Raw genomic sequence first — 55,147 nt, 5'->3', positions numbered from 1 at the left:
GTCAGTGCCGGTTTCGTCGAGAATATTGGCGATGCCTGCAGCGACGATGCGTTGCTGGTTATCGAAATATTTCTCCATGTCGGGGTAATACCAATATTTCACCCAGGCGACGAGGATCCCCCACAATAATAAAATGGCCAGCACCTGAAAAATAATGGTACGCATAAAGAAGGATTTGAAACCGATCATTCCGCTACTCTTTCTTCAGCAAATAGCCAATGCCGCGTACGGTAATCACTCTTTCTTTACCGATTTTGCGCCGTAAATTATGCATGTGCACTTCCAGCGAGTTACTTTCCACGCTGTCGCCGTGGCCGAACAGCCGCTGTTCCAACACCGCTTTGCGCACCACGGTGCCGGCGCAGCGCATCAGTTCGTGCAGCAGGTGATACTCTTTTTTCGATAGCATCAGCAGTTCGTTGTCCAGCATGACCTGATGGTTGACCGGATCGAGATACAGCGCGCCGAGGCTCCAGGTTTGAGAAGCGAAGCCCGCCATGCGCCGGTTAACCGCTTTGACGCGCGAGATGAGTTCGGGCAGCGCAAAGGGTTTGGCCAGAAAGTCGTCCGCGCCGGAGTCGAGGCTGTTCACCAAGCTTTCGATGCGGTCGCGAGCGGTCAGGATGATGATCGGGATATTTTGCCCGGCGGCGCGCCAGGCGATCAGCTTCTGCAAACCGTCGCCGTCCGGCAGCGTGAGATCCAACAGCATCAAATCGAACCCGCCGGGTGAAAGTTTATTTTCCGCGTCGGTGAGCAGGCGCACCCAGCACAAATTAAAGCCGGCCAGCTCCAATGCGCGGCACAGCGCCTTGCCTAATTGCAGGTCGTCTTCCACCAACAGTATGTTCACGTTATTTCCGCTGAGAGCCTTGAGTCGCGCTTATCTAACTATAACGCTGACGGGAAGACAACGGGGAAAACCGCTCTGCCTGCGCGTTCTTAAGCAAACCTTAATCTGGCTTTAATCTCGCGTTAAGGGAGCGGGGGGGAATTTCAGTTATTTTGCTGCCATTCGAAATTATGGCTGGGGGAGCAAAACATGCAGACTGAAGGTTTCCCGAACGCGGGCGCCTCGCGGCGGCTGATGTATGTAGGCGTGGCGACGCTGCTCGTTCTGTTGCTGTTGTCTTTTCGCGGCGATGCGCAGAGCCATAGCCACGGCGGCCATCATGCTTCCGCTTTGCAGCGGGTGCATCAGGCGGCGGCGACGGATGCTTACGGCTGCGCCAAGTCGCGCATTAAAAAGCAGCTGCGCCGCCTGGCTCAGCTTTGAAGCGGTTTTTAGGGAGCCGCTCTATACTCTGACAGGCATACGGGGCGCCTGCGCGCAGGCCGCTGTGTTGATATCGCTAACCAGAGAAAAAACAGTATGACGAAAGTGGCATTGGTGACCGGCGCAAGCCGGGGGATTGGCCGCGCGACCGCCTTGCTGCTGGCCCGGCAGGGCTATGCGGTGGGTGTGAATTACCTGCGTGACGAAAATGCGGCGCGCCAGGTGGTGGCGGAGATCGAGGCGCAGGGCGGTAAGGCGCTGGCGCTGCAGGCCGATGTGGCCGATGAAGCGCAGGTGATGGCGATGTTCAGGGCGCTGGATGCCGGGCTGAGCACGCTCAGCGCGCTGGTCAACAACGCCGGCATTCTGTTCCAGCAGGCGAACATTGAACAGTTGACCGCCGAGCGCATCAATCAGGTGCTCGGCACCAACGTCACCGGTTACTTCCTGTGTTGCCGCGAGGCGGTGAAACGCATGGCGCAGCGCCATGGCGGGCAGGGCGGCGCTATCGTCAACGTTTCCTCCGCGGCGTCCCGGTTGGGGGCCGCGGGGGAATACGTCGATTACGCCGCCTCGAAAGGCGCCGTCGATACCCTGACCATCGGGTTATCGCGCGAGGTGGCGGCGCAGGGCATCCGCGTCAACGGCGTACGGCCCGGATTCATCTATACCGAGATGCACGCCAGCGGCGGCGAGCCCGGCCGGGTGGATCGCGTGAAGGACAGTTTACCGATGCAGCGCGGCGGGCAGCCGCAGGAAGTGGCGGAGGCGATCGCTTGGCTGCTGTCTGACGCTGCGTCTTACGTGACCGGTACTTTTATCGAGGCAGCAGGCGGGCGTTGAATGCATGAGGGGGTTTTTGACATCCCGTCGTGTGGAGTGTATTTTGATTAAATAACAATCAAAATGTAGTTACAAAAATGTATGTTTATTTTGAATGGAATCAGGATAAAAATCACAGCAACCAGCGTAAACACCGTGTCAGTTTTGAGATAGCGCAACGGGTTTTTCTGGATCCCAACCATTTGGCTGTGCTGGAAAGGATCGAGGATGGAGAAGAACGTTGGCAAACGATCGGTATGGTCGGATCCTGTTTGCTGTTGCTGGTGGCACATACGACGATCGAAACGGATGTCGAAGGCGATACCGTCGAGATCGTGCGTATCATTTCAGCACGCAAGGCCGATGCCAAAGAGAGGGGAAGATATGAAGCGCAAAAATTCCGCCAAAAATCTGGCCCATAGCGTACTCCCGCCGTTGACGGAGGAGCAGAAAGCGCAAATTGCTTCACTGAATGCGTTGCCGGACGAGGACATCGATTATGCCGATGCGCCGGCGCTGGGGGAAGAAACGTGGCAGACTGCGGTGCAGGGGCGTTTTTATAAGCCGATGAAAGTATCAAAAACCATCCGAATCGATGCGGATGTGTTGGCTTGGCTTCAGCGGCCAGGCAAAGGCTATCAGAAACGCCTGAACGCCGTGTTGCGTGAGGCGATGTTGAAAGAGCATGAGCACGAGGAATAAGTCGTGTCAGACGGGTAACGGTCCGGTGAGGTTCTCACCGGATTTTTTTGCTGTTTTTTAAGGCAACGCCTACCAACGTCGGCCACCTCTCGATGGAGCTCGATCAAAACTATAAAAACGGTCATTCCGCGGAGCGTGAAATGTGACCGTTTACCGTTTATCTCCTGCTCATCGGCAGAACAGGGTCATCATAACTATTCCCGGTAATATCCTGCGCCGCGGGGTTACCCGTCGTGCAGCAGCGCAGTGCGGAATGACAGGATATGCGCCTGCGCGGCCTCGGCGGCGGCGGCGCTGTCTTGTGCGGCCAGCGCGGCGATAATTGCCCGGTGTTCGTCGATCACTTCGCGCATATGCCCTTCCCGCGACAGGGTGCTGGCCCAAAAACGCTGCGCCCTGGCGTGCAGTACACTCAGGATATCCGCCAGCATGTTATTGCCGGCGATCTGCGCCAGTTCCTGGTGAAATTCATGATCGAGTGTCATCATGCGCACCCTATCTCGCTCCTGGCTCGCGGCTTCGATTTGCCGATTGAGTTCGGTCAGCGTTGCTATCTGCCTCTCGGTAATCTTCTGGCTTGCCAGCCGCATACACAGCATCTCGTTAGCCAGCCTTACTTCGATCAATTCCAACGCATCGTCCATCGACAACGGTGAAACCATCACGCCCTTGCGCGGGATGACCTGCAATAACCCCTCGTTGGCCAAGCGGTGGATTGCCTGATTGATCGGCGTTCTCCCCATATCCAGGTCGTTCATCACCTGCGCGGTATTGAGATATTCGCCCGGCTTGTAGCTGAGTGTGACCAGCGCCTGTTTGAAACGCCGGTAGGCCAGCTCGTTCAGTGACACGCCGGCTTCTTCCGTCATCGGGCGCTGCGGGCTTTCTGCGTCAACAGTCTTCACGTTTTGCTCCTGCAAGAAGAAAGTTTTTAGACATAGTACACAAAAACATGGCATGGAAATCGCTTATTTGGTAACTAAAGATATAGTGAAATTTCACAGTGTTTTAACAAAAGGGGCGAAACTGCCATGAGACTGACCTTCACTTTACCTGAATCCTGCGGCGCGGCGACGTTGAATGTTGAGATTGATCATCTGGTGATCGCCGGTTGGACCGGACGCGATCGCGAGGCGATCTTGCACCATATTCGTGAATTGGCCGAGCTGGGCGTGCCCCAGCCCAGTGCAATCCCCCTGTTTTACCGCGTTGCCGCCAATCAGTTGAGCCAGCAAGAGACCATTGAAGTCATTGGCAACGCGACGTCCGGCGAAGTGGAACCGCTGATTTTTGCCCACCGCGGCGAACTGTTCGTGTCATTGGCGTCCGATCACACCGATCGTCAACTCGAAGCGCACAGTGTGGCGCTGTCGAAACAGATTTGCGTTAAACCGGTGGCGCGAGCCGCCTGGCCGCTCCAGGAGGTGTTGGAACATTGGGACAGTTTGATCTTGCGTTCGTGGATCAGGGAAGAGGGCGAATGGCGATTGTATCAACAGGGCTGTCTTGCCGCGTTGCGTACGCCCGGTGATTTGCTGGAACGTTACTTCACCGGTATGCAGCCGCCGGAGTGCGGGCTGGCGCAGCCGCAAACGCCCGACGGGTTGGCGATGACTTGCGGCACGGTGGCGGCGATCGGCGGCATTCGACCGGCTGGCGAGTTTCGCATGGAACTGGTGGACGACGTGCTCGGGCGAACCATCAGTCATCGCTACCGCAGCATCGAACTGCCGGTGGTGGCGTAATGAAAAAGCTGACTTTGATGCAGGCCACCGCCGGGCTGGCTAGCGGTGAGTTCACCGCAGTGCAACTCACCACCGCCGCTTTGGCGCAGATCGTCGATGAGCGGGGAGAGGGGGGGCGCGCGTTTACGCGAACATACACCGAGTGGGCGCAACGGCAAGCGCAGGCCTCCGATCGGCGACGCGCCGCCGGCTCGCCTCTGTCGGCGCTGGATGGCGTGCCGATCTCGGTCAAGGATCTGTTTGACGTGGCCGGTGAGGTGACCACGGCCGGTTCGCGCGTATTAGCGGACGCGCCAGCCGCTGAAAAACACGCTGCGGTAGTGGAACGGCTGTTGCAAGCCGGCGCGGTGGTGGTTGGCAAAACGACGATGACGGAGTTCGCCTATTCCGGTCTGGGCATCAATCCGCATTACGGGACGCCGGCCAATCCTTGGGAGCGCCAGGCGGCGCGCATTCCCGGCGGCTCCTCTTCCGGTGCGGCGGTGGCGGTGGCCGACGGCATGTGCCTGGGCGCGATTGGCAGCGATACCGGCGGGTCGGTACGCATTCCCGCCGCGCTGTGCGGGTTGACCGGTTATAAACCCACTGCACGGCGCATCAATGACGCTGGCTTACTGCCGCTGTCGCCTTCGCTGGATTCGATCGGCGTGATCGCTCATGACGTCGCCAGCTGTATTGCGCTGGATGCACTGATTGCCGACTGTCCGCTGCGGGTGCCGCAAAAAACGTTGGCGCAGGCGCATTTTGCCGTGCCGCAAGCGGTGGTGCTGGATGAACTGCAGCCGGAAGTTGCCGGGGCGTTCCAGCGCAGCCTGCAATGCCTGAGTCAGGCAGGCGCACGTATTGAATTGATCCCCGCCACGGCGTTCGCCGAGCTGGCGGCGATCAATGCCGATGGCGGTTTCACCGCGCTGGAGTCCTGGCGCTGGCATCAAGCGTTGATCGCTGAACGGGCCGATGGCTATGACCCAAGGGTGCTGTCGCGCATTCGCCGCGGTGCATCCTTGGGCGATGCTGAGCTGCAGCTGTTGCAGCGACAACGTGCCGACTGGCAGCGGCGAGTTACGGCGGCGCTGCAGAGTTTTGACGCTTTGCTGATGCCGACCGTGCCGCTGATTGCGCCAACTATCGGCGAGCTGGCGGCGGATGATGCCTACTTCCGTTGCAACGGACTGATGCTGCGCAATCCCGCGATCATCAATTTCCTCGACGGTTGCGCGTTGTCCTTGCCTTGCCAACAGCCAGGAGAGGCGCCGGTCGGACTGATGCTGGCTGGGTTGCCGATGCGTGATGAGGTGTTGTTGGGGTGGGCGCTGGCGATCGAGCGCTGCCTCGCCGACGCGTGATTTTCCGGTGGGCGCAGGCCTGCCTTTTGAGATGACCAGGAGAATATTCATGAACGATTCCCAGAACGGAATGCTGTTTGTCGCGACGGATGTCGCCACGCAGGATGATGCGGATTTTAATCGCTGGTATGACCGCGAACATGTGGAGGAGCGAGTGCGGGTGCCCGGCTTTTTATCCGGCACACGCTATCGGGCATTGCAGGGGGGGCGTCAATATTTGGGGTTGTATAAAACCGAATCGTTGGCCAGTTTTACCTCCGAAGCCTATCGCGCCGCGTTTCAACACCAAACGCCATGGTCGGTGGCGAGCCTGGAGAAAATGCGAGATCCAATGCGCAGAGTGTGTGCGGTGGAGGCGGTCACTGGCCAAGGGTGCGGCAGTCATCTCTGTATCTTCGTGCTGCCGTCGGCGGCATCGGAAGCGCTGCATGCCCGCATCTTGCAACTGGGCGCGCAGCTGGCTGAACAGCCTGGATTCGTGCGCAGCAGCCTGTTGACGCCGGATGCCGAACTCAGTTCCCCGCTGCCGAAAGAATCGCGAGAAAACCGCCGAATGTTGCCGATGCTATTGATCGAAAGCAGCGACGCCGAAGCCGGCCTGCGTTTAAGCGAGCAGGCCGCTGAAGCGCTGAACATGCCCGCCGCCGATGCCTGGCATTATGCCCTTGGCTGGCAACTGACTGCACAGGAGCTGACATCATGAATGCATACACCACTGAAACGGCACAGGTTGCCGCACCGGCCGCAGAAAGTGCCGCCGCAACGCCCAATACCGGCAAACTTGCGGCGGCCAGCTCGATCGGTACGGCGCTGGAATGGTACGATTTCACCGTCTACAACATCATGGCCGCGTTGATTTTCAACCATGTATTCTTCCCATCGTTCGATCCACTGGTGGGCACGATTCTGGCTTTCTCCACTTACGCGGTGGGCTATGTTTCCCGGCCGATCGGTGGCATCTTATTCGGCCACCTTGGCGATGTGTTGGGACGGCGCTTTGTACTGGTCACCACGCTGGTGATCATGGGCGTGACCACGGCGTTGATGGGGTTGCTGCCCGGCTACGCCAGCTGGGGGATTTGGAGCCCACTGCTGCTGGTGACGCTGCGCTTTATTCAGGGCATTGCGCTGGGCGGAGAATGGGCGGGTGCGGTACTGTTGTCGATGGAACACGGTAAGCCGCATCAGCGCGGGCGCAACGCGTCCTTTGCTCAGGTAGGGCCGTCCTGCGGTTCGTTGATCGGCACAGGCCTCATTACGCTGGTGACGTTGGCGATGTCGGCGGACGATTTTCAGCAATGGGGCTGGCGGATTCCGTTCCTGCTGAGTCTGGTGCTGGTCATCTTCGGTTTGTGGCTGCGCCGGGGTGTGGGTGAGACGCCGGCATTTTTGCAACTGGAGGCGTCGAAAGATGTTACGCAGTCGCCGGTGCGCGAAGTCTTCACGCAGCACATGCGTCCGCTGCTGATCGCCGGCGGATCGCGTATCGGCTCTGACGTGCTCTATGCGTTGGTGGTCGTGTTCACGTTGACCTACGTCACCACCGTGCTGAATCTGCCGCGCCCGCTGGCGCTGGGTGCCACCATGCTGGGGGCGATAGGCAACGCCGTCGCAGTACCGCTGTTTGGCGCGTTGTCGGATCGCTTCGGCCGTCGTCCGGTGTATATCGGCGGTGCATTGGCGGCGATAGTGTGGGCGTTTGCGTTCTTCGTCCTGCTCGACAGCAGTCAACCGGTGTTGATCTGCATGGCTGTGGTGATTGGGCTGTTGATCCATGCGGCGATGTATGGGCCACAGGCGGCATTCATCACGGAACAGTTCCCGACACGGGTGCGTTATGCCGGCTCTTCGTTAGCCTATACCTTGGCGGGGATTATCGGTGGCGGCTTTGCCCCGCTGATCATCACTTCTCTGTTTAAATCTTACGACAGCACGCTGGCGATTTCCGCCTATGTTGCGTTGGCTCTGCTTATCACACTTTGGGCGGTATGGGTGGCGCGGGAAACGGCGCATAAGCCGCTGTAAATAGAACGCCGGGCTACTTTGGGGCCGGCGCTCGGCCAAAACCACAAAAACGGTCATTAACGGTCATGCTGCGGACCGTGGAATTGTGACCGTTTACCGTTTCTCTCCTGTCTGCCTCAGGCGGTCGCGCATCATAACTGTCTGTTACTCCACACTTTCGTAATTATTCATTTCATTTCCTTCCCGATTTTTTTGACAACTATCACAGCGCGATCGTTGACCGACCGCGGGGCGATGCGCTTTGCGTCTGCGCGCAAAACGCGGCGCGGCAAATCGATATCGTAATCATCGTCGTGGAGGAGAAAAGAAACATGCTGCCTGTAGAACGTCATCGCTTTATTACCGAAGTCTTGAGCCAGCGCGGCCGCGTGATGGTGCAGGAGGTGGCGCAGCTGTGCCACATCTCTATCGAGACGGCGCGGCGTGATCTGGCCCTGCTTGAACGGCGCGGCCTGCTGCTGCGCAGCCACGGCGGCGCGGTGTTCGTTGAGCCGCCGGCGGTGGAGAAAACCTATGTGCCCGCCGAGATAGATCAGGGGGAGTCCTTCCGCCAGCGCAGCAATGAGGCGCCGGAGCAGAAGACGCGCATCGCCAAACGCGCGCTGGAGTTTATCGCGCCGGGGGATTGCCTGCTGCTGGACAGCAGCTCCACCAGTTGGTTTTTGGCGCGCCAGCTGCCGGATATTTCGCTAGTGGTGCTGACCAACTCGCTGCACATCATCCAGACGCTGGCCTGCAAGGCCAACGTGCGCACCATCGGGCTGGGGGGCGAGTATTCCGCCAAATACGAGGATTTTATCGGCGTGCTGGCGGAGCAGATGCTGAAGGAGTTCGTGATCAACAAGCTGTTCTTCTCCTGCCACGGCATCTGCCAGGACGGCGGCATCCGCGAGAGCAACGAGCACCATGCGCGGCTGAAGCAACAGATGCTGCTGGCCTCGGAGCGCAAGTTCCTGCTGGTGGACAGCAACAAGTTCGGCCGCCGCTCGTTCGCTCGCATTTGCCATTACCGGGAAATAGATACGCTGATCACCGACAGGCTTGGCGACGACGAGTTTCGTCAGGAATTGGCCTGGAATAACGTCGACGTGATTGAAGTTTCACCCGCCGCGAAAAGGGCGGCGCGATAACAACAACGAAAACCTTTTATTACAGCCAACACTTGTGGAGAGAGAACAATGAAAAAATCCGTACTGGTCGGTCTGTTTGCCTCGCTGCTGCTGTCGGTCTCCGCGCAGGCGGCGGACAAGCTGAAAATGGGCGTGGTGGTGAAGATCGGCGGCATTCCCTGGTTCAACGCCATGGAGGCCGGCATCAAAAGCGAGAGCGCCAAACGCGGCATCGACGCCTGGATGGTCGGGCCGACGGCGGCGGATCCGGCGCTGCAGGTGCGCGCCATCGAGGATCTGATCGCGCAGAAGGTGGACATTATCGGCGTGGTGCCGAACGACGCCCGGGTGCTGGAGCCGGTGCTCAAGCGCGCGCAGGAAGCGGGCATCAAGGTGATCGTGCACGAATCCCCCGGCCAGAAGTACGCCGACTGGGATTTTGAGCTGGTGGACGCCTCGCAGCACGGGGTCAACCACATGAAAGCGCTGGCCGCCTGCATGAAAGAGCAGGGCAAGTATGCGGTGTATGTCGGTAGCCTGACGGTGCCGCTGCACATCACCTGGTCGGACTCGGCCATCAACTACCAGAAGCAGCACTACCCGAACATGCAGCTGGTGGGCGACAAGTTCGGCGTGGGGGAATCGCTGGATGACAGTGTGCGCACCACCAACGATCTGATGGCCAAATATCCCGATCTGAAAGGCGTGCTGGCGTTCGGTTCGCAGGGGCCGATCGGCGCCGGGCGCGCGGTGCTCAACCGCGGCAAAAGCAACGATATCTGCGTCATTGGGCCGTTCAGCCCAGGCCAGGGCGCTTCGCTGGTCAATCGCGGCGCCATCAAGGGCGGTTATATCTGGAATCCGATGGTGGCCGGCGAAGTGTTCGTGCGCATCGCCGACATGATGCACAAAGGAGAAAAAATCACCGATGGCATGACCATCGAGGGCATGGGCAAGGTGCAGGTGGATGCGCAGCAGCACACCATTCTCGGCAACGCCACCGAAAGCCTGGATAAGCAAAACCTGCCGAAGCTGGTGAAAATGGGGCTGTAATCATGGCGATTTCCGGCAATACGGCAACGCAGGGTGCACCGCTGATCTCGTTGCAACAGCTGTCGATGACTTTTGGCGGGCAGCGAGCGCTGAACGATATCTCACTGGCGCTGATGCCGGGGGAGGTGCACTGCCTGGCCGGTACTAACGGCTGCGGCAAGAGCACGCTGATCAAGGCGATCGCCGGTGTGTATCAACCGGATGACGGCAGCCGCATTACCCTCGATGGGCAAACCTTCGGCCGGCTGTCGCCGGATCAGGCGCGCGCCTTCGGCATTCAGGTGATCTATCAGGATCTGTCGCTGTTTCCCAACCTGACGGTGGCGGAAAACATCGCCTTCGAGCACAACCTGCGCGGGCTGTTGGGGTGGCACCGGCCGGCGCGGCTGCGGCGCACCGCCGAGCGCCTGCTGCAGGAGCTGAGTTTTAATCTCGATCTCGACAAACGGGTGGCGGAGCTGCCGATTGCCCAGCGCCAGCAGGTGGCAATCTGTCGCGCGCTGGTGGCGGAAGCGCGGCTGGTGATCATGGATGAACCGACCGCCTCACTGACCCGCACCGAGGTCAATCAGCTACTGCGCACGGTGGATTACCTGAAAGCGAAAGGCATCTGCGTGGTGTTCGTCAGCCACCGGCTGGACGAGGTGCTGGAGATCTCGGATCGCGTCACGGTGATCCGCGATGGCAACAAGATCGGCACCTGGCCGGCGGCGGAGATCACCGGCGATCGCCTGACCGAGTTGATGACCGGCTTGAAGCTGGATTATCGCCTGAAGTCACCGAGCATGAATAAGGACCGGGTGATGCTGGAGGCGGATCGTCTCAGCCGCGCCGGGCAGTATCAGGACGTGAGCTTCCGCCTGCATCAGGGCGAGGTGCTCGGGCTGTGCGGACTGCTCGGCTCCGGGCGTACCGAGCTGGCGCTGAGCCTGTTCGGCATGACCCGCCCGGACAGCGGCAAGCTTTATCTCGACAGCAAACCGGTACGCTTTCGCGGCCATGAGGACGCCATCAAGGCCGGCATCGGTTACGTCTCGGAGGATCGCCTGACGCTGGGGCTGGTGCAGCAACAGTCGGTGGCGGATAACGCGGTGCTGACCATTCTCGATAAGCTGCGCGGGCGTTTTCGCCTGATCGACGATTACCGCAAGAATCGCATCGTCGCGGAGTGGATTGCCAAACTCGGCGTGCGGGTGGCGGATCCGGATCAGGCGGTTTCGACGCTGTCTGGCGGTAATCAGCAAAAGATCGTGCTGGCCAAGTGGGTGCTGACCCAGCCGCGGATCCTGATCCTCGATTCGCCGACCGTTGGCGTCGACGTTGGCGCCAAGGCCAGCATCTACCAACTGATCCATCTGTTGGCGCAGGAAGGGATCGCCATTCTGCTGATCTCCGGTGAAGTGCCGGAGGTGTATTACAACTGCGATCGGGTGCTGCACTTCAGCGGCGGCAGCGTGATCGGCGAATACCTGCCGGGGCAGGTGAGCCAGCAGCAGCTGGCGGAGGCGGTCAATGCGTAGATTCAGTCTGAAACCGCGCGGCAACGAAGGCTATCTGGCCTGGGTACTGCTGCTGACGGTCATCGTCTTTTCGCTGCTCAGCGATCGGTTTTTGACGGTGCAGAACCTGCTCGATCTTAGTGAAAGCTACGCGGTGAGCGGCATTTTCGCCCTCGGCCTGTTCGTGGTGCTGGTGACCGGCGGCATCGATATCTCCTTCGCCGCAGTCGCCTCGGTGGTGCAGTACCTGATCGCCACGCTGGCGACGCATTACGGCCTGGCCAGCCCGGCGGGCAGCATTTTGCTGGCGTTGGCGATCGGCGCCGCGCTGGGCATGGTCAACGCGCTGCTGATCTACTGCCTTCGCATCGTCTCGATCATTGTCACCATCAGCATGCAGGCGTTCTTGTTCGGCATGCTGATGTGGCTGACCAACGGCCGCAGTGTGTACGCATTGCCGGACTGGTGGACGTTGCCCCGCAGCGTGCTGCCGTTCCAACTGGGTGAGCAGAGCTATCAGCTCGGTTTGCCGACGCTGGTGATGCTGGCGGTGGCGCTGTTGACCTGGCTGCTGCTGAACAAAACGCACCTCGGGCGCCAGCTGTTTGCCGTCGGTGGCGATGCGGAATCGGCGCGGCGCATCGGCATCCGCGTCGGCCTGCTGCATCTGTTCGCCTATGGCTATCTGGGCGCGATGGCGGCGATCGGCGGCCTGGTGCAGGTGTACCGCATGGGGGAGGTGGTGCCCAACGCGCTGGTGGGCGGCGAGCTTGACGTGCTGGCGGCGGCGGTGCTGGGCGGCGCCAGCCTGAACGGCGGCAAGGGCAGCGTGGTCGGCACGCTGATGGGCGTGTTCCTGATCGGCGTGCTGAAAAACGGCCTCAACCTGATCGGCGTGTCCAGCTACTTCATGAACGTGGTGATCGGTCTGGTGATCGTCGCGGCGATCACCGTCACTCACTACAAGAAACGCAAAGAAACCGACGTCGGTTTCGCCTGAGGAGCACCTGATGGGCAACAACCTGAAATTTCGTCCAGACGGGGCCGCCGTCGGTTTGCTGGCCTTGCTGTTGGCGGTGGTGCTGGCCTTCAGCCTGCTGATGCCGGGGCGCTTCTTCAGCGGCGCCACCTTCACCAGCGTGGCCTTCCAGTTGCCGGAGCTGGGCCTGCTGACGCTGGCGATGTTCATCCCGATCCTCAGCGGCGGCCTGAACCTGTGCATTATCGCCAGCGCCAACCTGACCAGCCTGCTGATGGCCTGGCTGTTCATCAGCTATCTGCCGGCGGACGCCGGGCTGGGCTTGCAGGCGCTGTGGCTGGTGTTGGCACTGGCGGCGGCGATGCTGCTGGCCGGGCTTATCGGCGCGGCGACCGGCGCACTGGTGGCGTACGTCGGTGCACATCCGATTCTGGTGACGCTGGCCACCATGACCACGGTCAACGGTATCGGCATCTACCTGACGCGCGGCGCGGCCCTAAGCGGCATGCCGGAGATCGTGCGGTTTATCGGCGCTGAGAGCGTGCTGGGCGTGCCGGTACCGCTGTGGATCTTCCTGGTGGTCGCCGCGTTGCTGGCGCTGTTCCTGCAGAAAACCCGGCTCGGCAAATGCATCTACATGAGCGGCAGCAACATCAACGCTACCCACTTCAGCGGCGTGAATACCCATCGGGTGCTGATCGCCATTTACACCCTCTCCAGCCTACTGTGCGTCATTGCCGGGCTGGTGATGATGGCGCGCTTCAACTCGGCGCGCATGGGCTACGGCGACTCTTACCTGCTGCTGACGGTGCTGGCGATCATTCTGGGTGGCACCGATCCGTTCGGCGGTTTTGGTCGGGTCAGCGGCGTGGTATTGGCGCTGATCGTGCTGCAGGTGATCGCGACCGGTTTGAACCTGATGAACGTCAGCCCGCATTTCAGTCTGGCGATGTGGGGCGCGGTGCTGATCGCGGTGCTGGCGATGAAGTTTTTCCGGCATCGCTATCGGCAGCGGCGGGCGATGCGCCGCAGCGCGGCCCAGGCCAGAACCGCGGCGGGCCACTGATCCCTTTTCCCTTTTGCGCAGGATAACGCTAATGAAATACCAGATTTCACCTTCACTGATGTGCATGAACCTGATGGATATCCGCCAGCAATTGGCGGTGCTGAATCGCCGCGCCGATATGCTGCATATCGACATCATGGACGGGCACTACGTTAAAAACATCACGCTGTCGCCGTTCTTTATCGAACAGATCCGCCCGCACACCTCGTTGTTGCTGGATGTGCATTTGATGGTGGAGAACCCGACCGATTTCATCGACCCGATCGCCCGCGCCGGCGCGGACTTTATCTGCCCGCACGCCGAAACCATCAACCGCGACGCGTTTCGGGTGATCAATCAAATCCGCGCGCTGGGCAAAAAAGTGGGGGTGGTGCTGAACCCGGCCACGCCGGTGGAGTTTATCCGCCACTACCTTCACCTGCTGGACAAGGTCACCGTGATGACCGTCGATCCGGGCTATGCCGGGCAGCCGTTCATTCCCGAAATGCTGGAAAAGATCCGTCAGTTGCGCGATCTGAAACGCCAGCAAAATCTGCGCTATCTGATCGAGATCGACGGATCCTGCAATCAGCGGACCTACCGCGATCTGATGGGCGCCGGCGCGGAGGTGTTGATCGTCGGCAGCTCTGGGTTGTTCAACCTCGATCCGGATCTGGAGACGGCGTGGGAAAAAATGCTGGATCAAATGCGGCAGGCGGCCTGAGGCGGGGGACATGATGCGGCATTTTCTTGGCGTTGACGTCGGCGGCACCAATACCCGCCTGTTGTTGATGAATGATGACGGCGAGTTCAGCGGGTACCGCAAGATAGCGACCGCCGACTGGGCGCAGCAGGCCGATCCGCTGGCGGCGTTGGGCCGCCTGATCGCCGGGCATTGCGAGGATCGTCAGGTGGCGCAGGTGATGCTGGGGCTGCCGGGGATCCTCAGTCGCGATCGCTCGCGGGTGCTGTCGCTGCCGTTTATCCCGGCGCTGGACGCCCAGCCGGTGGCGGCGCTGTTGGCCGATTTGTTGGCGTTGCCGGTGCGAATGGACAAGGACGTCAACCATCTGCTGTGGTGGGATTTGCAGCAGCTGCCGGCGCTGCCGCAGGTGGCGGTGGGGCTGTATCTGGGCACCGGCATGGGCAACAGCCTGTGGCTGAACTGCGACTTTTATCACGGGGCGCACGGCGCCGCCGGCGAGCTGGGTCACATTCCCTGGCCCGGCCATCAGGGCGAGTGCCCGTGCGGTAAACGGGGCTGCGTCGAGAGCCTGACTTCCGGCCATTGGCTGACCGGCTGGGCGCGCGCCAACGCGGCACAAACGCCGTTCGACCGGCTGTTTGAGCGCCACGGCGATCATCCGGATCTGCGGCGCTTCGTCGAACGATTGGCGCAGACCATCGCCATCGAAATGAACGTGCTCGATCCCCAGCGGCTGATCCTGGGCGGCGGCGTGATCGCCATGAGCGGTTTCCCGTTGGCGCACCTTGAGCAAGAGATCCGCCGCCATTTACGCGGGCCGCAGCCGGCGCAGGGGCTGGCGATCTCCGTCAGCCGCCTGACCGATGAAACCGGCTGCAAAGGCGCCTGCCTGGCCGCCCGGCGCCACCTCCAATTGAGCAGGGAGTACCCGCAATGAAAGGCAAAGTCTGCGTGTTCGGTTCGTTCAACCTAGATATCGTCGCCGGCATGGCGCGCTTTCCGCAGCCCGGTGAATCGCTGATCGCCCGCAACAGCATGATGGGCGCGGGCGGTAAGGGCGCCAACCAGGCCACCGCCGCGCTGCGCGCCGGGGCGCGGGTGCATTATATCGGCAAGGTGGGGCGCGACGACTTCGGCACCTTCGCCCGGCGCCACCTCGCCGCCGCCGGTTTCGATGCGGTGACGCTGTTTTCGACCGGCGATTGCCCGACCGGCAATGCGCTTATCTATGTTGCCGGCGAGGAGGCGGAGAATATGATCGCCGTCGATCCCGGCGCCAACCTGACGGTCAGCGAAGACGAGGTGCGCCAGTGCCGCCCGGCGATCGCCGCGGCGGATATTCTGTTGACCCAGTTGGAGAACAACCTGCCGGCGATTGAGCAGGTGATCGCCATCGCCCGCGAAGCGCAAACGTTCATCATACTCAACCCGGCGCCGTTTCAGCCGGTGCCGGACAGCCTGTTGGCGCAGGTCGATCTGCTGACGCCCAACGCCACCGAGTGCACGTTGCTGACCGGCGTGCCGGTGCGCGATGTGGCTTCGGCGCGCCAGGCGGCGCAGGTGTTGCACGCTAAGGGCATTCGTTTGCTGATCGTGACGTTGGGCACGCAGGGGGCGTTGTTCTCGGACGGGGAAAACAGCGAGCTGATCCCGGCGTTTCCGGCGCAGCCGAAAGACACCACCGGCGCGGGCGATGCGTTTAACGGCGCCCTGGCGGCGCAGCTGGCAAATCAGGTGCCGTTAGCCGATGCGGTGCGCTTTGCCGCCGCCTACGCATCGGTCTGCGTGGAACGGGCCGGGGCGGCGGGATCGATGCCGAGCTATGAGGAGGCGTTGGAACGCCAGCAGGCGTTCGCTTGACGAAGACGGGCTGCGGCCAAGAAGCGGCAGCCCGGTCCCTTACTTCAACCAGCCTTTGCGCTGCGCATCCCGCAGGTGTTGCTCCATATGGTGCCACAGCTCGGGGTGTACGTCGGCGATCGATGCATTGCGCGCCAGCACCTGCTCCAGGCTGATGCCGTTTTCCACCCAGCTCTGGCCTTCATTGTGCAGGTTCATCAGCATCGGCATGGTGCGATCCAGCAGCAGAGCGAAGCGTGCATCGGCGCTTTCGCCATCTTCATACTCCTGCCATAAAGCGGTGAAATACTCGCGCTGAGCCTCCGGCAACATGCCGAACAGACGACGTGCCGCCGCCACTTCCTGATCGTGGATCGCTGCGCGGGCCGCCAGATCGTAGACCAGCACGTCGCCGGCGTCGATTTCTACGATGTCATGCAGCAGCGCCATCTGGATCACGCGCTGAATGTCTACGTCATCACCGGCGTAGGGCGCCAGGCTCATGGCGGCGATGGCGAAGTGCCAACTGTGTTCGGCGGAGTTTTCCTGGCGCTGGGTGCCCAGCACTTTGGTGCGGCGTTGAACACCTTTCAACTTATCGATTTCCATCAGGAATTGGATGACTTGGGTCATTGAGCCGAAATCTAACGCGGGTACAGCGGATGACATGGTGTAAACCTCAAGGTGGGTGGGTTGAAGCCTGACGATTGTAGACCACCGGGCGGGGGATTTCGATGGTTACACGCGTTCACATTTTTATTTTAGCGTACACGTGTACACTGGAATTATTCTCAGTTAAGCTGCTTTGCGTTAATTTCGAACAAAGCAGGGCATTTTGAGGGGTTGCGCGTTATGGGGAAAACGGACGTAGTGAAAGCCGGGAGCAATAAGATTGTCGCCGCGGCTTATCCGTGGGCGGAAGAGATCGCCAACAGCATCAGCCACGGCATCGGGCTGGTGTTCGGCATCGTCGGCCTGGTGTTGCTGTTGGTGCAGGCGGTGAATACCGGCGCCGATGCGACGGCCATCACCAGTTACAGCCTGTACGGCGGTAGCATGATCCTGCTGTTTCTCGCTTCCACGCTCTACCATGCGATCCCGCATCAGAAGGCCAAGCATTGGCTGAAAAAATTTGACCACTGTGCCATTTATCTCCTGATTGCCGGCACTTATACCCCGTTTTTACTCGTGGGGCTGGATTCGCCGCTGGCGAAGGGCCTGATGGCGGTAATCTGGGGATTGGCGCTGCTCGGCGTGCTGTTCAAGCTGGCCTTCGCCCACCGTTTTGAAGCCCTGTCGCTGGTGACCTACCTGACGATGGGCTGGCTGTCGCTGATCGTAATTTATCAGTTGGTTACGCGGCTGGAGGCCGGCGGCGTCACGCTGCTGGCGATCGGCGGGGTGGTCTATACCCTGGGCGTGATTTTCTACGCCTCCAAGCGCATTCGCTTTGGCCACGCCATCTGGCACGCCTTCGTGCTCGGCGGCAGCGCCTGCCATTTCATGGCGATCTACCTCTACGTCTAAGCGTTCCCGCTACGTATGAATACGTATTGAACTGGCGCCTCTTTTGTTTTAAAAAAGAGGCGCTTGCTTCTTTCGGGTATCCAGCAAGCCCGTTCCTTCATTTCTGAGCCCGCATACCGTTTCTTTAACCTCTGTTCAGGACTCACCAAGATGATCGTTCGCTTATCCAAAGCGCTGCTGGTCTGCGCTATCGCCTTGTTCGCTTCGCTGGTCGCCTTCGGCAACATCACCGACTACGGTTCCAACTTCGCCTTCGTGCGCCACGTCTTTATGATGGACACGATTTTCCCCGACGCCACCATCGGATACCGCTCGATACAGACGCCGTGGCTGCATCACGCCGGTTATATTTTCATCATCGCGCTGGAAAGCCTGACCGCGCTGCTGTGCTGGATTGGCGGCCTGCGTTTGTTGGGCGGCCTGAAACTGCCTGCGCACGCCTTTAACGGTCGGAAAAAGCTGGCGGTAGTGGGGCTGACGCTGGGCTTCCTTACCTGGCAGGTCGGCTTTATGTCGATTGGGGGCGAGTGGTTTGGCATGTGGATGTCGAAGCAGTGGAACGGCGTGCCGGATGCGTTTCGCTTCTTCGTCACCATCATTCTGGTGCTGATTTATCTGGTGCAGCGCGACGGGGAATTGGACGAGTAATGAAGATGGCCGCAGGCAGGGCGCCTGCGGCCGACGGATTATTTCTCTTCGGCCAGCGAGTAGGGCAACGGTTTGATCGCCAGTTGGCTGGCGGCATCGTCGCGCACCCGCAGCTGGCTGTCGGCATCCAAATCGTTGTTCATCACCACCTGTACCCACAGCGTGCCGTCGGCCAGTTGGCTCGACGCCAATACGGTGCCGGTGCGGCGCCAGTTTTCACCCAGTTGGAGCTCCAGATCTTCCGCCGCCTGCGGGGCGCGGGCCGCTTTACCTTCCAGCCAGTAGAGCGCCCGCTTGTTGGCACCGCGGAATTTGGCGCGCGCCACCATCTCCTGACCGGTATAGCAGCCCTTGCTGAAGCTGATGCCTTCCAGCGCCTGCAGGTTGGTAGCCTGCGGGATCAGCTGTGCGCTGTTGGCAGCGTCGATAACCGGATAACCGGCTTCGATCTCCAGCGCCAGCCATTGGCTGCTGTCATTCAGCTCTGCCTGGTCATGCAGCTTGCCGATCAGCTGTTCGGCCACGGCGGCGCGGGTCACCAGCAGAAAACGTTCCGCCGGCGTAGCGAAGTGCAGAATCGTGGTCTCGCCGTCCTGCACCACTGGGTGCTCGGCGTCCGGCAACGTGGCGAACAGGCCCGTCAGCGCGGCGCGCGCCTGGAAACCGGCGACGCCCAGCAACACCGCGTCATTATCGGCGGCGATAGTGACTTTGGAGAACACCGCGTATTTTTTGATTTCAGCCAGCTGGCTGTCCAGCACGCTGCGGCGTTCCAGATAGGCGAAGCCTTCGCCACGGTGGAACAGACGCAGGTTGCTCCACATTTTGCCCTTGGCGTCACAGTGGGCGCACAGCACGTGCTGATCGGCCGCCAGCGCGTCGATGTCCGCCGTCACCTGGCCCTGAAGATATTTCACTGTGTCCGGCCCGTTCAACGTCACCAGCGCCCAATCTTCCAGCGAGATCAGCGTCAGGGGGAGATGGGTGGAAGCGGAGGGCTGACGGGGTGGGAATGGAATGTTATGCGCCATAGTAAGTTCCTGCTCAACGTTTAGCTTACCTGAAGGGTATTGAACCCATGGTAAAAGAGGCGGCGGGCTTTGCAAACTGTTATTCGCGCCGTGGGACCGGGGGGCGCTTTTTTTGGCATTTTGCGCTTTATTACGTTTTCCGCAGCAAAGCGCCTTCCCGGCGTGTATGTCAAATTGTTACTCTATAGGCTTGCGGCCAGGGCACCCTTGCAGACAGATCCCCGGCTGATGGAATTATATTGCGACGGCGTTGCCATACAGTGTGTCATTTGAACCCTGCGCTGGCGCTGCCGCGCTGAAAAGAGGTGAGTCATAACAACATGGATATTAACAACAAAGCACGTATTCACTGGGCTTGCCGTCGTGGCATGCGCGAGCTGGACATCTCCATCATGCCGTTCTTCGAATACGAATACGACAGCCTGAATGACGCGGACAAGGCGCTGTTTATCCGCCTGCTGGAGTGTGACGATCCCGATCTGTTCAACTGGCTGATGAATCATGGCGCGCCGCAGGACGGCGAGCTGCAGAGAATGGTGACCCTGATCCAAACGCGAAATAAAGACCGTGGCCCAGTGGCGATGTGATATCCGCATTTCCTGGCGCACCCAGCTTGTTTCCCTGTTGACTCATGGCGTTCTGATCTTGCTGATCCTGATTTCGCCCTGGCCGGAAGGTTATGGCCCGCTTTGGCTGGTGCTGCTGACGCTGGTGGTGTTTCAGTGCATTCGTAGCCAGAAGCGCATCGCCGCAGTGCAGGGCGAGCTGCGGCTGCTGGCGGACCGGCGTTTCAGCTGGCACGGCCGAGAATGGCGGCTGGCGAAAAAGCCCTGGATGCCGGGCTACGGCCTGTTGCTGACGCTGCAGCCGATGGAAGGCAAAAAGCGCCGCCGGCTGTGGCTGGCTTCCGACTGCATGAGCAAAGAGGAGTGGCGCCACCTGCGGCAGCTGTTGCTGTATCCGCCGGCGGGTAACGGCGAGGAACCCTGATGAAACCCGTGCTCTGGTTGGTGGAGGATGAACCCAGTATTGCCGATACGCTGCTTTACACGCTGGAGAGCGAAGGCTTCGAAGTACGCTGGTTCGAACGTGCGGAACCGGCGTTGCAGGCGCTGGCGCAAGGCGCGCCCGCGCTCGCTATCCTCGATGTCGGTTTGCCGGATATCAACGGTTTTGAATTGTGTCGCCGCCTGCTGGCTCAGGCGGCTGACCTGCCGATTCTGTTTCTTACCGCCCGCAGTGATGAAGTGGATCGCCTGATCGGGCTGGAGATCGGCGCCGACGACTATGTCGCCAAGCCGTTCTCCCCTCGCGAGGTCAGCGCCCGGGTGCGCACCATTTTGCGCCGCCTGCATAAGCAGCAGCGCCTGCAACAGAGCGCGCGCTACCATTTCGGCGCTTTCACGCTTGACGAAGACGCGGCCACCATCTCCTACCATCAGCGGCCGCTGCCGCTGACCCGTTACGAATACTTGCTGCTGAAGACGCTGTTGTTGGCGCCTGGACGGGTGTTCTCGCGGCAGCAACTGATGGAAAGCGTTTGGGCGCAGGCGGAAGAAAGCCTGGATCGCACCGTCGATACCCACATCAAGACGCTGCGCGCCAAGCTGCGTGCGGTTGAGCCCGGTGAGCCGCCCATCCACACCCACCGCGGATTGGGCTACAGCGTGAGCCGCCAGCCATGAAAATTGGCCTGCGCCTGCTGCTGGGATATTTTCTGATCGTGGCGGTGGCCGGGTACTTCGTGCTGAGCATTTTCGTCCAGGAAGTGAAGCCCGGCGTGCGGCGCGCTACCGAAGGCACGCTGGTGGACACCGCCAACCTGTTGGCGCAAATCGCCCGTCAGGACATGCAGCGCGGCGATGCGGCGCATGGCCAACTGGCGCAGGCGTTCACGCAGCTGAACCAGCGGCCGATCGGCGCCAATATCTCCGGCATCCGCAAGGATCGCAGTGAATACCACGTCTATCTTACCGATGCCCAGGGCCGGGTCATTTTCGATTCTGCCGGCCGCGCGCAGGGGCAAGACTACTCGCGCTGGAATGACGTTTATCGGACGCTGCGCGGCCAGTACGGCGCCCGCAGCACCCGTAGCGATCCAGAAGATGAAAACAGTTCGGTGATGTATGTGGCCGCGCCGGTGATAGAACAAGGGCGTATTATCGGCGTGCTCACCGTGGGCAAACCCAACAGCACCATGGCGCCGGTGATCAAACGCAGCGAACGGCGCATTCTATGGGCCGGCGCGTTGCTGCTGGGGATTGCGTTGCTGATCGGCGTGGTATTCGTCTGGTGGATCAACCGTTCGATAGGCCGGCTGGTGCGTTATGCCGACGGGGTGGCGCAAGGGGAAAGCGCGCCGCTGCCCAAAGTGGGCGGGCGGGAATTGACGCAGCTGGCGCAGGCGTTGGAGAGCATGCGACTGAAGCTGGAAGGTAAAGCTTATATCGAACAGTATGCACATACCCTGACGCATGAGCTGAAAAGCCCACTGGCGGCGATCAGGGGCGCGGCGGAGCTGTTGCAGGAGCTGCCACCGCCGGATACCGCCCGGCGTTTTCTCACCAACATCGAGCAGCAAAGCGCACGCATCCAGCAGCTGGTGGACAAACTGCTGGTGCAGGCGCGGCTGGAGAGCCGGCCAGACATGGAGACCGCGCCCATCGCGATCGCGGCGCTGGTCAGCCAGACGATGGCGGGCAAAGAGGCGCAGGCGATGCAGCGCGGCGTCAGATTGCAACTGGAGGCGTTGGCGGAGGTGACGCTGAACGGCGATGCGTTGCTGATCAGCCAGGCGTTGACCAACCTGCTGGACAACGCGATCGACTTTACCCCGTCGGGCGGGTGCGTCAGCGTGCGAGGCGAACGGCGGGAACAGCATTACTGCATCAGCGTCTGTGACGACGGCAGCGGCATTCCTGACTACGCCCTCGATAAAGTGTTCGAACGTTTTTATTCGCTGCCGCGCGCCGAACGGCCGAAAAGCAGCGGGCTGGGCCTGAACTTCGTGCAGGAAGTCGCCCGTCTGCATCATGGCGGCATTCACCTGCGCAACCGCCGGCCGCACGGGGTGGAAGCGACTTTCATGTTATCGCTGTGACTTCACCTTCCCTTCACATAACCACATTCTGATTTCACCTGCGGGTTTTATCGTGGCCTTATTACCTACGAGGAGCGAGCATGATGAAATCGGTACTTTTCTGGAAAATAACCACGCTGCTGGGATTGATGGTGGTGATGTTGATCCCCATCGCCCAGCTGATGAGCGTGATCGACGAACGCAGCGGCTATCGGCAAAGCGTGGTCGGGCAGGTGAGCGAAAGCACCAGCGGGGCGCAGCGCGTGCTCGGTCCGTTGATTGTCATTCCCTATGTCGAACGCGAAGAGAAGAAAGACGAGAAAGGACAAACGGTAGTGCAGCGGGTGCAGCATTACCGCTATTTGCTGCCGGAGTCGCTTCAGGTACAGGGCGCGCCGAATGTGGAGGTGCGCAAGTTGGGCATTTATCAGACGCAGGTTTACCAGGGGCCGCTGAACTTCAAGGTGCGTTTCGGCCAGCCGGAGCTGACGGATTTGCAACGCGCCAACGTGACCGTCGGCCAGCCGTTCCTGCTGGTGGCGCTGAGCGACTCTCGCGGCATCAAGCGCATTTCCCCGCTGGCAATGCCGCAGCCGGTGGCGTTTGAACCGGGCACCGGCGTGGGATCGTTGCGCCAGGGGATCCACGCCCCGCTGACGCTGGCGATGCTGCAACAAAAAGAGGGGCTGAACGCCGACTTCACCCTGACGTTGGCGGGCACCAGTAGCCTGTCGCTGGTGCCGCTGGGGCGCAGCAGCGAGCTGCAGCTGCAAAGCAACTGGCCGCACCCGAATTTCCTCGGCAACTTCCTGCCGGACGAACGCAAGGTGACGGAGCAAGGGTTTAGCGCTCGCTGGCGCAGCACCTGGTTTGCCAACAACATCAACAGTGCGTTCTATTACGACGATGCCATTATCGACGAGGACAAGCTGCCGGCCTTCAGCGCCAGCCTGGTCGAACCGGTCGATCACTATCAGCTGACCGAGCGCGCGGTCAAATACGCGCTGCTGTTTATCGGGCTGACGTTTATGGCGTTTTTCCTGTTCGAAACCCTGACCGGGCTGCGGGTGCACCCGATTCAGTTCCTGCTGGTCGGCGCGGCGCTGGTGTTGTTCTACCTGATTTTGCTGGCCTTCTCCGAACACCTGGGATTCGCTCTCGCTTATCTGGCGGCCAGCATCGCCTGCAGCGGGCTGATCGGTTTCTATCTGAGCGCCGTACTGCGCGGCAAGCTGCGCGGTGCGCTGTTCGCCGCGAGCCTATTGTTGTTGTACGGCGTGCTCTATTTGCTGTTGCAGTCGGAGGACAATGCGTTGGTGCTGGGAGCCGGGCTGCTGTTCGCCATTCTGGCGGGCATTATGCTGTTGACGCGCAAACTGGACTGGTATCAGGTGGCCGATCCGGCGCGTTTGACCAAGGAAACACCGGTCGGGGAAGATGAGCCACGCTTCCGGCTGTGGAAATAAGCGAGGGGAATCGGGCGCGCTCAGCGCCCGATAGCGGCTACAGCAGCGGCTCCATCTCCAGCAGGATCTGTTCGCACCATTGCTGCAGGCGCTCTTCGCTCAGATCGTATTGGTTGACCTCATCGAGCGCCAGGCCGACGAAGTGTTTGCCGTCGGCGCTCAGCGGTTTGGGGCTGGTGAACTCGAAGCCCTCAGTTGGCCAGAAGCCGATGAACTGCACGCCCAGCGGCGCGATGTGATCGTGCAACATGCCCAGCGCGTCAAGGAACCACTCACCGTAACCGAGCTGATCGCCCATGCCGTACATGGCGACGATCTTGCCTTTCAGATCCAGCTCTGGCAACTGCGGCCAGATCGCTTCCCAGTCTTCCTGCAGTTCGCCGAAATCCCAGGTCGGGATGCCGAGGATCAGAATGGAATAGTCCTCCATCAGCTTGGGCGAGACGTCTTTCAGGTTGTGCAGGTCGACCAGGTCTTCACCCAGAATCTCACGGATTTTTTCTGCCGCCATCTCGGTGTAGCAGGTGCTGGAGCCGTAAAACAGACCAATCTTCATGTGTAAACCGTTACGTTGCTGTTTAGAGAATTGCAGCGAGTATACCTGATTTGCGTCGGCTTAAGGCATAATGGCGCGGGTGGAAATGCAACAAAGAGAGGACCGCGTGCAACAGCAAGACAATGCGCTGATTGAACAATTCCTGGATGCGCTGTGGCTTGAGCGCAATCTGGCGGAAAATACGCTGGCCTCCTACCGGCTGGATTTGCAGGCCCTGGGCGCCTGGCTTGGCCAGCAAAATACCACCTTGCTGCAGGCGCAGGCGTTGGATTTGCAGGCGTTTCTCGCCGAGCGGGTGGACGGCGGCTACAAGGCCACCAGCTCCGCGCGTTTGTTGAGCGCCATGAGGCGCCTGTTTCAATATCTGTACCGCGAGAAGCTGCGCGCCGACGATCCCACCGCGCAACTGGCGTCTCCCAAGTTGCCGCAGCGTTTGCCGAAGGATCTGAGCGAGGCGCAGGTCGATGCGCTGTTGCAGGCGCCCTGCGTCGATCAACCGCTGGAGCTGCGCGACAAGGCGATGCTCGAAGTGTTGTACGCCACCGGGCTGCGGGTTTCCGAGCTGGTGGGGTTGAGCATCAGCGACGTCAGCCTGCGCCAGGGCGTGGTGCGGGTGATCGGCAAGGGCAACAAGGAGCGGCTGGTGCCGCTGGGCGAAGAGGCGGTCTACTGGATCGAAAATTACCTGGAGCACGGCCGCCCATGGCTGGTCAATGGCCAGACGCTGGATGTGCTGTTCCCCAGCACCCGCTGCCAGCAAATGACCCGACAGACGTTCTGGCATCGCATCAAACACTATGCCATCCTTGCGGGCATCGACAGCGAGCGTCTGTCGCCGCACGTGTTGCGGCACGCGTTCGCCACCCATTTGCTGAACCATGGGGCCGATCTCCGTGTCGTACAGATGTTGTTAGGGCACAGCGATCTCTCGACCACGCAAATTTATACACATGTAGCGACCGAACGACTGAAACAGCTACATCAACAGCATCACCCGCGCGCCTGAGCGGCGGGTTCGAAAGGATTGGAACAATGAAAAAAGGTTTAATGCTGCTTTCTCTGCTGGTGGCTTCGGTGGCCGGCGCCGCCCATGCCGATGACGCGGCGATCAAAAAAGCGCTCGCCAGCCTGGGTATCCAGCAGGCGGACGTGCAGCCTTCACCGGTCAACGGCCTGAAAACCGTGCTGACCGACAGCGGCGTGCTATACGCCTCCGAAGACGGCAAGCACATCCTGCAGGGCCCGCTGTTTGACGTCAGCGGCAAAGAGCCGGTCAACGTGACCAACCAACTGCTGGGCACCAAGATGGACGCGCTGAAAGATCAGATGATCGTTTACAAAGCGCCGAAAGAGAAACACGTGATCACCGTGTTCACCGATATCACCTGCGGTTACTGCCACAAACTGCATCAGCAGATGAAAGAGTACAACGATCTGGGCATTACCGTGCGTTACCTGGCATTCCCGCGCCAGGGGTTGGCTTCCCAGGCTGAAAAAGACATGCAGTCGATCTGGTGCACCGCCGACAAGGCCAAGGCGTTCGACGCCGCCATGAAGGGCGATGCCGTTTCTCCGGCGACCTGCAAAACCGACATCAGCAAGCATTACGAGCTGGGCGTGCAGTTCGGCATTCAGGGCACGCCGGCCATCATCCTGGAAAACGGCATGATGATCCCGGGCTATCAGGGGCCGAAAGAGATGGCCGCCATGCTGGATGCGCACCAGGCCGCCACCAAAGCCGGTGGTTAATCGCCGGTGAGTATCAAAACGCAACTACGCCGCCGCCCGGCGGCGGACGACACGCATCTGCCCGCCAGTTTGCCGCCGCTGCTGCGTCGGCTTTACGCCCTGCGCGGCGTGCAGGCTGAGCAAGAGCTGGAACGCGGCGTCAAGGGCATGCTGCCCTGGCAACAGCTGGACGGCATCGACGACGCCGTCAGCCTGCTGCAACAGGCGCTGGCCGACGGTCGCCGTATCATGGTGGTGGGCGATTTCGACGCCGACGGCGCCACCAGCACCGCGCTGACGGTGCTGGCGCTGCGCAGCATGGGCGGCGCAGCCGTCGATTATCTGGTGCCTAACCGTTTCGAAGACGGTTATGGCCTGAGCCCCGAAGTGGTGGAGCAGGCGGCGGCGCGCGGCGCAGAACTCATTGTCACCGTCGATAACGGCATCTCCTCCCACGCCGGCGTCGACGTGGCGCACGCCAAGGGCATGCAGGTGCTGGTGACCGATCACCACCTGCCGGGCGAGACCCTGCCGGCGGCCGAAGCGATCGTTAACCCCAACCTGCGCGGCTGCGCCTTCCCGTCCAAATCGCTGGCGGGGGTTGGTGTCGCGTTCTACCTGATGCTGGCGCTGCGCGCCCGCCTGCGGGACAGCGGCTGGTTCGAGCAGCGCGCGCTGGCGATGCCCAATCTGGCGGAGCTGCTGGACCTGGTGGCGCTCGGCACCGTGGCCGACGTGGTGCCGCTGGATGCCAACAACCGTATTCTGGTGTATCAGGGGTTAAACCGCATCCGCGCCGGCAAATGCCGACCGGGCATCCGCGCGCTGCTTGAAGTGGCTAATCGCGATGCCCGCCAACTGGCGGCCAACGATCTCGGTTTCGCTCTCGGTCCACGCCTCAATGCCGCCGGCCGGCTGGACGACATGTCTATCGGCGTGGCGCTGCTGCTGAGCGACGACATTGCGCAGGCGCGTATGCTGGCCAACGATCTCGATGCGCTGAACCAGACGCGACGCGAGATAGAGCAAGGCATGCAGGTGGAAGCCCTGCAGCTGTGCGATCAGCTGGAGCGCACCAGCACCGAGCTGCCTTACGGGCTGGCGATGTATCACCCGGAATGGCACCAGGGCGTGGTGGGCATCCTCGCTTCGCGCATCAAAGAGCGTTTCCACCGCCCGGTGATCGCGTTCGCACCGGCGGGCGACGGCATACTGAAAGGCTCCGGCCGTTCGGTGCCCGGCCTGCACATGCGCGATGCGCTGGAGCGGCTGGATATGCTGAACCCCGGGCTGATGATGAAGTTCGGCGGCCACGCGATGGCGGCCGGATTGTCGCTGGAAGAGGCCAAATTCGACGAGTTCCGCCAGCGTTTCGGCGAGTTGGTGGGTGAATGGCTCGATCCGGCGATGTTGGAAGGGGTGATCTGGTCCGACGGCGAACTGGCGATGCAGGAGCTGTCGCTGACAACGGCGGAGCTGCTGCGCGAGGGCGGCCCGTGGGGCCAGGCGTTCCCGGAACCGACCTTCGACGGCAAGTTCCGCATCCTGCAGCAGCGGCTGGTGGGCGAGAAACACCTGAAGCTGATGGTGGAGCCGCTCGGCGGCGGCCCGTTGCTCGACGGCATCGCGTTCAACGTGGACACCACGCTGTGGCCTGACAGCAGCGTGCGCGAGGTGGAACTGGCCTACAAGCTCGACGTCAACGAGTTTCGCGGCAACCGCAACGTGCAGCTGCTGATCCAGCATCTTTGGCCGCGCTGAGGCGAAATTGACGTTCGTGCATCGGTAAGTGACTGGTGCACGAACGCTCATCAGTTTCGTGGTGAGATGATCAGGCTAGCGACCCCTTTCTGTTCGATAATTTCCAGCATTCTGAGCGCGGCTCCCTGGGGTTTTACCGCGTTACGTTCCCATTTTTGTACGCTGGTGGTCGACATGTTGACCACGGCCGCTAAATCGGCCTGGCTCAGGCCGAGCCGTCTGCGCAGCATTTTGATGCGTGCGCCGTCCATTTGATCATGCTGCTCACGCTGGGCATGTTGTTCCTGCGCCTGTACTCGTGTGGCGATGTTGCGTACGGTATCGTCTGACACCGCACCGATCTCATTAAAACGCTGTGCCATTTTTTGCAGTCTGAGCAGGCGATTATCAGTCATCGCATTTCACCTCTCGCAAGTAGCCGCTATCGATGGCTCGTTTGATAATTTCCGGCGGCATGGCAAGAAAATCTCTGGCGAGCTCGCGATAGGTTGCCAATTCATCATCGTTGATTTCTTTTGCACCGTTCTGTTTTACGGTGTTTTTCAGCCATCCATCAATAAAATACTGATGACGACCGCGTTTAAACGCCACGATGGATCGAGCACCACCCCGTTTACCCCGATTGAGCGAAATACGTTTCTTCTAGACGCCGCCGCCCAGATCGCCGTCATGGTTACCGTGTGCGAGTTCGTGAGCCGCGGTGCAAATCTTTTGATCGACGATGCGATTTTTCTTCATAAATTTGTCGAAATCATCCGTGACGAAAATGTCCATTTTGGCACCGCCTGTCCCTGTGAGTCATCATAGCGACTATAGTCTCAATGACCACATTGCTCAATACTTGAACAGCTTAGCGGCGTGAGGGGCACCGGTAATAAAACGCTGGTGAAATTCCTGCTCTTCCTGCCACCCGCTTTGTCGCCCGATCGCCACAAAAACTGACCAACTCGCTATAAACTGCCGCCCGGATCCGTTAGAATTAGCGGTTCCAATGGCATTCCGCCATCGACGACATCAACGTAAAAGAACGAAACCATGTTTGAAATTAACCCGGTAAAAAACCGAATTCAGGACCTGTCCGAGCGGACTGCGGTTCTTAGGGGGTATCTTTGACTATGATGCCAAGAAGGAACGCCTAGAAGAAGTCAACGCCGAGCTGGAGCAGCCGGACGTTTGGAACGAGCCGGAGCGCGCACAGGCGCTCGGCAAAGAGCGCGCCGCGCTGGAAGCCATCGTTGAAACCATCGATCAGCTGGAGCAGGGCGGCGAAGACGTCGGCGGGCTGCTGGAACTGGCGGTGGAAGCCGACGACGAAGAAACCTTCAACGAAGCGGTCGCCGAGCTGGATCAACTGATGAGCAAGCTGGATCAGTTGGAATTCCGCCGCATGTTCTCCGGCGAATACGACAGCGCCGACTGCTACCTGGATATCCAGGCCGGCTCCGGCGGCACCGAAGCGCAAGACTGGGCCAGCATGCTGCTGCGCATGTACCTGCGCTGGGCCGAAGCCAAGGGCTTCAAGACCGAAGTGATCGAAGAATCCGACGGCGACGTCGCGGGCCTGAAATCGGCCACCATCAAGATCATCGGCGACTACGCGTTCGGCTGGTTGCGCACTGAAACCGGCGTGCATCGCCTGGTGCGCAAGAGCCCGTTCGATTCCGGCGGCCGTCGCCACACCTCGTTCAGCTCGGTGTTCATCTACCCGGAAGTGGACGACGATATCGATATCGAAATCAACCCGGCGGATCTGCGTATCGACGTGTACCGCGCCTCCGGTGCGGGCGGTCAGCACGTCAACAAAACCGAATCCGCCGTACGTATTACTCACCTGCCAACCAACATCGTGGTGCAGTGCCAGAACGATCGTTCTCAGCATAAGAACAAGGATCAAGCGTTTAAACAGCTGCGAGCCAAGCTGTACGAGTTTGAGATGCAAAAGAAAAATGCTGATAAGCAGACGATGGAAGACAACAAGTCCGACATCGGCTGGGGCAGCCAAATCCGTTCTTACGTGCTGGATGACTCCCGCATCAAGGATTTGCGCACCAACGTCGAAACGCGTAACACGCAGGCCGTACTGGATGGCGACCTGGATAAATTCATTGAGGCAAGTTTGAAAGCCGGGTTATGAGGAATAGAAATGTCTGAACAACAAGCACAGGGCGCCGATCAGGCGCTGGATCTCAATAACGAACTGCAGTCCCGCCGCGAGAAACTGGCCGGCCTGCGTGAGAACGGCATTGCGTTCCCGAACGACTTCCGTCGCGATTCCACCTCCGACAAACTGCACGCTGCGTACGGCGATAAAGACAACGAAGAGCTGGAAGCGCTGGGCGTAGAAGTGACCGTCGCCGGCCGTATGATGACCCGCCGCATTATGGGTAAGGCATCCTTCGTTACGCTGCAGGACGTGGGCGGCCGCATTCAGCTGTACGTCGCGCGCGACGATCTGGCTGAAGGCGTGTACAACGAGCAGTTCAAGAAGTGGGACCTGGGCGATATCCTCGGCGCGCGCGGCAAGCTGTTCAAAACCAAGACCGGCGAACTGTCGATCCACTGCACCGAGCTGCGTCTGCTGACCAAAGCGCTGCGCCCGCTGCCGGACAAATTCCATGGCCTGGCAGATCAGGAAACCCGTTACCGCCAGCGTTACCTGGATCTGATCGCCAACGAAGAATCGCGCAACACCTTCAAAGTGCGTTCGCAGGTGATGTCGGCTATCCGTAACTTCATGGTGGAACGCGGCTTCATGGAAGTCGAAACCCCGATGATGCAGGTGATCCCGGGCGGCGCATCCGCGCGTCCGTTCATCACGCACCACAATGCGCTGGATATCGACATGTACCTGCGCATCGCGCCGGAACTGTATCTGAAGCGTCTGGTGGTCGGTGGCTTCGAACGCGTGTTCGAAATCAACCGCAACTTCCGTAACGAAGGCGTTTCTCCGCGTCACAACCCAGAGTTCACCATGATGGAACTCTACATGGCTTACGCGGATTACAAAGACCTGATCGAGCTGACCGAGACCCTGTTCCGCACCCTGACCGAGAAAGTGCTGGGCACCTCTCAGGTGCAGTACGGCGACGAAGTGTTCGACTTCGGCAAGCCGTTCGAGAAGCTGACCATGACCGAGGCGATCAAGAAATACCGTCCGGAAACCGATCTGGCTGACCTGGCCGACATGGGTAAAGCGGTGGCCATCGCCGAATCCATCGGCATCAAGGTTGAGAAGAGCTGGGGTCTGGGCCGCGTCGTGACCGAGATCTTCGAAGAAGTGGCGGAAAGCCATCTGATTCAGCCGACCTTCATCACCGAGTACCCGGCTGAAGTGTCGCCGCTGGCGCGCCGCAACGACGTGAACCCGGAAATCACCGACCGCTTCGAGTTCTTCATCGGCGGCCGTGAAATCGGCAACGGCTTCTCCGAGCTGAACGACGCCGAAGACCAGGCACAGCGTTTCGCCGATCAGGTGAACGCCAAAGACGCCGGCGACGACGAAGCGATGTTCTACGACGAAGACTACGTCACCGCGCTGGAGCACGGCCTGCCGCCGACCGCCGGTCTGGGCATCGGTATCGACCGTATGGTGATGCTGTTCACCAACAGCCACACCATCCGCGACGTGATTCTGTTCCCGGCGATGCGCCCACAGAAATAATCGCGTTTAGCGTGTAACAACCGGTGCGGGCAACTGCGCCGGTTTTTTTTCGTCTACGGGACTTAACCGCTTAAAACATCGACAGTTACGCGCCATCTCCGCTTGCCCGCCGCCGATAACCGGTTATAATGCCTGTCGCACACCGATGCGGGTGTAGTTCAATGGTAGAACGGCAGCTTCCCAAGCTGCATACGAGGGTTCGATTCCCTTCACCCGCTCCAAAACCTCCGTAAACATCACCCCATTGAGCTATAACCGTTTTCAGAAAAGCTGATTCTCAACGATTGCATCACCGTTTGGTGTGGGTTGACGTGTGAGACGATCAAGCCGCTGGCCTGGCATCTTACCGCGATAACACAACGCGCCATCCAGTCCTGATGCGGGTGTGAGCCACCGTCGCTGCCCACACCGCGTTATTGCCGCTTAACTCCACTTCTGTTTGGCCCCGGAGGGCAGGCGGTTATCCGTTTCTTCGCAGGAGCGATCGCATTCTTTCGGCAGCAGGAAGGTGATACTTCCCGCCAGCAGCAGCGATGCCGCCAGCGCGCAAACCGCGACGTTCTGTCCGTACACATAAATCATGACGCCTACCAGATAGGGGCCGCAGAACCCACCGAGGTTGCCCAGCCCGTTGATCACCCCGCGTGCGCTGCCCGCCACTTCTGCCGTCGCAATGCGTCCGGGAATTGACCAGAAGGGGCTGGTCGCCGCTTTAAGGAAGAAGCCGCACACCACCAACGCGATATAGGCGGCCACCACGTGCTCATGCAGGATCACCGAGGCTATCAGCGCCGCCGCAAAACAGTACAGGGAGATCCTGACCCACAAACGGCGTTTACCGCTGCGATCGCTGAACATCGAAATCACATAAATCCCCGCCAGAGTGGCAACAAACGGCAGGATCGCCAATACCCCAACATTGGCCATGCTGCCACCGGTCAGGTTTTTCAAGATGGTGGGCAGCCACAACGTATATCCATAGTCTCCGGTCTGGTAAAAGAAATTCAGCACGACCAGGCGCATCAATCCCTTGTTGCGAAACACCGCTTTTAACGGTGCTTTTGCCGCCGGCACCATCCCTTCTCGCGCTTTGCGCTCCCGGGCCAGTTCGGTCAATAAATAGTCGCGTTCCTTCGCCGGCAGCCAACGCGCCTCTTCCGGACGGTCACTGATCACCAGCCACCAAATGGCCAGCACCACGACCGACAACAAGCCTTCGATAATGAACAGCCAGCGCCAGTCGAGAGTGGCAATAATCGCGCCGGAAACTGGGGCAGTCAGCATCCCCCCTAGTGGGGCAAACATCATGACAAAGGCATTGGCCCGGCCCAGTTCTTTTTCCGGGAACCAATTGCTGACCATGGTCAGCACGACGGGCAACATTCCTCCTTCGGAGATCCCGAGAATAAAACGCAGCACGAGCAGCTGATACTGATGGGTGACAAAGCCGGTGGCGATAGAGACAATCGCCCAGGCCACGAGCGACCAGGCGATAAAACGTTTCCCGCTACCGTAAACCGCAAGTCGTCCGCCAGGGATTTGCAGAAATAAATAACCAATAAAAAATATCCCACTGGCCACGCCAGCCATTTGGCTGGTAATACCTAAATCCTGTTCCATGCCGCCCGGCAGAGCAAAGCTGATATTAACGCGATCCATAAATGAAATAATGCAGGTGACAAGGATCGGCGCGATAACCCGCAGCCAGCGAGTTCCTGGTATTTTATCGGTCATAGTAATGCCTCGATGATATCCGCCACGATAAGCGGATATTTTGTTAGGCTGAATAAAAATGATGGTGCGCCATTCAGGCGATCATTTTTATTGAATTAAGCCAGGAATATCCTGATGGGAAAAATAACCTGCGAGATTATCCAAAACGGATTGGCTCATTCCCTGGCGGGTTTCTACGGTAGCGCTGGCCACGTGGGGCTGAAGCAAAACATTCTCGAGCGCAAAAAACGCTGTCGGGACATGGGGCTCGTTTTCAAACACATCCAGAGCGGCCCCGGCGATAACATGATTTTGTAACGCCTTTATCAGCGCCGCCTCATCGACCAGGCTGCCGCGGGCGATATTGATAAGCCAGGCACGATCGGGCATGGCGTTAAATACGCTGGCATCAATAATCCCGCGGTTTTCCGCACTGCCAGATGCCGCGATCACCAGGAAATCACTCTGCGCTGCGAGCGTGTGCAGATCGGCGCACCACGGGTAATCCAGGTCGTCTTTGCGCCGGCGGTCAGTATACAGGATGGTCATATCGAAGCCTTTCGCCCGGCGGGCGATGGCTTGGCCAATATTCCCCATGCCAAAAATACCGATGCGCTTACCGCTCACTTTGGTCGCCAGCGGTGGCGGCGTCGTTTCCCAGCGGCCTTCGCGTACAAAACGGTCTCCTTGGCAGAGGCGGCGGCTGGCGGACAGCATTAGCCCCATCGCCAGATCGGCCACATCATCGGTCAGCACGCCGGCGGTGATCCCGACGCTGATATGGCGTTCCCGGGTGTAGTTGAGGTCGATAGCGTCGGTTCCCACGCCAAAAACAGCAATCATGCCCGCCTGCGGCAGCTGCTCCAGCGTCTCCCGGGTTACCCCCACGTCGCCACGGGTGACCACCGCCTGAACGTCTGCGCCATGGCGAGCCAGGAAGGCTGGAATATCTGATTGTTCATAGAGACGGAATACCCGGTAACTGGCGTCCAACGCGGCCTGTAAAGCATCCATCACCGGCGCGATAAGTAAAATGGTAGGTTGAGTGTCAGTGTGCATCGTTGCGATCCTGTCTGAAAACAATAGGGGATATCCTGTATCAGACGTTTTTTTACCGCTTATTATTGCGATCTACATCACGCCAAAGAGTGTTAAAAAAGCATGTTACTGCTGGCGTGATCTCGTGTGCAATTTCGTGGCTTCTGTCGATTATTATCGGGGGCGATAGCCCGTTATGCCCGTAGGCGGAGAGTGTGAAATCGGTCGATTCTGGTGAAAAGGGTGAATAGCCAGTGATTTTCTGCCGTGGATCACAGGATAAGTAACGCTGTTTCGTAACACTTAATTAAGTGACTTTTGTCACAGTTTTAAACGGCTAAAAACCGTGAGATAGGCCATGACTTATTTCACCATACCGAATGGCCTTTCAGGTGGAGTTTACTCACAGTGGTGATAGGTTGTAAATATTAGAAACAAAGCGGTTTGCTTTGTTGTTTATTCATAGTGACGCCCGTAGAACGATCTAATAGTGATTCTGCCGTAATTACGCCGAGATTGCGTGTTGCCATAACACTATCCAACCATTGTTTTTGTCGGTGAAATACCGAGCCGATATTGACCAGAGAAAATATTATGATTATTGATGCTTTAACCACTGCCGTAAATAATAGGTTCTATCCGGCGGCCATCCGTAAAATGCTGGCCAGTATTATTGAAAATGAGCCGTACAATTTACCTGTCGGGCACTATCAGGTGCAGGGTAAACAGATGTTCTTTAACGTCGTTGAAGGGGAAACCAAACTATTGGCCGACCAGAAGCCAGAGTTTCATCGCCAGTATCTGGATATCCATCTTGTCCTGGAAGGGAAAGAAGTGATTGGCGCCGGGGTTCTGGGGCTACCTCTGCCCCTGAGTGAGCCGTTTAACGAGGCGCACGATCTTGGGTTTAGCCCGGCGATCCCCGGTGAGACTCTCATCCACCTGCAACCCGGTGAACTGGCCGTTATCTTCCCGGGTGAGTTGCACCGCCCGATGAGTACCTGCACGGCACCGGCAGCTCTGCGTAAAATTGTGGCGAAAATCGACTGCGCCCTGCTGACGTAGCAAGACGTTCAGCGGCGGCTGGTATCGCGACTTCAGGCTGCCCGGCGGAAAGCCTCGCTCATCCGCTGTCTGCAGCGATTCCGAAGAATACGCCTTTCCCGTCAAAGCCATAGCCCCTAATTTTTAAAGATTGAGTTGGGTTGAATAAATTTACGGCAGAGATTACGCCGTATTATTTACAGGGATATTTTCTTCAGGTTCACATTACATCCTTAAAGGCCGTGAGTTTACCTCTGTAGTCGATGTAGCCAATCTCATAACGCCTTGATCTTTTAATGCGGTTCCTCCCCATTGGCACAATTTTTTATTTTGGTTTGCCTGTGTTCTGATAGATATTAAAAAAACTATATAAAAATAAATTATTTCGGAGCTAACAATGTCGTTGCAAATCGTGCTTACCCGCAGGGAGGCGCTGGGAAAAATGGTGGGCGTCATCGTCGCCGCCAGCCTGTTGCCTTATTCAAATATAACCTATGCCGAACGGGCGCAAATTGCCGCCTCGCCCGTTGAATACGCGCAATTCTTGCAAATTTCGAGAAAAATTACCGAGTTTGACGATTTGGACGTCACCCTCTCCGCCCGCTATTTTTCCGCACTGCGCGAACATTTTCCGCAGTTGAACTCGCAACTCAACGCCCTGTTTACCCTGAGCCAGCAAGCTACCGATGCGGAAACCTTGAACCGGCATGCGATTGAGCAGGGGCAGAGGGAGCTTATCCAGGCCATCGTGACCGCGTGGTATACCGGAACCGTAGATCCTTCAAGTGCCGATCAGGGTCAGTTGATTACCTATAAAGAGGCGCTGATGTATCGCACGGTTCAGGATGCCCTGATTGTTCCGACCTGGTGCAATTTTGGTCCGCTGTGGTGGACCGGCTTGCCGCCGGGCGTTACCCGCCAACCTTCCATTCCCGCAACAGATTTGCCTGCCGTAGCCGATAAAAAATATGAGGACCGCGTGTGAAAAGCCCAATAATTAATGCTTCCGGCGATGCAGAGGCCGATGTCGTCATTGTCGGTTCCGGTATTGTGGGTGGTCTGATGGCGGATGCTTTGGTGAGCCAGGGCTACTCGGTGCTGGTACTTGAGGCAGGCCCGCGGATTGAGCGCGCACAGGCTGTGGAAAACTGGCGCAATATGCCACTGCACAATCGTGCGGGGTCGGATTTTCAGGGGCTTTACCCGCAATCGGAGTACGCCACCGCGCCGCTCTATTTCCCGGAGAACGACTATATCAAACTGACCGGCCCCAATGGCTCTGGCTTTAAACAGGGCTATTTGCGTGTGGTGGGGGGAACCACCTGGCACTGGGCCGCTTCTTGCTGGCGCAACCATCCCAATGATTTTCGCATGAAATCTCTCTATGGCGTGGGGAGAGACTGGCCTATTTCTTACGAAGATATCGAACCGTGGTACGCGAAAGCCGAAGAGGAAATAGGCGTTGCCGGCCCGAATAATCCGGAGTGGCAGTCCCCTGCGGAACGCAGCGGGCCTTACCCGATGGACATGGTGCCCTGGGCCTACGGCGACAGACGCATTGCTGAGATTGTTAATCCTCACGGTTTTAAATCGGTGCCCATTCCGCAAGGCCGCAGCACCCGGCCCTGGAATGGACGGCCCACCTGCTGCGGCAATAACAATTGCCAGCCGATTTGCCCGATCGGGGCGATGTACAACGGTATTCACCACGTTGAACGGGCCGAACACAAGGGGGCGAAGGTGATCCCTGAAGCGGTGGTGTACAAAATTGACACCGACGACAATAACCGCGTCACCGCCGTTCACTGGTATGACACGGCGCACAACTCCCATCGGGCGATCGGTAAAACGTTCGTTCTGGCCTGCAATGGGATTGAGAACCCGCGCTTGCTGCTGCTGGCGGCCAACGAAAAGAACCCGAACGGCATCGCGAACAGCTCGGATCAGGTGGGACGCAACATGATGGATCACTCGGGCCTGCACTGCTCCTTCCTGGCGCGAGAGGCCCTGTGGGTTGGCCGCGGCCCGGCGCAGAGCAGCTGCATGGTGGGGTATCGTGACGGCGCGTTCCGCAGCGACCACTCCGCCAACAAGATCATCATCAACAACATCAACCGGGTGATCCCCTCCGCCCTTGAAGTCCTGAAAACGGGCAAGGTCGGCAAGGCGCTGCAGGATGAAGTGCGCGATCGCGCCAGCCGCTCGGTGGATCTCTCCATCAGCCTGGAACCGCTGCCGGACCCGAACAACCGTCTGACCCTGAGCCCCACTCGCAAAGACAAGCATGGCCTGGCCTGCCCGGACATCCACTACGACGTCGGCGATTACGTGCGCAAAGGGCTGGAAGTGGTCAAAACCCAGCTACGGCAGATTGGCGACTTGTTCGATGCGCAAGAGTTTGTGATTAACGACAAGCTGAATGCCAACAACCACATTATGGGCGGCACGATCATGGGCAGCGACCCCACGAACTCGGTGGTGAACGGTAATTGCCGCGCTCACGATCACGACAACCTTTGGATCCCGGGTGGAGGCGCCATGGTTTCAGCCAGCGTTGTCAACACCACGTTGACGATGGCGGCGCTTGGACTCAAGGCGGCCAATGACGTACTTCGAGCCCTGGAGAGCAAATGAATAAAATCACCCACGTGCTGGCAGCGACGCTGCTGCTGGGAAGCGGTTTTGCGGCGCATGCCCAGGACGGCGATCTGATCGCTAAAGGGCAAGCGCTGGCTATCGCCTCGGACTGCATGGCCTGCCATACGAATACGCAGCAGCAGGGTAAACCTTTTGCCGGGGGGTACGGCATCGCTTCCCCCATGGGCACTATCTACGCCACCAATATTACTCCATCGGTAAAATACGGTATCGGCGGCTATTCCGAAGCGGCGTTTGCCGACGTGCTGCGCGCCGGGATCCGGAAAGATGGGGCGTATCTCTATCCGGCCATGCCCTACACCGCCTACACCCGTCTGAGTGATGACGAGATCCACGCTCTGTATACCTATTTCATGCATGGCGTTGCCCCGGTCGATGAGCCGGCCAAGCACCAAACCGATCTGCCGTTTCCGTTCAACATCCGCCTCTCCATGGCGGTGTGGAACAGGCTTTATTTGGACAATCGGCGCTTCACCCCGGATCTGACGAAAGGTGAGGCGTGGAACGAAGGGGCCGCGCTGGTGCAGGGCCCGGCTCACTGCGGAACCTGTCATACGCCGCGTAATGTGCTGATGGCGGAAGACAATTCGCGCTTCCTGATGGGGGCATCGTTGGGCTCTTGGTACGCGCCGAATATCACCGCAGATCGCCAAGAAGGGATCGGTGGCTGGAGCGAGCAGGAGTTAGTGGCCTACCTGAAAACCGGTCGGGCGGAAGGGCGCGCGCAAGCGGCGGGGCCAATGGCTGAAGCCGTTGAGCACAGCTTCCAATACCTGACCGACCGGCAGCTGCAGGCGATAGCGACTTACCTGAGGACCGTACCGTCACAGGGCGATGAGCGCCAGGGCAATAGCTTTAGTCAAGCGCATTACAACGTTGAGCACCATCTCCGCGGCATCAATTCGCCCAACGCCAACTACACGCTCAATAGCGGCGAGGCGCTCTACAGCGGCTACTGCGCCAGTTGCCATCAGCCGGATGGCAGCGGCAGTTTGAACCAGGCCTACCCTTCGCTGTTCAACAACTCCACCACGGCCGCGAGCAATCCGTCAAACCTGATTGCCGCCATTTTGCAGGGGGTTGATCGCCGGGTTGACGGTAAGCACGTCCTGATGCCGAGCTTTGGCGCCGGTTCCTATGTCGGAGAACTGACGGATAAGCAGGTTGCCGATATCGCTAACTTCGTGCTGCAGAAATACGGCAACAGCACGCTGAGCGTGACTGAGGCCGACGTGAGTGAGGTGCGCGCCGGGGGCCCGAAACCGCTGTTGGCGCGCGCACAGCCGATGATTCTGCCTGGCATGGCCGTCGCGGCGGTCGTCATTATTCTGCTGGTCCTATTCTGGCTCCGCCGCCGCAAGGCACGTTAAGGGGGCGTTCGGTCAGGTGGGTGGCGCCATCTGGCCGAATCTCTGGCCGGGATAACGAGAGATGGTCTTCTGGCGAAGCGGGCAGTGATGGCCAATGATAAAGTCACTGGCAGGGGTAAGCTATATTGTCTCCCCCATTGACAGGCGGAAGTGGAGATCGACACGTTCAATGGTCGGCAGCCCTTTAATTTTTTTTATTATGATTTCTGTCGCCACTTTCCCCATCTCATACCGTGGCGTCAGTACGCTGGCTAACCGAGGAGTAATGATCTGCCCGATCTCAAGACCGTGAAACCCGGCAATGGCCATTTGCGCTGGCACGCTGATACCGTTTGCCAGACATTCCTGTAACACGCCCACGGCCAGATCGTCGTTGGTACAGAGAATCCCATCCATATCCGGATACATCTGGCTCGCAAGCGTCATCATGCCTGTTCCAATCGAAATGGAAGAGATCTTATTGGGGGAGATACGACCGGTAGGTAAATCATGGTTAGCCATTGCCTGACAGTATCCCGTATAACGCTGTTCATCGCGGATATCAGACATTGAACCAAAATAGATAATGCGTTTTTTACCGCTGGCCAGCAGCATGGTGGTCATATCGTAGCCGGCTTTCACATTATCAAAACCCACGTTAATTCGATCTGTATTGCCTGACAGCCCCATGATTTCAGCAACGGGTATTTTTGCCGTCTTCAGGAATTTTTCCGCCCGCAGACTATGGACCGACTCGGTCAGCAGCAGCCCTTTTATCTTAAAAGCCAGGATCGCGGCAATTTGCTCCTCTTCGCGTTTGCTGTTGTAGTCATAATTGACGACCAGCGTCTGATAACCCTGTATAGACGTCACGGATTCAATGCCGGCGAGGACATCAGCAAATATCAGATTGTTAAAAGAAGGAACCAGAACGCCGATGAGGGGAGGGCTATTGGAATAGAGGGCGGGATTGTCGGGATCGGCCTGATAGCCGACTTCCTCGATAACGGCGGCAATGCGCGCAGCTGTTTCCGGTTTAACCCTGTCCGGCGTGCGCAGATAGCGACTGACCGTCATTTTGGTTACACCCGCCAGTACAGCAATGTCATTTAACGTAATTCGCTGCGACTTCACCATTCATACTCATCTGACCCAGACCGTGTTTGTCATTATGCCCACTGCTGAGTCAAAAGAGAATGCGTGCAATGCGCTACCTCCGGCGTATCCGGTGACAACCGCACGATGCGCCGATCCCGGCTTCTTTTGCCGTTCCAGCATGAGTATGTTCATTATCCCCGCATTTCGTAACGGAGTGAAAGAAAGGCACGCATCAGCGTGCCGTGGACTCTCATGGAAGAAAAGGCGGGCAGTTTGATTCCTTTTCGTCCGCTCAACCCGCTCAATAAGGTGAGCGGGCGATGTGGCCGGGTTAACTGAGAATATCTTCGGCGATCACGTTGAACAGCGTATCGATCTCGCCTTGAGTGTTGTAGTGCATCATGCCGATGCGCAGCACGCCGCCGTCCTGCAACCCCAGCTGTTGCACCAAGCCCAACGCATAGAAATGCCCGCTGCCGGCGCAGATGTTGTGCTGCCCCAGGCGGCGGGCGATTGCGTCAGGCGTATGGCCGCTGAAGGTCAGGGCGAAGGTCGGTGTGCGGCGCGCGCTGTCCGCCTGGGGATTGCCATAAAGCCGCACCCCGTCGAGCTGCTGCAGCCGCTGCATGAAGTGGCGGCACAGCGCCTCTTCATGCTGGTGGTAGGCGGCGAAGCTCTCCTGCAAACGCTGCCTTAACGGCGCGCCGGGCGAGCCCCACTGCGCCAGATACTCGATAGCGGCCGCGACGCCGGCCAGCGCTTCGAAGCTCTGAGTACCGGTCTCGAAACGGCCGGGGCCGACGTCGGTGGCCGGCTCGACTTTGTACGGACGCAGGCGCTGCAGCCACTGCGGCGCGATGTAGGCCATGCCGACGTGCGGGCCAAAGAACTTGTAGGCGGAGCACACCAGGAAATCACAGCCCAGCGCCTGTACGTCGATCAGGTTATGCGGGGCGTAATGAACGGCGTCGACATACACCTGCGCACCGACCTGATGCGCGGCTTCGACGATGGTTTTGATATCGACAATGCTGCCGGTGACGTTGGAGGCGTAGCTGACCGCCACCAGGCGGGTGTTGGCATTGATGCGCTCACACACTTTCGCGGCATCCAATGCGCAGTCGGCGCTCTCGAGCGGTATCTGATGCACCACGGCCCCTCTGTCGGCAGCGGCCTGCTGCCAGCTGGAGACGTTGGCGTAGTGATCCAGCGCGGTGACGATGACCTCATCGCCGGCCTGCCAGTCGCGGCTGATGATGCGGCTGAGATGAAAAGTCAGCGTGGTCATGTTCATGCCGAAGACGATGGTGTCGGCCGACGGGGCATTTAACAAGGCGCGCACCGATTCCCGCGCCTGGCCCATCACCTCGCCGGTGACTCGGCTGGAGAAGTAGTGGCCGCCCAGGTTGGCGTTGTATGCCCCCAGGTAATCTGTCATTTTTTCCAGCACGCCCCGTGAAACCTGCGCACCGCCGGGGCCGTCGAAAAAGATCGCCGGTTTGCCGTCGATTAGCTGGGACAGGGCGCTGAACTGGCGGCGGGCGAGCTCGGGAGTAAAGGTCATGCTTTCTCTCCCCGCGCGGTGAGGACGAAGAGGTCCAAATGGCCTTCTTCTGTTGGGCTCACGGCGTTGATCGGCGTGGCGTTGTGCCACAGTTTGCTGTCCGCCAGCAGCACGGCTTCGCCGTCCGCCAGCGCTTTTTTAAAGAAGGGATCGTGGTGACTGTCGTCATACAGCATGATTTCACCGCCGACGATGTTGTGCCGGTGAATGGCGATCATCGCGATGTGGTCGAAACCGTCCTGGTGAATGCCTTCCGGCGCCACCTGGGTGTCTTTCTCGATGGCGACCACGCGCATCTGGTGGATCTCTATCTCGGCGCCTTCCGGCAGTTCGTTGCTTTCTGCAAACAGGTTGCACATCTCTGCCATGCCGGCGCTCTGCAACACGGCGCTGTCGATAGGTTCGAAGCGGCGCACCACGTTGCCCTGAAAGTGGTTGATCTGATCCGACTGCATGAAAGTGCGCGGCCCCACTTCGGCGACGTTGGGGTTGAGGTATTTGACGACCGAGTAACGGCGCAGGCGATATTTTCCGTCGGCGTGTTGCGTGTGGGGCAAGGAGGAGAACGATGGCATCAGCTGTTGGGTGGCTTGCGGGCTTAGTACAGTCATACTTATTACGTTTTCGTGTTTCTGTAACATAATCACCTCTAATAATAATAATTTCTGATGTTGTAGGGGGTAATTCGATTGAATTGTAGACGACTCTATAACCAACGCAATTTGGCGGTGGCGAGGTGTGACGGCGGTCGTAAAGTGGGGTGAACGGTAGAGAGGATGAGCGAAAGGGAATGCCGGTATGAAGCGGGTCATTCAGCAAAATAAGCGCTAACGGGGGGAGAATTCATGCGCAAGCATAACGTGACCAAGGTTACGCTTTCAGGGATAACTCTCATGAATATGAGGTGCTTTACTATAATTCCGGGACAGAGTGACCGCAGTGGCATTGCCTGGTTGTTGAAAGAACAATCTTCAATTCCCCCTGAATAAGGACTCCGATCATGCAGCATGTCAGGAAAATTCGTCATTTCCTGCCTGTTTGCGTCGATAATGTTCCCCGGCATGGCCTTCGCGGAAGATCCCCCCGTGACACCGTTGGCTACCGGGATCGTCAGCAGCGGCGTAGCCGAAGCGCAAGTGACCGAGGCCGTGCGCCACGGTGAAATCCTGACCATCAAAGTGCGTTTCAAAGGGTTGAAAGACAACCTTAATGGGCAAGGCTTGTATAGCAGTCTGGATAAAAGCAGCCTTGAGAAATCCTTCTATATTCTGGTGGGTAATAAAAAATACCTGCTGCTTACCGATAGCAATAATGTCCCACTGGCCTCTCCCAGCGTGTCATTCAGCTCAAGTTCAGGCATTCCCTATGTCGCCACCTGGTTTGGCAGCTTCCCTGCGCCTCCACCTGATGTGAAAGAGGTGTACCTGACGATCGCCAACGTCGAGCCGCTCGGGCCGATAGCCATTACGGATCGTTGAGCGATGAACGGCCTCAGGAAAGCCGCCTGTGTGGGTGGGATGTTAGCCTTTGGGTTGGTGTCATTGGGTTCATGGGCTGACAGCGGAGAGCCGGCATCCGTGGGGAAACCGGTGATACTCGATCTTAAGGCCACCCGGCTGGGTTTGGTTGGTTTGCCTTCGGGGCTGAATGCCGGCGTCCTTGATCTGCAGAGTAAGGCAGCGGATTTGGCTAAACAATCCGCCGACATTTCCGTCAGAGACAGCAAAAATGCCGTAACGTTATCGATGCGCAGCGATGTCCTGTTCGCCTTCGACAGCGATGCGATTGCTGCTAAAGCGGAGCCTGCGCTGCAACAGGTGGCGCAATTTATCGCGGCCGAACCGGTAGGGAACGTGGTGATCGAGGGGCACACCGATGCGGTGGGCAGCGATAAATATAATCAGGATCTGTCGCTGCGACGCGCACGTGCGGTGGCTGTTTGGCTGATCGCACATGGGGTAGAAAAATCTCGTCTGAGTGAACGGGGAAAAGGGGAGGCTGAACCGGTGGCTTCCAACGACACGCCGACGGGCCGGGCCAAGAATCGGCGGGTTGACTTCGTGTTGCCGAAAACCGTTGCCGCCGGTTAACCCCGCGTCGGTGGACGTCTCTTTTGCCAGAGCCGCTTTTAAATGGGCTCTCCTGCTGACTGCTTGTAGGGCGTGGAGCCGGTGACGTTAATGATTGATGAACATAATCGCGTCGCCAAAAGCCTGTATCCCACTTTCGGCTTTCGCTTTAGCGACCCCGACAAAATGCGGGGTCAGAACGTCTCGAAATACAGCTCGCGCAACAGCCAGGAGATTTCGTTATTGGTGCGGTTCAGGACGTCTATTCTGTGAACTCCTATCGCTTCTGCGCGCAGATCGAGCAGCAAGTTGCGAATCTGCCGGAATAACGGGGTTTGCGGGTTGGGTTTGGCCAACTGCTGTCCACACAGTTTGATACCGGCGTCGCAGCCGGTGGCGATGTCCGTCAGGCAGCACGGGCAGGTGGTTTTTTGGCGCGCCATATTGCGGCATTGTTGCCCGATTACCTGATTAAAATGGCGTAATTGCAGGCAGACTTCCCGCGAGTTCAACGGGTTGGAATGGGTTGTCATCGGTTTCAGCTCCCTTGTCTGCGCCTATATTGGCACTTACCGATGAAGATAACCACGGACAAGCCGAGGGGGTATCGCCTTGTTTTGTCTAGAAGCAACGAAAGCGATGAGGCCCGCGATGGCGGGCCGGTAGAGTCAGGCGCGTTTAAACAGATTCGCCGCCTGGAACAGCGCAAAGGAACTGACCAGCATCTCGATGCCGACGATCGCCGTCACCAGCGTGACCGACGCCGCCGGGCCTGAACCGATCAGCATCCAGGCGATGATCAAATCGAGCACGCCGATAACGAACTGCAGCCAGTTGCCCGGCAATCCGCGGCGCATATAGCCAGCCGCCAGGCGGGCGATGCCGCCGAGCGCGAACAGCACGGCGAGGTACACTGCCAGCGCCAGAATGCCCGCCAGCGGGCTGGTGATGAACACATAGCCGATAATCAGGTAGGCCACACCCAGCAGAATGCCGCCGATCATCGGCCAAGTATTCTGCGCTCGGTTGGCGATCATGGCGATAATCAGCCCGGCGCCGCTCAACAGCAGCAGGACGCCGACCACGATGCTCAGCGCCGCGCCGGAGGCGAAAGGATTAACCAGGCACACTATACCGCCCGCCAGCAGCAGGAAGGCGATGATCAGCAGGGTGGTGCGTTGCTTTTTGAGCAGTTCTTCGCTCAGGAGGGGCAGATTATTGCGATCAAGGTTTAGCATGTTACAGCTCCATTCTCTTTGTTGCGATCCTCGGGGGCACTCTATTTTTCCGAGCGCTCTATTATAGTAGTCACTTTTTAATCACTGCGGTAAATCCGGCGTGGCGTTTATGCTTGGTAGCGGCGTGTTATTCGGCCAGTTCATCAACGATGAAATCAATCAGCGCCCTTACCGAAGGGGGGAGTCCTTGTCTGGAAGGGTAAAACGCGACAATCTTGTGTTGTTCCAATGTCCAGTCGTCGAGCAGCGTTTTCAGGCTGCCGTCGAGCAGTTCCTGGCGGGCTAATTTCAGCGGCAGGCAGCCCACACCGACGCCTTTTACGATCGATTCCTTGATCAGGCGAATGTCATCGCACACCATGCGCGACTCGTTGTTTATTTTGACTTCGCGATCGGCTTGTTGAAACGTCCAGGCGGCCTGAAGATGGGTCGATAACCACCCGACCGTTGGCAAACTGGAGAGATCTTCGGGCGTATTGATACTTTGGTACTGAATAGTTGCAGAGGGGGCGACCATAAATGCGGTGGGCACAGCGCAAATTCGACGCATCACCAAGTTGCTGTTTTTGGGCTCATCGGCGATGAGTTTTAATGAGAGGTCATACCCTTCAGAAATAATATCCACGTTGCGATTAAATATTTTTACATGCAAATTGACCTTGGGGTATTGCAGCATGAATTTCGCCAGGACTTCCGTTAGGCCAAGATCCAGGAGAATGTTTGAGCAGGTTAGTTTTATTTTTCCAGTGGGTTTTTCGCTTTTGTTAATAATGAGGCATTCCGCTTTCTCTGCGGTGCTAATCATCTGCAGGCAGTACTGATAATATTCTTTTCCTATATCGGTGACCATGAGGTTTCGCGTTGAACGCTGAATAAGTCTGACATTGAGCCTTTTTTCCAAATTGGATATTCGTCTTGATAGCGTCGATTTGGGTATACCAAACTTCTTACTGGCGGAAAGAAATCCACCGCATTCAACTACTCTGGCAAACATAACCATCTCATTGAAATCTATCATATAAAGTTGACCTTCCCAGTGGTGAGATACTCATTCCCAATAATCGTTCTATTTACCCGGCTGGTTCATTGCTAGCCTGATGTCGGAGCGTTTGAAAGCATGCTACATGCTTGGAATGCATGGGGCGATCGGAATTTGATGATTTTGATGATAAAGGAGAAGGGAATGACTTTTAAATATAACCGATTAGATAAGGCACAGGCCGCCGTGTTATTAGTCGATCATCAGACGGGGCTACTGTCCCTGGTTAGAGATCAGGATCCGGATAAATTCAAAAATAATGTTTTGGCGCTGGCCGATCTGGCTAAATACTTCAATTTACCGACGATACTGACCACGAGTTTTGAAAACGGACCGAACGGCCCTTTGGTGCCAGAGCTAAAGCAAACGTTCCCTGACGCCCCCTATATTGCTCGTCCCGGCAATATCAATGCCTGGGATAATGAAGATTTCGTCAAGGCGGTAAAGGCCACGGGCAAGAAACAACTGATCATCGCCGGCGTGGTGACCGAGGTTTGCGTGGCGTTTCCTGCGCTCTCTGCGTTGGAAGAGGGGTATGAGGTTTTCGTCATCACCGACGCATCCGGCACGTTCAATGCGATTACGCGCGATGCGGCTTGGGATCGCATGTCCCAGGCCGGCGCGCAGCTGATGAGTTGGTTTGGCGCGGCGTGCGAATTGCACCGCGATTGGCGAAATGATATCGAAGGGTTGGGGAACCTGTTCTCTCAACATATCCCTGACTATCGCAATCTGATGACCAGCTTCAGTTTGCTGACCTCAGGTAAACAGTAACCCCGGCATCGCTGCATGATTTGGCGCCTTATGGCGCCATTTTTCCTCCCGCCGATCGTGCCGCAGCGGCCTCCGTGCCAGTTGTTTTCCGATAGTTGCCTCTTTCCCGCTTTTTGACTGACCCGGCGCAAATGTTACACTGTGCGGCTGACGCGTATCAGAACCGAAAAGACGATTGGGGACAGGATTTGAGCACAGGAAGCAAGCTGGCGAGGTGGCGCCGCATCGCGGTGTGTCTGACATTGGGGCTATTGTTGGCCGGGTGTTCGGGTAAAAATACCTACAACCGTGACTACGACAAACTGCCGAAGGGCAGCTACACCGGCAAGTCTTACACCGTCAAACGGGGCGATACGCTGTACTACATCGCCTGGATCACCGACAGCGAAGTCAGCGATCTGGCCAGAATCAACAAGATACGCCCGCCTTATAGCCTGGAAGTGGGGCAAAAGCTGCGGCTGAGCGGCAGCACGCCGACCAAAACCGCCGCCACGCGCCGTAAAACGTCTTCCTCCGCGATCGCCAAGCAAACGCCGCCGCCGGGCGCCGCACGTTGCTGGCGCTGGCCGACCAGCGGCCGGATCGTGCAGGCGTACTCCAATGCCGATGGCGGCAACAAGGGCATCGACATCGCCGGTAAGCGCGGCCAGCCGATCTATGCTTCCGCCAAGGGCAAAGTGGTGTACGTCGGCAACCAACTGCGCGGCTACGGCAACCTGATCATGATTAAGCACGGCGAAGACTTTATTACCGCCTACGCGCACAACGACACCACGCTGGTGCGCAACGGCCAGGATGTGAAAGCGGGGCAGAAGATTGGCACCATGGGCAGCACCGGCACCGATTCGGTGTTCCTGCATTTCCAGATCCGCTACCGCGCCACCGCGCTCGATCCACAGCGCTATCTGCCGCCGCAGGGATCGTCGCCGTCCTGTTAACATTAATCCGGCTCCTTACGGGGCCGGATGTCAGCTATTTCAGTGGCAGATAAAGATCGGTCACCAGTTCATATTCCGCCACCTCGTGCACGAAGTTGTGGTAGTGGAAATAGAGCGGAAAGTCACGCAGCTCCTCGCCGCTGGCCGGCAACCACTCGCGGTACAGATAGTGGGCACTTTCCGAGAGCCCATCCAGCGAGCCGTGATGGCGCAGCACCGCGCAGCGTCCGGCCGGCAGCGTGCCGTTCACCACGCCAGAGGCGTTGTCCTCCGGGATCGGTGCAGTGACCTCGCCGCAAATGAAGAAGTGGAAGTCTTGCGCGTCGGTGGTGGCCGGATCGTGCGGTGCGATGCCGTAAGTGCGGCTGCTTCTGACCGGCGACAGGCCGCTGGTTTTGCGCCACTCGATAAAGCGTGCGGCGGTTTCGTTGACCAGCGCGGGCGGGCCGCTATGTTCGATCATCGCCACTGGCGTGGCCGGGAAATCGACAATGTCTACCTTCATGGGTTGTTTCCTTTTGTGTTTCGGCTCGGGAAAGCGCTGCTGCCAATCGATCCAGGCCGGCTGTTTGCGAAACTGGCTCGGCGTTTGGCTGAACGCCTGTTTGAAGGCGCGGCTGAAGGACTCCGGGTTTTGAAAACCGGCGTCCAGCGCGATGTCAATCACCGGCTCCAGCGGGTTATACGCCAGGCGGTAAGAGGCGCGTTTAAGCCTCATCCACTGGATATAACGCCACACCGAGATGCCGCAATACGCGCTAAACTGGCGTTGAAAGTGAAAGCGCGAAAAATGGGCCACTTCGCTCAGCGTGTCGACGGTAAGCGCTTCGTCCAGGTGGCGGTCGATATAGTCAAAGACCTGCGCAAAGCGCTTTGCATACGTCTGGGTCATGTGATTGTCTCCTCCATGCCTGAACTTTGCCCGAGTCGCTGCTGCTTCTCCTGACGGATGATGCTGAGTTGCCACCGCAGGAAAACGGAATGGCTGAGGCGTTCGCCGCCGGCCAGGCCAAACTCATAACCCCCGCGCGGCCATGCGCCGCGAGCCCGACCGAGAAGATGAATATTACATGATGGACCGTTCCCGTTTGCTGAAATTCCTACTGCCCTACCTGTGGCCGAAAGACAACCCGCGGCTGCGGGGGTATCTGGTGGTGGCCTTCGTGTTTATGGTGGCGGCCAAGGTCAGCACCACGCTGGTGCCGCTGGCCTACAAAGCGATGGTCGATGCGCTGAGCGGCGAGACGGCGAAAATGCTGGCGGTGCCGCTGGGGCTGATTATCGCCTACGGCGTGGCGCGGGTGGGCGGTGCGCTGTTTGAGGAGCTGCGCAACGTGATGTTTATCCACGTCAGCCAGAACGCCACGCGCCTGTTGGGCGTGCGGGTGTTTCGCCAGCTGCATGCGCTGAGCCTGCGCTTTCATCTGGAGCGCCAGACCGGCGGGCTGTCGCTGTCTATCGAGCGCGGCACCCAGGCGGTGTCCACGGTGCTGTCGCGGCTGCTGTTCTCCATCGTGCCGATCCTGTTCGAACTCTCGCTGGTCACGGCAATCATGTGGCATATGCTGAACGGCTGGTTTGCGCTGGCGATCCTGACCACGGTCGGCTGCTACATTCTGTTCACCGTGCTGGCGGTGAGCTGGCGCACCCGTTTTCGCCGTGAGCTCAACAAGGCCAACGCCGACGCCAACAGCAAATCCATCGACAGCCTGCTGAACTATGAGACCGTGAAGTACTTCGGCAATGAAGCGTTCGAGGCCGAGCGTTTCGATCTGTCGCGGCGGCTGTACGAATACGCCGCCATCAAGAACCAATTCAGTTTTACCGCGATCAACCTGGGGCAAACCGCCATTATCTCGATCGGGCTGATCGTGATGATGGCCATGGCGGCACAGGGCATTACCCAGGGGACGATGACGGTCGGCGACTTCGTGCTGGTCAACGCCTACCTGCTGCAGCTGTATCAGCCGCTGAACTTCTTCGGCTTTATTTATTCCGAGGTGCGCCAGGCGCTGATCGACATGGAGAATATGTTCGATCTGCTGCAGGAAAAGCGTGAGATCGTCGATAGCCCGGATGCGCAGCCGCTGCGCCTCGATCGCGGCGAAGTGCGGTTCGACGCGGTCAGCTTCGGTTACGACACGCGCCGACCAATCCTCAAGCAGGTGAGTTTTACCATTCCGGCAGGCCACACGGTGGCGGTGGTCGGCGCCTCCGGCGCGGGCAAGTCCACGCTGTCGCGTCTGTTGTTCCGCTTCTACGACGTGCAGGGCGGCGCCATTACCCTCGACGGCCAGGACATTCGCCAACTGACGCAGGCCAGCCTGCGTCAGGCGATCGGCATCGTGCCGCAGGATACGGTGTTGTTCAACGATACGCTGCGCTATAACATCGGTTACGGCAAAACCGGCTCCAGCGATGAAGACATCGAGCGGGCGGCGCGGCTGGCGCATATCCATGATTTTATCGTCGGTCTGCCAGACGGTTACGACACCCGGGTGGGCGAGCGCGGGCTGAAGCTGTCGGGCGGTGAAAAGCAGCGGGTGGCGATCGCGCGCACCATCCTGAAAAATCCGGCTATCCTGGTGTTCGACGAGGCGACCAGCGCGCTGGATACCCAGACCGAGCGCGAAATCCAGGGGCATCTGCGCGAGGTGAGCCGCAACCACACCACGCTGGTGATCGCCCACCGGCTCTCCACCGTGGTGGATGCCGATGAGATCATCGTGCTGGAGGCGGGGGAGATCGTCGAGCGCGGGGGGCATGAGGCGCTGTTGGCGGCGAACGGCCGCTACGCTGCCATGTGGCAAACCCAGTACAGCGAAGAGCAGGAACCGCGCTGACGCTGCCGTTCACTCCGCCGATGGCGCGGCCCTGAGCCGTTGTATCACGTAGTCGCAGGCGATGCGGTAATCCTGCTGCAGATCGGTGTCATCCCCGGCCAGGCTACCGCGCAGCCAAAGCCCATCGATCATCGCCGCCAGCCCGCGCGCCGCGTCGCGCGCCTGCTGCAGCGGCAGCTCGCGGCGGAACTGGCTGCAAATATTGGAATAGAGCCGCCGATCGTTGGCGCGCTGTAGGCGGCGCAGCACCGGCTGATGCATGCTGGCGGCCCAGAAGTCGAGCCAGGCGCGCATGGAAATGGCGTTGGTTTGGCTGGGGTGGAAGTTGCCCTGAATGATGGCGCACAGCTGCGACTGGCTGTCGCTTGCCGCCTGAGTGCGGCACTCGGCCACCGCGTCGCGCAGATCGCGCAGGATCTTGCGCATGGTCGCGCTCAACAAACCTTCTTTATCGCCGAAATAGTGGCTGACGATGCCGGTCGACAGCCCGGCCTCTTTCGCCACCTGCGACAGGGTGACGCCAGCCAGCCCCACAACGTTGATGGTCTCGAAGGCGGCGTTAATCAGCTGCTCCTTGCGCTGCTCAGGAATGTCTCTGCGGTACATATTTTCCTCAACTGATAGGCAAATCACACTTTGAATTTGATTGATTGAACGGTCAATCAATACTCTATATGCTGCGAAAATGTCAAATAAATGACGATAAGATGTTAACCAAAAGTTGCATTTAAATCGTCTGTCTTTCGCATCATGGAAGCCTGCCAATGACAATGAAAACTCCCCCATCGCTTGACGAAGAACCTGTCAGATTAAATGTCCCGGTATTTTTCGGCTCGGCGGCGGTGATCCTGCTGCTGGGATCGCTGGTCGTGCTGTTTCCCGCCGCCAGCAAACAGTGGCTGAATGTTGCGCAAAGCTGGGTGGCCGATGTGTTCGGCTGGTATTACATGCTGCTGATGGTCGCCTGCATGGCGTTCGTGTTCTGGCTGGCGCTGTCGCGCTTTGGCCATATTCGCCTGAGCCAGGATGACGAGCCGCCGCAGTTCAGCTACCCCTCGTGGGTGGCGATGCTGTTCTCGTCGGGCATCGGTATTGCGCTGGTGTATTACGGCGCCTATGAGCCGCTGGATCACTTCCTGTCGCCACCGGAAGGCAGCGGCGGCAGCGTGCAGGCGGCGCGACAGGCGATGGCGCTCACCTTTTTGCACTGGGGGCTGCACGGTTGGGCGCTGTACGCGCTGATCGCCACCGCGCTCGCCTATTTCGCCTATTGTCGCGGTTTGCCGCTGGCGCTGCGTTCGGCGCTGTACCCGATCTTCGGCGAGCGCATCCACGGCGGCGTCGGCCATCTGGTGGACAGCTTCGGCATTCTGGTGACGGTTATCTCGATGGTGACCAACCTGGGGATCGGCGCGTTGCTGGTGAACTCGGGGCTGTTTTACCTGTTCGACATCCCGCAAAGCACCGGCGTACTGCTGGCGCTGATCGTGGTGATGATGGTGGTGGCCACGCTGGCGGCGGTCACCGGCGTCGAGAAGGGCATTGCCATGCTGTCGAACATCAACGTCGGCTTCCTGTGCCTGCTGCTGCTGTTCGTGTTTCTGGCCGGGCCGACGCTGAACCTGCTCAACGGCATGTTGCAGAACCTCGGGGATTATCTGACCTCGCTCGTCAGCCGCAGCTTCGATATGTATCTGTATGGCAAGGCGCGCCAGTGGCAGGGCGCCTGGACGCTGTTCTATTGGGCCTGGTGGGTGGCGTGGGCGCCGTTCGTCGGGCTGTTTATCGCCCGCATTTCCAAAGGCCGTACCATCCGTGAGCTGATCTTCGGCGTGTTGCTGATCCCGCTCGGGTTCACGCTGGCGTGGCTGTCGATCTTCGGCAATACCGCCATCAGCCTGGTGCTGGAGGGCGGGCAGGCGATCCTGGGCCAGGTGGCGCAAAGCGATCCGCCGATGGCGGTGTTCAAGCTGTTTGAATACCTGCCCTATACCCAGCTGACTGCCGGTTTCGTGGTGGTGATAAGCTTCGTGCTGTTCCTGACGCCGGTCGATTCCGGCACGCTGATGATAGCTAACCTCTCCTGCCAGGGCGGTTCCGCGCACGATGACGCGCCGGCCTGGCTGCGAGTGTTCTGGGCGGCGGTCACCACGCTGGTGTGCGCCGGGTTGCTGTACGCCGGCAGTTTCAGCGCGATGCAAACCGCGGTGGTGCTGTGCGGCCTGCCGTTCTCGGCGGTGATCGTGCTGTACATGGTCAGCCTGCGCAAGGATCTGCGCGGTTACGCCATGACGCCGGCGATCCCCTGAGGCGGTTTATTCGTCCGCGCGCGGCCGATGATGCACGTACTCGACAATCGTGCCGTCCGGCAGGCGCGCATTGAAACAGGCGCCGGTGGGCACTTCCACCGGGCCGAAGAAGATCTCGGCTCCGGACGCCAGCAGCCGCTGGTGGTAAGGGTAAATGTCATCGACCAGCAGCGTGCCGACGGTGCTGCGAAAAGGGCGCAGGTTTTCTTCCGCGCCTTCCAGGATCAGAAACGGTCCTACCGCTGCCAGCACCAACCGATGCTCGGGAAAGTCGAAACGCATATCCGCTTCCACGCCGTGCAGCTGCTCGTAAAACGCGATGGCGCGGTCAATCTCGCCTTCGTCGACGTAGACCCGGATCAGCACGCGCGGCTCGCGCAGCGATGAAGAGTCGGCGGTTTTGCGCCAAAAGCCCGCTTCTGTCAGTTTTGCCGTCATTGCTCATTCCTCATGGTGGCTCGTTTCCCCGTCATCATGCCGCCGTTTGGCCGCAGGGATTAGACTGAGTTGTTATGAACTAGCAGCGGCGGAAATAAAAAAGCCCCGGTAACGGGGCAAAGACCAGCTCAGGTCGGAATAGCGGGCTAAAGCGGGCGTCAGGCGCGATGGAATTCCGGTAACACCAGTTGGCCGATCTCCTGCATCGTCTCTTCCAGCGGCCGCTGGTTGCGGCGGAAATGCAGGCCGATGTGGTTGACCCCGGCGTCACGCATGGCGCTCAGTTCCTGAATCAACCCATTGCGGCCGCTCTTGATGCCGAAGCGATGGCGCTGAATCGGCGCGTCGGCGTTATCTGTGAGGTCGAGATGAATAAAGCTGACGTAGGGTTTGTCACCGGCCACGTTACGCCAGAGTTTGACCCGCGAAACGTGGTCCGCAGGCGTGCCGGGATACGACAGCCAGCCATCCATATTTTTTCCCACCCACTCAGGCGTTTGTTGCGCCAGCCCGGCGACCAGCAGCGGCGGCGGCGGCGTGGCCGGCAGCAGGCGCAATCCAGGCTGGAGCGCGCTGTCGGCTTCCCCTTTGAGAATGCCGACGCTGGTGCGAAAGCGTTCACCGCGCGCGGCGTAATCGGCGCCGAACAGCGGGTATTCCACAGGGCGATCGCCGCTGGCGACGCCGAGCAGCAGACGATCGCCGCTCAGCGTTTGCAGCGTGGAAGCCGCTTTGCGTACCAGCCACGGCTGGCGCAGCGGCAGCACCACGGCCGCGGTGCCCAGCAGAATATTGCGCGTCAGGCTGGACAGGTAGCCGAGGTAGGTAAAGGTCTCAAACACCTGCGCGGCGTCGCCGAAGTCCGGATCGTACAGCGGCACGTCGCGAACCCAGGCGGCGCGAAAGCCGAGCTCATCGGCCAGCTTGATGCGCGCAGCGTGTTCGCTCATGTCCGGCACGCCGAACGGTCGCCCATCCTGCTGGCGTTTCAGCTGCCCGCTGGTGGACCAATCGTTGTCCAGCGGCAACTCGATGCCGATGGAAAGCGGCTCCCGGGTTAGTTTTTCGATGCTCATGTGTCACTCCGTCTCTGGCCTTGCGGCGCGGTGTCGAACGATGGCACGAAGTGTTGCATGGCGCTTAATTGAGATAAACAGCCCTAATCGCAATAGATAATTGCTGTTGCGAGCATAATTACTTTGCAGGATACGGCATGATTGCCGTGATTTACGTCACGCTCTGCGCTTTTGTTATTGTCCAGATTAAATGATGTAACCCTGCCAATAGCCTTTCCCTCGTAAGAGTTATTTTGTTGTGCGGTCATGAAATAAAACGAAATGATTCAATAGATAAAAACGAATCCGAATGCTGCCTATCGTTAACTGAAAGGGGATAACAAATTAATAAACCTGAAGAGTTAATGGTGAGATTA

Annotated in this window: 57 protein-coding genes, 1 tRNA gene and 1 pseudogene (1 of these 59 cut by a window edge); 39 read left to right on the top strand and 20 right to left on the bottom strand. The window is 58.9% G+C overall.

The window, feature by feature from the left end; genetic code table 11:
- Window positions 1–189 carry the 5' portion of an ATP-binding protein gene (locus ACMGGW_RS18715; protein ID WP_049206140.1) on the bottom strand. The gene continues 1,218 nt to the left of window position 1, outside the view, so only the first 189 of its 1,407 coding nucleotides appear in the window; its start codon is at window positions 187–189; its stop codon lies beyond the left edge, outside the window.
- 4 nt (window positions 190–193) lie between these two features.
- Window positions 194–853, bottom strand: coding sequence for a response regulator (locus ACMGGW_RS18710; protein WP_025304145.1), 660 nt, complete (start codon window positions 851–853; stop codon window positions 194–196).
- 189 nt (window positions 854–1,042) lie between these two features.
- On the opposite strand from ACMGGW_RS18710, the gene ACMGGW_RS18705 reads away from it, so the two are divergent.
- The 4 genes from ACMGGW_RS18705 (at window position 1,043) to ACMGGW_RS18690 (ending at window position 2,800) form a co-directional block, all read left to right on the top strand.
- On the top strand, window positions 1,043–1,276 hold the full coding sequence (locus tag ACMGGW_RS18705) for a hypothetical protein (RefSeq protein WP_025304144.1): 234 nt from the start codon (window positions 1,043–1,045) through the stop codon (window positions 1,274–1,276).
- A 96-nt stretch (window positions 1,277–1,372) separates the two neighbouring features.
- Complete coding sequence (locus tag ACMGGW_RS18700) at window positions 1,373–2,119, top strand: SDR family oxidoreductase (RefSeq protein ID WP_420279524.1); 747 nt, start codon at window positions 1,373–1,375, stop codon at window positions 2,117–2,119.
- Window positions 2,120–2,196: 77 nt separating this feature from the next.
- Window positions 2,197–2,520 carry a BrnT family toxin gene (locus ACMGGW_RS18695; protein ID WP_071845113.1) on the top strand — a complete coding sequence of 108 codons (324 nt, stop codon included), beginning with the start codon at window positions 2,197–2,199 and terminating at the stop codon, window positions 2,518–2,520.
- On the top strand, window positions 2,483–2,800 hold the full coding sequence (locus ACMGGW_RS18690) for a BrnA antitoxin family protein (RefSeq protein WP_033639455.1): 318 nt from the start codon (window positions 2,483–2,485) through the stop codon (window positions 2,798–2,800). The genes ACMGGW_RS18695 and ACMGGW_RS18690 overlap by 38 nt, the downstream gene beginning before the upstream one ends.
- A gap of 224 nt (window positions 2,801–3,024) precedes the next feature.
- Here ACMGGW_RS18690 and ACMGGW_RS18685 read toward each other — a convergent pair whose 3' ends face one another.
- Window positions 3,025–3,669: a GntR family transcriptional regulator gene (locus ACMGGW_RS18685; RefSeq protein ID WP_169540627.1), complete on the bottom strand. Its 645-nt coding sequence runs from the start codon at window positions 3,667–3,669 to the stop codon at window positions 3,025–3,027.
- A 162-nt stretch (window positions 3,670–3,831) separates the two neighbouring features.
- On the opposite strand from ACMGGW_RS18685, the gene ACMGGW_RS18680 reads away from it, so the two are divergent.
- The 12 genes from ACMGGW_RS18680 to rbsK all read left to right on the top strand — a co-directional run bounded on the left by ACMGGW_RS18680 (window position 3,832) and on the right by rbsK (window position 16,167).
- A complete protein-coding gene (locus tag ACMGGW_RS18680) occupies window positions 3,832–4,545 on the top strand; it encodes a DUF2848 domain-containing protein (RefSeq protein WP_025304139.1) in 714 nt (237 codons plus the stop codon).
- On the top strand, window positions 4,545–5,891 hold the full coding sequence (locus ACMGGW_RS18675; RefSeq protein WP_197832469.1) for an amidase: 1,347 nt from the start codon (window positions 4,545–4,547) through the stop codon (window positions 5,889–5,891). The genes ACMGGW_RS18680 and ACMGGW_RS18675 overlap by 1 nt, the downstream gene beginning before the upstream one ends.
- A 49-nt stretch (window positions 5,892–5,940) precedes the next feature.
- Window positions 5,941–6,594: a DUF4286 family protein gene (locus ACMGGW_RS18670; RefSeq protein WP_043142626.1), complete on the top strand. Its 654-nt coding sequence runs from the start codon at window positions 5,941–5,943 to the stop codon at window positions 6,592–6,594.
- Window positions 6,591–7,916 (top strand): MFS transporter, encoded by a 1,326-nt coding sequence (locus ACMGGW_RS18665; RefSeq protein WP_197832468.1) that lies wholly within the window; start codon window positions 6,591–6,593, stop codon window positions 7,914–7,916. The genes ACMGGW_RS18670 and ACMGGW_RS18665 overlap by 4 nt, the downstream gene beginning before the upstream one ends.
- Window positions 7,917–8,227: 311 nt before the next feature.
- Window positions 8,228–9,046, top strand: a complete 819-nt coding sequence (locus tag ACMGGW_RS18660) for a DeoR/GlpR family DNA-binding transcription regulator (protein ID WP_049208216.1) — start codon at window positions 8,228–8,230, stop codon at window positions 9,044–9,046.
- Window positions 9,047–9,094: 48 nt separating this feature from the next.
- Complete coding sequence (locus tag ACMGGW_RS18655) at window positions 9,095–10,078, top strand: substrate-binding domain-containing protein (RefSeq protein ID WP_025304134.1); 984 nt, start codon at window positions 9,095–9,097, stop codon at window positions 10,076–10,078.
- 2 nt (window positions 10,079–10,080) lie between these two features.
- The gene (locus ACMGGW_RS18650) at window positions 10,081–11,598 is read left to right on the top strand and encodes a sugar ABC transporter ATP-binding protein (protein ID WP_420279523.1); all 1,518 of its coding nucleotides are present in this window, start codon (window positions 10,081–10,083) and stop codon (window positions 11,596–11,598) included.
- Window positions 11,591–12,577, top strand: a complete 987-nt coding sequence (locus ACMGGW_RS18645; RefSeq protein ID WP_043142614.1) for an ABC transporter permease — start codon at window positions 11,591–11,593, stop codon at window positions 12,575–12,577. Before ACMGGW_RS18650 ends, ACMGGW_RS18645 begins: the two co-directional genes overlap by 8 nt.
- 10 nt (window positions 12,578–12,587) lie before the next feature.
- Window positions 12,588–13,622 (top strand): ABC transporter permease, encoded by a 1,035-nt coding sequence (locus tag ACMGGW_RS18640; RefSeq protein ID WP_025304131.1) that lies wholly within the window; start codon window positions 12,588–12,590, stop codon window positions 13,620–13,622.
- Between the two features lie 31 nt (window positions 13,623–13,653).
- Window positions 13,654–14,325, top strand: a complete 672-nt coding sequence (alsE, locus tag ACMGGW_RS18635; protein ID WP_033639463.1) for a D-allulose 6-phosphate 3-epimerase — start codon at window positions 13,654–13,656, stop codon at window positions 14,323–14,325.
- Between the two features lie 10 nt (window positions 14,326–14,335).
- On the top strand, window positions 14,336–15,244 hold the full coding sequence (alsK, locus tag ACMGGW_RS18630; protein WP_197832466.1) for an allose kinase: 909 nt from the start codon (window positions 14,336–14,338) through the stop codon (window positions 15,242–15,244).
- Entirely contained in the window at window positions 15,241–16,167 is a 927-nt protein-coding gene (gene rbsK / locus ACMGGW_RS18625; protein WP_025304128.1) for a ribokinase, read from the top strand. Before alsK ends, rbsK begins: the two co-directional genes overlap by 4 nt.
- 39 nt (window positions 16,168–16,206) lie before the next feature.
- Here the strand turns inward: rbsK and ACMGGW_RS18620 are convergent, their stop codons facing one another.
- Window positions 16,207–16,815 carry an HD domain-containing protein gene (locus ACMGGW_RS18620; protein ID WP_025304127.1) on the bottom strand — a complete coding sequence of 203 codons (609 nt, stop codon included), beginning with the start codon at window positions 16,813–16,815 and terminating at the stop codon, window positions 16,207–16,209.
- 183 nt (window positions 16,816–16,998) lie between these two features.
- On the opposite strand from ACMGGW_RS18620, the gene trhA reads away from it, so the two are divergent.
- Window positions 16,999–17,673, top strand: coding sequence for a PAQR family membrane homeostasis protein TrhA (gene trhA / locus ACMGGW_RS18615; protein WP_033639467.1), 675 nt, complete (start codon window positions 16,999–17,001; stop codon window positions 17,671–17,673).
- Between the two features lie 150 nt (window positions 17,674–17,823).
- Entirely contained in the window at window positions 17,824–18,321 is a 498-nt protein-coding gene (locus ACMGGW_RS18610; protein ID WP_025304125.1) for a DUF2165 family protein, read from the top strand.
- Window positions 18,322–18,359: 38 nt separating this feature from the next.
- On the opposite strand, the gene ygfZ is transcribed toward ACMGGW_RS18610, so the two are convergent.
- A complete protein-coding gene (gene ygfZ, locus ACMGGW_RS18605; protein WP_025304124.1) occupies window positions 18,360–19,352 on the bottom strand; it encodes a tRNA-modifying protein YgfZ in 993 nt (330 codons plus the stop codon).
- Between the two features lie 320 nt (window positions 19,353–19,672).
- Between ygfZ and sdhE the strand changes: the two genes are divergently transcribed.
- From sdhE to creD, 5 genes are all read left to right on the top strand, one after another.
- Window positions 19,673–19,939, top strand: a complete 267-nt coding sequence (sdhE, locus tag ACMGGW_RS18600) for an FAD assembly factor SdhE (RefSeq protein ID WP_004931679.1) — start codon at window positions 19,673–19,675, stop codon at window positions 19,937–19,939.
- Complete coding sequence (locus ACMGGW_RS18595) at window positions 19,920–20,342, top strand: protein YgfX (RefSeq protein ID WP_197832465.1); 423 nt, start codon at window positions 19,920–19,922, stop codon at window positions 20,340–20,342. The genes sdhE and ACMGGW_RS18595 overlap by 20 nt, the downstream gene beginning before the upstream one ends.
- Window positions 20,342–21,037, top strand: coding sequence for a two-component system response regulator CreB (gene creB / locus ACMGGW_RS18590; RefSeq protein WP_197832464.1), 696 nt, complete (start codon window positions 20,342–20,344; stop codon window positions 21,035–21,037). The genes ACMGGW_RS18595 and creB overlap by 1 nt, the downstream gene beginning before the upstream one ends.
- Window positions 21,034–22,452, top strand: a complete 1,419-nt coding sequence (gene creC / locus ACMGGW_RS18585; protein WP_089181251.1) for a two-component system sensor histidine kinase CreC — start codon at window positions 21,034–21,036, stop codon at window positions 22,450–22,452. The genes creB and creC overlap by 4 nt, the downstream gene beginning before the upstream one ends.
- A gap of 80 nt (window positions 22,453–22,532) precedes the next feature.
- Entirely contained in the window at window positions 22,533–23,897 is a 1,365-nt protein-coding gene (gene creD, locus ACMGGW_RS18580) for a cell envelope integrity protein CreD (protein WP_197832463.1), read from the top strand.
- 37 nt (window positions 23,898–23,934) lie between these two features.
- On the opposite strand, the gene fldB is transcribed toward creD, so the two are convergent.
- Window positions 23,935–24,453, bottom strand: a complete 519-nt coding sequence (gene fldB, locus ACMGGW_RS18575; protein WP_025304119.1) for a flavodoxin FldB — start codon at window positions 24,451–24,453, stop codon at window positions 23,935–23,937.
- A gap of 85 nt (window positions 24,454–24,538) precedes the next feature.
- Between fldB and xerD the strand changes: the two genes are divergently transcribed.
- From xerD to recJ, 3 genes are read left to right on the top strand one after another with little or no spacing between them, the layout of a single operon-like run.
- On the top strand, window positions 24,539–25,459 hold the full coding sequence (gene xerD, locus ACMGGW_RS18570; RefSeq protein ID WP_154747450.1) for a site-specific tyrosine recombinase XerD: 921 nt from the start codon (window positions 24,539–24,541) through the stop codon (window positions 25,457–25,459).
- Between the two features lie 26 nt (window positions 25,460–25,485).
- A complete protein-coding gene (gene dsbC, locus ACMGGW_RS18565) occupies window positions 25,486–26,202 on the top strand; it encodes a bifunctional protein-disulfide isomerase/oxidoreductase DsbC (RefSeq protein ID WP_025304118.1) in 717 nt (238 codons plus the stop codon).
- 6 nt (window positions 26,203–26,208) lie between these two features.
- On the top strand, window positions 26,209–27,942 hold the full coding sequence (gene recJ / locus ACMGGW_RS18560; protein WP_033639478.1) for a single-stranded-DNA-specific exonuclease RecJ: 1,734 nt from the start codon (window positions 26,209–26,211) through the stop codon (window positions 27,940–27,942).
- 50 nt (window positions 27,943–27,992) lie between these two features.
- On the opposite strand, the gene ACMGGW_RS18555 is transcribed toward recJ, so the two are convergent.
- Both ACMGGW_RS18555 and ACMGGW_RS18550 read right to left on the bottom strand, forming a co-directional pair.
- Complete coding sequence (locus tag ACMGGW_RS18555; protein WP_025304117.1) at window positions 27,993–28,337, bottom strand: helix-turn-helix domain-containing protein; 345 nt, start codon at window positions 28,335–28,337, stop codon at window positions 27,993–27,995.
- Window positions 28,330–28,716: pseudogene (locus tag ACMGGW_RS18550) on the bottom strand (type II toxin-antitoxin system RelE/ParE family toxin). Before ACMGGW_RS18550 ends, ACMGGW_RS18555 begins: the two are co-directional and overlap by 8 nt.
- 261 nt (window positions 28,717–28,977) lie before the next feature.
- On the opposite strand from ACMGGW_RS18550, the gene prfB reads away from it, so the two are divergent.
- The 3 genes from prfB (at window position 28,978) to ACMGGW_RS18535 (ending at window position 31,824) form a co-directional block, all read left to right on the top strand.
- Window positions 28,978–30,076 (top strand): peptide chain release factor 2 gene (gene prfB, locus ACMGGW_RS18545; protein ID WP_096242572.1). Its coding sequence is split into 2 segments (ribosomal slippage): window positions 28,978–29,052 and window positions 29,054–30,076, totalling 1,098 coding nucleotides; the frame shifts between segments, so codons are not numbered across the junction.
- 9 nt (window positions 30,077–30,085) lie between these two features.
- Window positions 30,086–31,603, top strand: a complete 1,518-nt coding sequence (gene lysS / locus ACMGGW_RS18540) for a lysine--tRNA ligase (protein ID WP_043142592.1) — start codon at window positions 30,086–30,088, stop codon at window positions 31,601–31,603.
- A 147-nt stretch (window positions 31,604–31,750) separates the two neighbouring features.
- Window positions 31,751–31,824 (top strand) — tRNA-Gly (locus tag ACMGGW_RS18535).
- 202 nt (window positions 31,825–32,026) lie between these two features.
- Here the strand turns inward: ACMGGW_RS18535 and ACMGGW_RS18530 are convergent.
- Complete coding sequence (locus tag ACMGGW_RS18530; protein WP_060448423.1) at window positions 32,027–33,337, bottom strand: MFS transporter; 1,311 nt, start codon at window positions 33,335–33,337, stop codon at window positions 32,027–32,029.
- Window positions 33,338–33,424: 87 nt separating this feature from the next.
- On the bottom strand, window positions 33,425–34,375 hold the full coding sequence (locus tag ACMGGW_RS18525) for a 2-hydroxyacid dehydrogenase (protein ID WP_049206133.1): 951 nt from the start codon (window positions 34,373–34,375) through the stop codon (window positions 33,425–33,427).
- 573 nt (window positions 34,376–34,948) lie between these two features.
- Between ACMGGW_RS18525 and ACMGGW_RS18520 the strand changes: the two genes are divergently transcribed.
- From ACMGGW_RS18520 to ACMGGW_RS18505, 4 genes are all read left to right on the top strand, one after another.
- Window positions 34,949–35,419, top strand: a complete 471-nt coding sequence (locus ACMGGW_RS18520; RefSeq protein ID WP_025304114.1) for a YhcH/YjgK/YiaL family protein — start codon at window positions 34,949–34,951, stop codon at window positions 35,417–35,419.
- Window positions 35,420–35,795: 376 nt separating this feature from the next.
- Window positions 35,796–36,383 carry a sugar dehydrogenase complex small subunit gene (locus tag ACMGGW_RS18515; protein ID WP_025304113.1) on the top strand — a complete coding sequence of 196 codons (588 nt, stop codon included), beginning with the start codon at window positions 35,796–35,798 and terminating at the stop codon, window positions 36,381–36,383.
- Window positions 36,380–38,032, top strand: coding sequence for a GMC family oxidoreductase (locus ACMGGW_RS18510; RefSeq protein WP_025304112.1), 1,653 nt, complete (start codon window positions 36,380–36,382; stop codon window positions 38,030–38,032). The genes ACMGGW_RS18515 and ACMGGW_RS18510 overlap by 4 nt, the downstream gene beginning before the upstream one ends.
- The gene (locus ACMGGW_RS18505; protein ID WP_197832462.1) at window positions 38,029–39,426 is read left to right on the top strand and encodes a c-type cytochrome; all 1,398 of its coding nucleotides are present in this window, start codon (window positions 38,029–38,031) and stop codon (window positions 39,424–39,426) included. The genes ACMGGW_RS18510 and ACMGGW_RS18505 overlap by 4 nt, the downstream gene beginning before the upstream one ends.
- Window positions 39,427–39,546: 120 nt before the next feature.
- Here the strand turns inward: ACMGGW_RS18505 and ACMGGW_RS18500 are convergent, their stop codons facing one another.
- From ACMGGW_RS18500 to ACMGGW_RS18490, 3 genes are all read right to left on the bottom strand, one after another.
- Window positions 39,547–40,539: a LacI family DNA-binding transcriptional regulator gene (locus tag ACMGGW_RS18500; protein WP_025304110.1), complete on the bottom strand. Its 993-nt coding sequence runs from the start codon at window positions 40,537–40,539 to the stop codon at window positions 39,547–39,549.
- A gap of 295 nt (window positions 40,540–40,834) precedes the next feature.
- Window positions 40,835–42,067 (bottom strand): cysteine desulfurase-like protein, encoded by a 1,233-nt coding sequence (locus tag ACMGGW_RS18495; protein WP_197832461.1) that lies wholly within the window; start codon window positions 42,065–42,067, stop codon window positions 40,835–40,837.
- A complete protein-coding gene (locus ACMGGW_RS18490; protein ID WP_225735536.1) occupies window positions 42,064–42,678 on the bottom strand; it encodes a 2OG-Fe dioxygenase family protein in 615 nt (204 codons plus the stop codon). Before ACMGGW_RS18490 ends, ACMGGW_RS18495 begins: the two co-directional genes overlap by 4 nt.
- 396 nt (window positions 42,679–43,074) lie before the next feature.
- Between ACMGGW_RS18490 and ACMGGW_RS18485 the strand changes: the two genes are divergently transcribed.
- Window positions 43,075–43,545 (top strand): hypothetical protein, encoded by a 471-nt coding sequence (locus ACMGGW_RS18485; RefSeq protein WP_420279522.1) that lies wholly within the window; start codon window positions 43,075–43,077, stop codon window positions 43,543–43,545.
- A gap of 3 nt (window positions 43,546–43,548) precedes the next feature.
- Window positions 43,549–44,157 (top strand): OmpA family protein, encoded by a 609-nt coding sequence (locus ACMGGW_RS18480; protein WP_049208186.1) that lies wholly within the window; start codon window positions 43,549–43,551, stop codon window positions 44,155–44,157.
- 173 nt (window positions 44,158–44,330) lie between these two features.
- On the opposite strand, the gene ACMGGW_RS18475 is transcribed toward ACMGGW_RS18480, so the two are convergent.
- The 3 genes from ACMGGW_RS18475 to ACMGGW_RS18465 form a co-directional block, all read right to left on the bottom strand.
- On the bottom strand, window positions 44,331–44,669 hold the full coding sequence (locus ACMGGW_RS18475; RefSeq protein WP_025304105.1) for a hypothetical protein: 339 nt from the start codon (window positions 44,667–44,669) through the stop codon (window positions 44,331–44,333).
- A 135-nt stretch (window positions 44,670–44,804) separates the two neighbouring features.
- Window positions 44,805–45,374: an HdeD family acid-resistance protein gene (locus ACMGGW_RS18470; protein WP_043142563.1), complete on the bottom strand. Its 570-nt coding sequence runs from the start codon at window positions 45,372–45,374 to the stop codon at window positions 44,805–44,807.
- Window positions 45,375–45,501: 127 nt separating this feature from the next.
- Window positions 45,502–46,368: a LysR substrate-binding domain-containing protein gene (locus tag ACMGGW_RS18465; RefSeq protein WP_158523427.1), complete on the bottom strand. Its 867-nt coding sequence runs from the start codon at window positions 46,366–46,368 to the stop codon at window positions 45,502–45,504.
- A 189-nt stretch (window positions 46,369–46,557) separates the two neighbouring features.
- Here ACMGGW_RS18465 and ycaC point away from each other — a divergent pair, with 189 nt between their 5' ends.
- Both ycaC and actS read left to right on the top strand, forming a co-directional pair.
- On the top strand, window positions 46,558–47,187 hold the full coding sequence (gene ycaC, locus ACMGGW_RS18460) for an isochorismate family cysteine hydrolase YcaC (RefSeq protein WP_025304103.1): 630 nt from the start codon (window positions 46,558–46,560) through the stop codon (window positions 47,185–47,187).
- Between the two features lie 188 nt (window positions 47,188–47,375).
- Window positions 47,376–48,125, top strand: a complete 750-nt coding sequence (gene actS, locus ACMGGW_RS18455) for an amidase activator ActS (RefSeq protein ID WP_043142556.1) — start codon at window positions 47,376–47,378, stop codon at window positions 48,123–48,125.
- 34 nt (window positions 48,126–48,159) lie between these two features.
- Here the strand turns inward: actS and ACMGGW_RS18450 are convergent, their stop codons facing one another.
- On the bottom strand, window positions 48,160–49,017 hold the full coding sequence (locus ACMGGW_RS18450) for an AraC family transcriptional regulator (RefSeq protein ID WP_043142553.1): 858 nt from the start codon (window positions 49,015–49,017) through the stop codon (window positions 48,160–48,162).
- Between the two features lie 181 nt (window positions 49,018–49,198).
- Between ACMGGW_RS18450 and ACMGGW_RS18445 the strand changes: the two genes are divergently transcribed.
- The gene (locus tag ACMGGW_RS18445; RefSeq protein ID WP_060448450.1) at window positions 49,199–50,968 is read left to right on the top strand and encodes an ABCB family ABC transporter ATP-binding protein/permease; all 1,770 of its coding nucleotides are present in this window, start codon (window positions 49,199–49,201) and stop codon (window positions 50,966–50,968) included.
- A gap of 9 nt (window positions 50,969–50,977) precedes the next feature.
- Here the strand turns inward: ACMGGW_RS18445 and betI are convergent, their stop codons facing one another.
- Window positions 50,978–51,574 carry a transcriptional regulator BetI gene (betI, locus tag ACMGGW_RS18440; RefSeq protein WP_060435026.1) on the bottom strand — a complete coding sequence of 199 codons (597 nt, stop codon included), beginning with the start codon at window positions 51,572–51,574 and terminating at the stop codon, window positions 50,978–50,980.
- Window positions 51,575–51,732: 158 nt separating this feature from the next.
- On the opposite strand from betI, the gene ACMGGW_RS18435 reads away from it, so the two are divergent.
- Window positions 51,733–53,277 carry a BCCT family transporter gene (locus ACMGGW_RS18435; protein WP_141966826.1) on the top strand — a complete coding sequence of 515 codons (1,545 nt, stop codon included), beginning with the start codon at window positions 51,733–51,735 and terminating at the stop codon, window positions 53,275–53,277.
- Between the two features lie 6 nt (window positions 53,278–53,283).
- Here the strand turns inward: ACMGGW_RS18435 and ACMGGW_RS18430 are convergent, their stop codons facing one another.
- Both ACMGGW_RS18430 and ACMGGW_RS18425 read right to left on the bottom strand, forming a co-directional pair.
- A complete protein-coding gene (locus ACMGGW_RS18430; RefSeq protein WP_049296182.1) occupies window positions 53,284–53,715 on the bottom strand; it encodes a VOC family protein in 432 nt (143 codons plus the stop codon).
- Between the two features lie 158 nt (window positions 53,716–53,873).
- Window positions 53,874–54,791 (bottom strand): TIGR03571 family LLM class oxidoreductase, encoded by a 918-nt coding sequence (locus tag ACMGGW_RS18425; protein ID WP_025304096.1) that lies wholly within the window; start codon window positions 54,789–54,791, stop codon window positions 53,874–53,876.
- Between the last annotated feature and the right edge of the window lie 356 nt (window positions 54,792–55,147).

The organism is Serratia sp. BNK-4, assembly GCF_048685115.1.
GTDB classification, from domain to species: domain Bacteria; phylum Pseudomonadota; class Gammaproteobacteria; order Enterobacterales; family Enterobacteriaceae; genus Serratia; species Serratia bockelmannii.
This window is presented reverse-complemented; position numbering and strand designations above follow the sequence as displayed.

What these genes read in the sequence shown, in the direction of transcription:
- ACMGGW_RS18705 (WP_025304144.1), top strand. Translation starts at nt 1,043, where the DNA reads ATGCAGACTGAAGGTTTCCCGAACGCGGGCGCCTCGCGGCGGCTGATG.
- ACMGGW_RS18700 (WP_420279524.1), top strand. Translation starts at nt 1,373, where the DNA reads ATGACGAAAGTGGCATTGGTGACCGGCGCAAGCCGGGGGATTGGCCGC.
- ACMGGW_RS18695 (WP_071845113.1), top strand. Translation starts at nt 2,197, where the DNA reads ATGTATGTTTATTTTGAATGGAATCAGGATAAAAATCACAGCAACCAG.
- ACMGGW_RS18690 (WP_033639455.1), top strand. Translation starts at nt 2,483, where the DNA reads ATGAAGCGCAAAAATTCCGCCAAAAATCTGGCCCATAGCGTACTCCCG.
- ACMGGW_RS18685 (WP_169540627.1), bottom strand. Translation starts at nt 3,669, where the DNA reads ATGACGGAAGAAGCCGGCGTGTCACTGAACGAGCTGGCCTACCGGCGT.
- ACMGGW_RS18680 (WP_025304139.1), top strand. Translation starts at nt 3,832, where the DNA reads ATGAGACTGACCTTCACTTTACCTGAATCCTGCGGCGCGGCGACGTTG.
- ACMGGW_RS18675 (WP_197832469.1), top strand. Translation starts at nt 4,545, where the DNA reads ATGAAAAAGCTGACTTTGATGCAGGCCACCGCCGGGCTGGCTAGCGGT.
- ACMGGW_RS18670 (WP_043142626.1), top strand. Translation starts at nt 5,941, where the DNA reads ATGAACGATTCCCAGAACGGAATGCTGTTTGTCGCGACGGATGTCGCC.
- ACMGGW_RS18665 (WP_197832468.1), top strand. Translation starts at nt 6,591, where the DNA reads ATGAATGCATACACCACTGAAACGGCACAGGTTGCCGCACCGGCCGCA.
- ACMGGW_RS18660 (WP_049208216.1), top strand. Translation starts at nt 8,228, where the DNA reads ATGCTGCCTGTAGAACGTCATCGCTTTATTACCGAAGTCTTGAGCCAG.
- ACMGGW_RS18655 (WP_025304134.1), top strand. Translation starts at nt 9,095, where the DNA reads ATGAAAAAATCCGTACTGGTCGGTCTGTTTGCCTCGCTGCTGCTGTCG.
- ACMGGW_RS18650 (WP_420279523.1), top strand. Translation starts at nt 10,081, where the DNA reads ATGGCGATTTCCGGCAATACGGCAACGCAGGGTGCACCGCTGATCTCG.
- ACMGGW_RS18645 (WP_043142614.1), top strand. Translation starts at nt 11,591, where the DNA reads ATGCGTAGATTCAGTCTGAAACCGCGCGGCAACGAAGGCTATCTGGCC.
- ACMGGW_RS18640 (WP_025304131.1), top strand. Translation starts at nt 12,588, where the DNA reads ATGGGCAACAACCTGAAATTTCGTCCAGACGGGGCCGCCGTCGGTTTG.
- alsE (WP_033639463.1), top strand. Translation starts at nt 13,654, where the DNA reads ATGAAATACCAGATTTCACCTTCACTGATGTGCATGAACCTGATGGAT.
- alsK (WP_197832466.1), top strand. Translation starts at nt 14,336, where the DNA reads ATGATGCGGCATTTTCTTGGCGTTGACGTCGGCGGCACCAATACCCGC.
- rbsK (WP_025304128.1), top strand. Translation starts at nt 15,241, where the DNA reads ATGAAAGGCAAAGTCTGCGTGTTCGGTTCGTTCAACCTAGATATCGTC.
- ACMGGW_RS18620 (WP_025304127.1), bottom strand. Translation starts at nt 16,815, where the DNA reads ATGTCATCCGCTGTACCCGCGTTAGATTTCGGCTCAATGACCCAAGTC.
- trhA (WP_033639467.1), top strand. Translation starts at nt 16,999, where the DNA reads ATGGGGAAAACGGACGTAGTGAAAGCCGGGAGCAATAAGATTGTCGCC.
- ACMGGW_RS18610 (WP_025304125.1), top strand. Translation starts at nt 17,824, where the DNA reads ATGATCGTTCGCTTATCCAAAGCGCTGCTGGTCTGCGCTATCGCCTTG.
- ygfZ (WP_025304124.1), bottom strand. Translation starts at nt 19,352, where the DNA reads ATGGCGCATAACATTCCATTCCCACCCCGTCAGCCCTCCGCTTCCACC.
- sdhE (WP_004931679.1), top strand. Translation starts at nt 19,673, where the DNA reads ATGGATATTAACAACAAAGCACGTATTCACTGGGCTTGCCGTCGTGGC.
- creB (WP_197832464.1), top strand. Translation starts at nt 20,342, where the DNA reads ATGAAACCCGTGCTCTGGTTGGTGGAGGATGAACCCAGTATTGCCGAT.
- creC (WP_089181251.1), top strand. Translation starts at nt 21,034, where the DNA reads ATGAAAATTGGCCTGCGCCTGCTGCTGGGATATTTTCTGATCGTGGCG.
- creD (WP_197832463.1), top strand. Translation starts at nt 22,533, where the DNA reads ATGATGAAATCGGTACTTTTCTGGAAAATAACCACGCTGCTGGGATTG.
- fldB (WP_025304119.1), bottom strand. Translation starts at nt 24,453, where the DNA reads ATGAAGATTGGTCTGTTTTACGGCTCCAGCACCTGCTACACCGAGATG.
- xerD (WP_154747450.1), top strand. Translation starts at nt 24,539, where the DNA reads ATGCAACAAAGAGAGGACCGCGTGCAACAGCAAGACAATGCGCTGATT.
- dsbC (WP_025304118.1), top strand. Translation starts at nt 25,486, where the DNA reads ATGAAAAAAGGTTTAATGCTGCTTTCTCTGCTGGTGGCTTCGGTGGCC.
- ACMGGW_RS18555 (WP_025304117.1), bottom strand. Translation starts at nt 28,337, where the DNA reads ATGACTGATAATCGCCTGCTCAGACTGCAAAAAATGGCACAGCGTTTT.
- lysS (WP_043142592.1), top strand. Translation starts at nt 30,086, where the DNA reads ATGTCTGAACAACAAGCACAGGGCGCCGATCAGGCGCTGGATCTCAAT.
- ACMGGW_RS18530 (WP_060448423.1), bottom strand. Translation starts at nt 33,337, where the DNA reads ATGACCGATAAAATACCAGGAACTCGCTGGCTGCGGGTTATCGCGCCG.
- ACMGGW_RS18525 (WP_049206133.1), bottom strand. Translation starts at nt 34,375, where the DNA reads ATGCACACTGACACTCAACCTACCATTTTACTTATCGCGCCGGTGATG.
- ACMGGW_RS18520 (WP_025304114.1), top strand. Translation starts at nt 34,949, where the DNA reads ATGATTATTGATGCTTTAACCACTGCCGTAAATAATAGGTTCTATCCG.
- ACMGGW_RS18515 (WP_025304113.1), top strand. Translation starts at nt 35,796, where the DNA reads ATGTCGTTGCAAATCGTGCTTACCCGCAGGGAGGCGCTGGGAAAAATG.
- ACMGGW_RS18505 (WP_197832462.1), top strand. Translation starts at nt 38,029, where the DNA reads ATGAATAAAATCACCCACGTGCTGGCAGCGACGCTGCTGCTGGGAAGC.
- ACMGGW_RS18495 (WP_197832461.1), bottom strand. Translation starts at nt 42,067, where the DNA reads ATGACCTTTACTCCCGAGCTCGCCCGCCGCCAGTTCAGCGCCCTGTCC.
- ACMGGW_RS18490 (WP_225735536.1), bottom strand. Translation starts at nt 42,678, where the DNA reads ATGACTGTACTAAGCCCGCAAGCCACCCAACAGCTGATGCCATCGTTC.
- ACMGGW_RS18485 (WP_420279522.1), top strand. Translation starts at nt 43,075, where the DNA reads ATGTCAGGAAAATTCGTCATTTCCTGCCTGTTTGCGTCGATAATGTTC.
- ACMGGW_RS18480 (WP_049208186.1), top strand. Translation starts at nt 43,549, where the DNA reads ATGAACGGCCTCAGGAAAGCCGCCTGTGTGGGTGGGATGTTAGCCTTT.
- ACMGGW_RS18475 (WP_025304105.1), bottom strand. Translation starts at nt 44,669, where the DNA reads ATGACAACCCATTCCAACCCGTTGAACTCGCGGGAAGTCTGCCTGCAA.
- ACMGGW_RS18470 (WP_043142563.1), bottom strand. Translation starts at nt 45,374, where the DNA reads ATGCTAAACCTTGATCGCAATAATCTGCCCCTCCTGAGCGAAGAACTG.
- ACMGGW_RS18465 (WP_158523427.1), bottom strand. Translation starts at nt 46,368, where the DNA reads ATGTTTGCCAGAGTAGTTGAATGCGGTGGATTTCTTTCCGCCAGTAAG.
- ycaC (WP_025304103.1), top strand. Translation starts at nt 46,558, where the DNA reads ATGACTTTTAAATATAACCGATTAGATAAGGCACAGGCCGCCGTGTTA.
- ACMGGW_RS18450 (WP_043142553.1), bottom strand. Translation starts at nt 49,017, where the DNA reads ATGACCCAGACGTATGCAAAGCGCTTTGCGCAGGTCTTTGACTATATC.
- ACMGGW_RS18445 (WP_060448450.1), top strand. Translation starts at nt 49,199, where the DNA reads ATGGACCGTTCCCGTTTGCTGAAATTCCTACTGCCCTACCTGTGGCCG.
- betI (WP_060435026.1), bottom strand. Translation starts at nt 51,574, where the DNA reads ATGTACCGCAGAGACATTCCTGAGCAGCGCAAGGAGCAGCTGATTAAC.
- ACMGGW_RS18435 (WP_141966826.1), top strand. Translation starts at nt 51,733, where the DNA reads ATGACAATGAAAACTCCCCCATCGCTTGACGAAGAACCTGTCAGATTA.
- ACMGGW_RS18430 (WP_049296182.1), bottom strand. Translation starts at nt 53,715, where the DNA reads ATGACGGCAAAACTGACAGAAGCGGGCTTTTGGCGCAAAACCGCCGAC.
- ACMGGW_RS18425 (WP_025304096.1), bottom strand. Translation starts at nt 54,791, where the DNA reads ATGAGCATCGAAAAACTAACCCGGGAGCCGCTTTCCATCGGCATCGAG.